The following is a 57,671-nucleotide window of genomic DNA, read 5'->3' on the forward strand; positions in this document are numbered from 1 at the left end:
ACGGGGCCCGGCTGGGGGCTGATCTCGGGGAGCTGGTGCGGAGCGGGGCCGTGAAGCCGTCGCGGCTCGCCGAGTCGGTGCGGACAGGGGCGGCGACCGGGGCGAACGCGACCATCTGGGGGATCCTCCGGCACACCCTGGCCGCGCTGCTCGCCGACCTCGACGGTGATGCCAAGCCCGCCCACGCGCGGGGGCTCGGGGACCTCCTGGCCGTGGCCGCCGAGTGCGCGGAGCGGTCCGGGGCGCGGGGTGAACTGCCGTATCTGGCGCAGACGGCGGCCCGGGGCGGCTCGTCCCGGCTGGTCACGCAGGCACGTCGGCTGCGCAGTGCGCTGGTGGAGGAGGTGGCCGCATGACGTAGGGCGACAGGGCTGACCTCCGGTGCACCGCACTCACCAAAAGAACGGCAAAAGGTACAGAACCACGCTTTTACCAGTAGGTCACAGAGCGTTCGTGATCACGCAACACCCTTCCTTCACAGTGGGTGCATGAGTCGAGACATGTTTGACGTGACGCGCGCGAAGCACGGGCGTCCGGTGCACCACTGGCGGCGGGACCTGGTGGAGCTGGCCGCGCTGTTCACGGCGGTCGCGGTGGCGGACGTCGTGGCGGATCTGGTGGGGCACGGGCCCGACGGTCCGGTGCTGCTGGCGATCTCCGCGCTGGCACTGATCGCCACGGCGGGGTTCCACACGTGGTGGTCACGCCGCCACGGTCATGCGCCGCCGACGGGCGATACCGGCGCCCGGCCGACCGGGGCAGAGCACGGGTCCGCGTCCACCTCCGAGTCCGAGTCCGAGTCCGAGTCCGCACAGTCCTCCGCTCCGGCCGACCCCGTCGCCGAGGCGGCCGCGCTGTGGCGGATGCGGACGACGGTGCGGGACGCGCCGGGGTCGCTGGCGGTGCTGTGCACGGCGCTGGCCGGTCAGCGGGTCGACATCCTGAGCCTGCAGACGCATCCGCTGGCCGAGGGCACGGTGGACGAGTTCCTGCTGCGGGCTCCGGCCGAGGTCGCGGCGTCCGAGATCACCCGGGCGGTGGCGTCGGCCGGCGGTTCGGGTACCTGGATCGAGCGTGCCGACGCCCACGACCTGGTGGACGCGCCGACCCGCGTCCTGGGCCTGGCCACGCGCACGGCCCTGGACGCGGCCGAACTGCCGCTCGCGCTACGGCAGTTGCTGGGCCGGTGCACCATCCGTTCGCTGCCCGCCAACGTTGTCGCCGGCAAGGGGCGCGAACCGGAGTCGGTGCCGGTGGAGGGGGCGTTGGAGGACACGGTCATGCGACTGCGGGCGCCGGAAGGCGGAGTGATCACAGTGGAGCGGCCGTATCTGCCGTTCACGCCCACCGAGTTCGCCCGGGCGAGGGCGCTGGTCGAGCTGGACGCCCGGCTCGGTCCCCGCATCCCGCGCAGCCAGGACGTACTGACGCTGCCCGAGGGCAACGCGATCACCGTGCGGCGCGCGGACACCGGTGATCTGGACGCGGCGCGGGAGATGCACGAGCGGTGCTCGGCGCGGACGCTCGGTATGCGGTACCACGGGCCGGTCGGTGACGCCGACCGCTATCTCAACCACCTGCTCTCTCCGCGCTTCGGGCGGACGCTCGCCGTGCAGACGGCGTCGGGGCGGATCGTCGGGCTCGGGCACCTGTTGTGGGACGGGGACGAGACGGAGGTCGCGCTGCTGGTCGAGGACGACTGGCAGCGGCGGGGTATCGGGAGTGAGTTGCTGGGGCGGCTGGTGGGGATGGCAGTCGAGGCGGGGTGCGAGAGCGTGTACGCCGTGACGCAGGCGTCCAACACGGGGATGGTCGCGGCGATGCGGGCACTCGGTCTGCCGCTCGACTATCAGATCGAGGAGGGGACGTTGGTCGTCACGGCTCGGCTGAGTGCGGCCGTGGGTGCCGGGGAGATCACGGAGTTCGGGCGGGCCGAAGCGCCGTAGTCATTGCGGGTTGGTCGGCCTCTGCCGGTCAGATGCGGCTGGTCGCGCCCCGCGGCGGAGCCGCATATGAGCACAGCCCCGCGCCCCTTGAGAGGGGCGCGAGCGCCCCGTCCAAGTCGGCCCAGAGGTCATCGACGTCCTCCAGTCCCACCGACAGCCTCAGCAAGCGGTCGTTCACACCCGAACCCCTCCTGTCCTCCGCGTCCACCACCCGGTGGCTGATGGAGGCCGGGTGCTGGATCAGGGTGTCCACGCTGCCGAGGCTGACGGCGGGGGTGATGAGGCGGACGGCGGCGGTGACCTCGTGGGGGTCGCCGTGGACCTCGAAGGCGATCATCGCGCCGCCGATGCGCGGGTAGTGGACGCGGGCCACGCGCGGGTCGGCGGTGAGACGGCGGGCGAGTTCGGAGGCGTTGGCGGACGCGGCCCGCACCCGTACCGGCAGGGTCGACAGGCCGCGCAGCAGCAGATAACCGGCCAGCGGATGCAGCACGCCGCCCGTCGCGAACCGTACCTGGCGCAGCAGCCCGGCGAACTCCTCGTCGCAGGCCACCACGCCCGCCATCACATCGCCGTGCCCGCCGAGGTACTTGGTGGCGCTGTGCAGGACGATGCGGGCGCCGTGTTCGGCGGGGCGTTGCAGGACCGGGGTGGCGAAGGTGTTGTCCACGAGGAGCGGTACCGAGCCGCAGGAGTGGGCGACGGCACGCAGGTCGAGTTCGGCCAGGGTCGGGTTGGCCGGGGACTCGACGACGACCAGACCGGTGTCCGGGCGCAGCGCGTCGGCGATCCCGGCCGGGTCGGTCCAGGTCACCTCGGTGCCGAGCAACCCGGCGGTGAGGAGGTGGTCGCTGCTGCCGTAGAGGGGTCGTACCGCCACCACGTGCCGCAGCCCCGACGCCACCCGCGCCAGGAGGACGGCGGTCAGGGCCGCCATGCCGCTGGCGAACGCCACCGCGCTCCCGGTGCCTTCGAGGCGGGCGAGGGCGGTCTCGAAACGGGAGACGGTCGGGTTGCCGACGCGGCCGTAGACGGGCGGGCCGTCGGGTTCGGCGCCGGTGGCGGCGAAGGCGTCGACACGGGCGGCCTCGCCACGGCTGTCGTACGACGGGTAGGTGGTCGACAGGTCGATCGGCGGGGCGTGCAGGCCCTGCCGGGCGAGGTCGTCACGGCCGGCGTGCACGGCTTCGGTGGCCAGGGCTCGGGGGGCTGGGGCGGGGTGCGGGTTCGTTGCGTCCATGAGCGTAAGGGTGAACATCTCACGGGATTCACGGCCGATGGCCCGTGTTACGTTCGGCCCATGACCGAATCTGTCGTACTGGATCCGGTGGATCTCCATCTGCTGCGGTTGCTGCAGAACGACGCCCGGGCGACGTATCGCGAGCTCGCGGCGCAGGTCGGGGTCGCGCCGTCGACGTGTCTGGACCGGGTGGCACGGCTGCGCCGGGCCGGGGTGATCCTCGGGCATCAACTGCGGCTCGATCCGGCCAAGTTGGGGCGTGGGCTGGAGGCGTTGCTGTCGGTGCAGGTGCGGCCGCATCGGCGGGAGCTGGTGGGGCCGTTCGTGGAGCGGATCCGGGCCTTGCCGGAGTCGCGGACCGTGTTCCATCTGACCGGTCCCGACGACTATGTCGTGCATGTGGCCGTGGCGGACATGGCGGACCTGCAACGGCTGGTGCTGGACGAGTTCACGTCACAGCGCGAGGTGGCCCGGGTGGAGACCCGGTTGATCTTCCAGCAGTGGGACTGCGGGCCTTTGCTGCCGCTTGCCACGCCCACAGCTGAATCGGGGTGACGGGTCCGAGTTCCGCGTATGAGGATGGTCCCCATGTCGCAGACCAACACTCCGCTGCCCCGGCAGGTCGCCGACGCCTACGTCGACGACCTCATCACCCTCGACCCGGTCACCGGTACGTATCTCGGCGTGAAGGAGAGTTCGAGCCGCCTGCCCGACCTCTCACCCGCAGGTCAGGAACGACTCGCGGAGCTTCAGCGGGCGACCCTCGCGAAGCTCGACGAGGCGGAGCGCCGACCCGGCGCGGACAGTGACAGCGAGCGCCGTTGTGCGCGCCTGCTGCGCGAGCGGCTCAGCGCCGAACTCGCCGTGCACGACGCCGAGGAGAGCCTGCGCGCGGTCGGCAACATGGCCACGCCCGCGCACTCGGTGCGTGAGGTGTTCACGGTGACGCCGGCCCAGACCGACGAGGACTGGGCGGCGATCGCCGAGCGGCTGCGCGCGGTACCGACCGCGCTGGCCGGCTACCGCGAGTCCCTCCAACTGGGCCTGGACCGCAAGCTGTTCGCGGGCCCGCGTCCGACCGACACCTTCATCGGCCAGCTCACCGAGTGGTCGGACACGGACGGCCAGGGGCGCGGCTGGTTCGAGGAGTTCGCCTCGGCGGGCCCCGACCCCCTGCGCGCCGAGCTGGACGAGGCCGCCCGTGCGGCGACCGCGGCCGTGGTGGAACTGCGGGACTGGCTGCGCGACGTGTACGCGCCGGCCATCGAGGGCGCGCCGAACACGGTGGGCCGGGAGCGGTACGCACGTCTGTCGCGCTTCTTCAACGGTACGGACCTCGATCTCGACGAGGCGTACGCGTACGGCTGGTCCGAGTACCACCGGTTGCTCGCCGAGATGAGGCGGGAGGCCGAGAAGATCCTGCCCGGCGCCGGGACTCCGTGGGTGGCGCTCGCGCACCTCGACGAGCACGGCCGGCACATCGAGGGCGTCGAGGAGGTCCGTGTCTGGCTGCAGGGCCTGATGGACAAGGCGATCGAGGAACTGGACGGCACGCACTTCGAACTCGCCGAGCGGGTACGGAAGGTGGAGTCCTGCATCGCGCCTCCGGGCAGCGCGGCGGCGCCGTACTACACACCGCCGTCGGAGGACTTCTCGCGCCCGGGCCAGACCTGGTTGCCGACGATGGGCCAGACCCGGTTCCCGGTCTACGACCTCGTCTCGACCTGGTACCACGAGGGCGTCCCCGGCCATCACCTCCAGCTCGCGCAGTGGGCGCACGTCGCCGGGAACCTCTCCCGCTACCAGGCCACCATCGGCGGAGTCAGCGCCAACGCCGAGGGCTGGGCGCTGTACGCGGAGCGGCTGATGGACGAGCTGGGCTTCCTGGAGGACGCGGAGCAGCGGCTCGGCTACCTCGACGCACAGATGATGCGGGCCACCCGGGTCATCGTCGACATCGGCATGCACCTGGAGATGGAGATTCCGGCGGACTCGCCGTTCCACCCCGGTGAGCGGTGGACGCCCGAGCTGGCCCAGGAGTTCTTCGGCTCGCACAGCAGCCGCCCGGCGGACTTCGTGGAGAGCGAACTGACCCGCTACCTCACGATCCCTGGCCAGGCCATCGGCTACAAACTCGGCGAGCGGGCCTGGCTGTTGGGCCGAGAGAACGCGAAGCAGCGGCACGGCGACACCTTCGACCTGAAGGCCTGGCACATGGCCGCGCTGTCCCAGGGTTCGCTGGGCCTGGACGACCTGGTGGACGAGCTGTCACAGCTCTGACGCGGGGTGCGGTGACGCACGGTGTGACATGTCGGCGGCCGGGTCCAGGAGTTCGGGACACGGCCGCCGTGTGCGTCTGACGCCGGGGGCTGAAGTCCCTTCTGCCGACGGGCAGTTCCGGGACGCGGCCGCCGTCCCTGTCCGACGCCGGACCCGGAGCCCCCCACCCGTCAGCCGGAAAGCCGCCGCAGTTGAACCAGTCCCAGCCACGTCTCCGGACCCGGTTGCGCCTGCCCCGCGCGGACGGCGTAGCGGCCCGGTTCCAGGTCGACCTTCAGATGTTCTGTGCCCTCCGACTCCCGTCCGGGCCACGCCGAGTCGAACAGGACGACCGGGCCGGGTACGTCCCAGTGCACCTCGTTCTCCCAGGTCGCGCCGGCGAGTGCGGCAGGGATGACGGCGAGGACCTCGTCCTCGGAGTTCGCGGCGCACCACCGTACGAACGTGCCGTGTTCCGGGAGGAAGGAGGTCGACGCGGGGTCGTCCCCGAGGACCAGCGCCGCGCTGTCCCCCACGGGCAGCAGGCCGGCGTATCCACCGACCTCGCAGGCCCGGTCGTAGTCCGAGGCCAGTTCGTCGCCGTCGGCTCCCGTCCAGAACGGCAACACCGTCGTCGGCACCGCTATGAGCGGTCCGCCGCCCGACTCCACCCACTGCACCGCCGTTCCCGGCTCCGCGTATCGCGCCATGGGCAGAACCTACACGCACAGCGATCCCACATGTTGAGGGTTCAAGAGACCCGGCGCGTCGCCGGTCGGTGCACGAACTCGCCCTCCGGGGCGTCGAGTTGAAGGACCACAGCCCAGGAATCAGCAGCCGCAGTCACCCGCCCCCACCGGCGCCGTCAACGAATCGACCGCACGCCTTTCACTCCCCTCCCACGTCTCGAACTCGAAGCCCTCACGCACCCAGTACTCGAACCCACCGAGCATCTCCTTGACCTGGTACCCGAGTTCGGCGAGCGCGAGGGCGGCCCGGGTGGCGCCGTTGCAGCCCGGCCCCCAGCAATACGTCACGACCGGCACGGACTTGTCGAGGAGATCCTCCGCCCGCACCGAGATGAGCGCCGTGGGGAGGTGGACCGCTCCAGGGACATGGCCCTGATCCCACGACTCGGTGGAGCGCGAGTCGACGACAACGAAACCGGGGAAAGCGGGGGAACCGGAATCGCCGTCGGCCGCGAGTGCGGCAGCCACGTCGGAGACGTCGGCATGGAAGGCAAGGCTCGCGCGGAAGTGGGCGGCCGCCGCAGGGGGAGCGGCGGGGGCTACCCGCAGAACAGGGTTGACGACGGTACTGCTGCTCATGATCCTGCCTTTCACCGAGGTGCCTCTACGTCGAGAAATCTACGGTCACCGACCGGCCCACTGAAGGGACGATCCCCGCAGTACCCCTTGATCGGCCGGGGATTCCCCTGCTATTCCTCGGGTATGACCGCGCATTCCACGTACACCCCCGACGCCACCGACTGGCGCATCCTCGACGTCCTCCAGCGGGAGGGCCGGGCCAGTTTCGCCGAGCTGGCCCGGGCCGTCGCCATGTCCGCGAGCGCGGTCACCGAGCGGGTGCGGCGGCTGGAGGAGGCGGGGGTGATCCAGGGATACGCGGCGGTCGTGGACCCCGAGCGGCTGGGTCTCCCGATCCTGGCGTTCGTGCGGCTGCGCTATCCGAACGGCAACTACAAGCCCTTCCACGACCTGGTCGCGGTGACGCCGGAGATCCTGGAGGCGCATCACATCACGGGCGACGACTGCTTCATGATCAAGGTCGCGGCCCGTTCGATGCGGCACCTGGAGGAGGTGTCGGGGAAGATCGGCGCCCTGGGCTCGGTCACCACCAGCGTCGTCTACTCCTCACCGCTCCCCCGCCGCCCGCTGGGCCACTGACCTCGCAAGCCTTGCAGGTCTCACGGGTCTCACTGACCTCACTGCCCCCGCTGCCGTACGGCCGACCCGTCCCTCCCCTTCACGACCTCCAGCTGCGCGTGGATCCGCCGCCGCAGATCGGCGACATGGCTGACGATGCCGACGCTGCGGTCCCGCTCGCGCAGGGAGTCGAGGACGTCGAGGACCTCGTCGAGGGTCTGCTCGTCGAGGCTGCCGAAGCCCTCGTCGATGAAGAGGGTGTCAAGCCGGACTCCGCCGGCCTCGTCGGTGACCACGTCCGCGAGCCCGAGCGCGAGCGCGAGCGAGGCGAAGAACGTCTCGCCGCCGGACAGCGTCGCGGTGTCCCGCTCCCGCCCGGTCCACGCGTCGACGACATGCAACCCGAGTCCGCTACGGCCGCGCCCGGCCCGGTCGTCCGAGTGCACCAGGGTGTAACGCCCGGACGACATGCGTTGCAGCCGTACGGTCGCGGCGGCGGCCACCTGTTCCAGGCGGGCGGCGAGGACGTACGACTCCAGGCGCATCCGGCGTTCGTTGTCGGCCGAGGTGCCGGCGGTGAGGGCGGCGAGGCGGGCCACCCGGTCGTACTCCTCGCGCAGCGGGGCGAGTTGGCGTGCCCCGGCGGCCGATCGGGCGGAGAGCCGGTCGAGTTCGGTGCAGCGCCGGGCAGCCGCGTCGCGCGCGGAGGCCGCGTGCCGTGTCCGCTGGTCGGCCGCGGTCGCGGCGCGCTCCGCCGCGTCGAGGTCGGCGGGGGCCTGCTGCGCGGCTGCCGCCGTGTCGGCCTCCGCCAGGACGGCCCGTACGGCGGCCTCCTCCGACTGCCAGGCGTCCAGGCGCCGTTGGAGTTCACGATGGGCGGTGTCGTCGAGAAGGGCGTCGGCCGCGGCCTGCGGAGTGTCGAACCCGGCGCGGAAGGCCGCGTCGGCGAGCCGGGCGTCGGCGTCCTTGAGGCGCTGGGCGGTGTCCTCGGCGGTACGGACGGCGTCGGCAGCGTCGGTGAGCAGCGCGGCCTGCCGCTCCAGTTGGGCGGCACGCGCGGCCACGCTGTCGGCGGTACCCCGCGACTCCGCCAACTCCCCTTCCAGGGACGTCCGTTCACGGTCGAGGGTGTCGCGCAGGGTCGTACGGGAGGCAGCCCGAACCGCGGCCTGCTGCTGGATCGCGGTCCGCCGCTCGTGCTCCTGCTCGGCCCGGCGCAGTTCCTCGGTCGCGGGGTGCAGCCAGGACGCGTCCCGGCGCGCCTGCTCGTACAGCCGCTCCAACTCCGCGACCTCGTCGGCGAGTTGACCGGTCGGCGCGTCACCCGCCTCGGCGGTGGCGGCGGCGAGGGCTTCCCGTACGACGCCCAGGCGGCGCTCGGCCTCGGTGCGCTGTTCCTCGGCGCGCTGGTGGGCGGTGAGGGCCTGTTCCTCCGCCGCGCGGTCGACGTGTCCGGCGGATTTGCGGGCGGGGGCGGGGTGTTCGGTGGCTCCGCAGACGGCACAGGGTGCGCCGTCGGTGAGGTGGGCGGCGAGTTCGGCGGCGATGCCGTTCAGCCGCTGTTCCTTGAGGTCGAGCCAGTGGGCGCGGGCCTCGACGGCACGTTCGGCGGAGACGAGCACCTGACGCCGGGCGTCCTCGGTGTCACCGGCGAACTGGTCCCGCTGACGGGCCGCCCCGAGCCGCCGCTCGGCGGGCTCGCGCCGCACGCCGAGCTGTTCGGCCCGAGTGGTGGCCTCCTGGGCCGACTCGATCCGCGTCTGGAGTGCCGCGCGGGTGGTGTCCCACTCGGCGAGCCAGGCCTCGGCCTCCTGGCGTATGTCCTCGTCGGCACGCTCCTGGCGGTCCAACTCGGCGCGCTCCACGCCGAGTTCGGTGAGCCGTTGCTCGGCGCGGCGGGCCGACTCCAGTCCGCCCAGTTCCTCGGCGGCCCGGCGGGCGGCGGCGGCGAGCCCGGCCGCACCGGCGCCCGCGAAGGTGTCCGGCAGCAGACCACGCGCGCGCGTCTCCGCCCGGGCGGCGTCCCGGTGCTCGGTGTCGGCGGCCTCGCGCAGCTCCAGCGCCGGTGCCACCGCCTCCGCCTTCCGGGCCCGCTCCATCCGCGCCTGCGCCTGCCGATAGCCGTCGGCCCGCTCCTCCATGAGCGTGGCCCGCTCCCGCGCCTGCGCGAACCGCTGTTGCAGGCGGGCCAGTTCACGGACGTCGGCCAGTTCCTGATCGGCGGCGGCCCGGGCGGACTCGGCGCCAGTCAACCCGCCCTGCGCGACGGTCAGTTGCTCGCGTGCGGTACTCCGGGCCACGGCCGCCGCACCCAACACCGCGTTGGCGAGGCCTGGTTCGCCCGGGGCGAGGTCCGGCAGCTCCATGGCGTCACCGGCGGCCTGCTGCATGCGGTGCGCGTCCGCGAGCAACTCGGCGTCGCCCTCGCGGACTTGGGCCTCGGTGGCGCGGCGCCGCTCGGCGAGCCGCTTCTCGACCTCGGCGAAGCGGTGGGTGTCGAAGAGCCGGCCGAGCAGCTTGCCGCGCGCTTCGGCGTCGGACCGCAGGAACCGCGCGAACTCGCCTTGGGGCAGCAGCACGACCTGGCAGAACTGTTCCCGGCTCATGCCCAGCAGCTGGGTGATCTCCTCGCCGATCTCCTGGTGCGAGCGGCTGAGGTCCTTCCAGGTGCCGGCCGTCGCGTCGTACTCGCGCAGCCAGCTCTGCGCCTTGTCCAGCGTGCTGCCGGTGCCGCGCTTCTTGGGACGCGCCCACGGCGGCTGCCGGGTGAGCTCCAACCGCCGCCCGGCGACGGTCAGTTCGAGCCGCACCTCGGTGCGTGTGCCGGCCGCGGCGTGGTCGCTGCGCAGGGTGAGCCCCTGACCGGACTGGCGTACGCCGGGCACCGAACCGTAGAGCGCGTAGCACACGGCGTCGAGGACGGAGGTCTTGCCGGCGCCGGTCGGCCCGTGGAGCAGAAACAGCCCGGCGGAGGACAGTTCGTCGAAGTCGACGGTCTGGGAGCCGCCGAAGGGCCCGAAGGCGGTGATGTCGAGCCGATGCAGCCTCATCGGGCGCCCCCTGTTCCCGCCTGCCGAACACTCACGGCGCCACCTCCCGTACGACCGAGTCCGCGCGCACCGCGTCGAACGCCTCCTGGAGCACGGTCTGTTCGTGCTCGTCGGGACCGGCGCCGCGTACGTGGGCCACGAAGTCGTCGGCGATCTCGCGGTCGTCGCGGCCCGCGAGGCGGCGGGCGTACGACACGTCGGGGTCGTCGGGGCCGCGCTCGGGGTCGAAGACGAGAGTGAGCGTGTGCGGGAAGCGCTCGGTGAGCCGGGCCATGGGGTCGTCCGGGCGCGCGGGGTCGGTGAGTGTCGCCTCGACCCACGCCTCCTCGTGCCGCGCGAGGTCGGGGTCGTGGAGGAGGTCTTCCAACGTGCCCCGGACACGGGCCAGTTCGCGGGGTACCGGGCAGTCGAGGCGCTCGGCGGTGACGGTGCCGTCGGCGTCCAGGTCGACGAGCCACATGCTCTTGCGGTGGTCGGCCTCGGAGAAGGAGTACGGCAGCGGGGAGCCGGAGTACCGCACGCGTCCGGTGATCGTCTGGGAGCCGTGCAGATGCCCGAGTGCCACGTAGTCGACGCCGTCGAAGACACCGGCCGGTACGGCGGCGACCCCGCCGACGGTGATGTCCCGTTCGCTGTCGCTGGCCTCGCCGCCGGTGACGAAGGCATGCGCGAGGACCACGGAACGGGTGCCGGGCGCGCGGTCGGCGAGGTCGGCGCGGACGCGGTCCATGGCGGCGGCGAGGACCGCCTCGTGCCCGGCCTTCTCGACCCCGAACTCGGCCTTCACCAGGGCGGGTTCGAGGTACGGCAGTCCGTAGAAGGCCACGTCGCCGAACGCGTCCGGAATCACCACGGGCGTCCCGCAGGCCGACGGCTCGGTGCGGAGGTAGATGCCGGCGCGGTCGATCAGACCGGCGCCGACCCCGAGGCGGCGGGCGGAGTCATGGTTCCCGGAGATCATCACCGTGGGCACGCCCAGGCCGGCGAGCCGGTGCAGGGTGTCGTCGAACAGCTCGACCGCGGCCAGCGGCGGCACCGCCCGGTCGTACACGTCTCCCGACACGACCACCGCGTCCACATCGCGCTCGCGCACGGTGGCCAGGAGGTGACTCACGAAGTCGGCCTGGGCCCCGAGCATGTTCACGCGGTGGAACGCCCGGCCCAGGTGCCAGTCGGAAGTGTGCAGCAGTCTCATCGGTCCACCACGCTAGCGCCTGCCGGCCCCTGAACCACCATTGACCTCGGAGTTCCCACGCATTCGGGACCTTATTGCGGGAAATATGCACAATGCGCCGATCAGTGACCGCCGTCACGACGCTGAAGACAGCCGCGCGGCCGATGCGGCTTGGCGCCTGCTGTGGAAAATCCCAACTCCCCTGTCGCACACATGTGCTGCGCTAATCTCACGTCACACGCACCACGCGAGAGACACAGGGTTCCCATGCCAGTCGAGTTCCGCGGTCGGTCCGAAACGATGGCCTACGCGGCGGCGGGGATGGAGCCGCCTCCCGTGGTGCCGCTGCGGAAGAGCGACCCGCGCCAGGCGGGCCCGTACCGGTTGACGTCGGTGCTCGGCAGCGGCGGGATGGGCCGGGTCTATCTGGGCCACGACGCCACCGGCGCCACGGGCCCGGCCGCCGTGAAGGTGATCCGGCCCGAGTACGCGGAGGACCCGCTGTTCCGCAAGCGCTTCGAGCGCGAGGTCGGCGCGCTGGGCCGGATCCAAGGGGCGCATATCGTACGGCTGCTGGGCAGCGGCTGCGAAGAGGAACTGGTGTGGGTCGCCACCGAGTACATACCCGGGCCCACCCTCGCGGAGCTCGTCGACGCGCGCGGGCCGGTCGACGTGGCGGCGGCCTGGCGGCTGCTGGCCGACGTGGCGCGCGCGATCGAGGCGATCTGGCGCGCGGGGATCGTGCACCGCGACCTCAAGCCGTCCAACGTCATCCTGGGTGCCGACGGCGCCCACGTCATCGACTTCGGTGTCGTCCAGGCCGGCGACAGCACGTCGATCACCGTCACCGGCCAGAACGTCGGCACCCCCGCCTACATGTCCCCGGAACAGGTGCGCGGCCAGGAGGTGACCGCCGCCTCCGACGTCTTCTCGCTGGCCTCCACGCTCACCTACGCCGTCGCCGGGGAAGCCCCGTTCGGCGAGGGCACTGGCGTCGACGTGCTGCACCGGGTGGCGTTCGACCCGCCCCGGGAGGAGGTCCTCGACAAGGTCGCGGGCGTCGACGCGGAGCTGGCCGCGTTCATCCGCACCTGCCTGGACAAGGACCCCGAGCTGCGGCCGTTACCCGAGGCGGTGTTCAGAACGGCCATCGGACATCAGCTGTCCGCGCCGGCCGGCGGTCCGCCACGGGCCGTCCCCCAGCACAGGCCCTCCCCCGTCGAGCTACCCGCGGCCCACCCTTCGGCGGCACCCTCGGACCCGCCCACCACGCCCCGGAAACACGCGAACACCCTCGGAAAACGCGGGAAGTTGATCGCGGCCGCCGTCGCCGGGGCCGCCCTCCTCGTCGCCGGCAGCATCACCGCGACGCTGCTCCTGCTGCACCACGACGACAGCGGGACGTCGGCCGGTCCCGGCCCGGGGACGCCCCCGGCGCTCGCCGTACCGGAGAACTCGCCCTCGGGGACGGGCAGTTCGCCGAGTACGGCCGCCTCCGCGTCGGCGACGAAGGGCGGGGCGTCGCAGAGCCCGACGAGCGCGCCGGTCACCCGTGATCCCGCGGACCTCGACATCCGGCTCTCCTCCTGCGTCACCGAACTCACCTCGGGCGCCCACGGCGACTGCGTCAAGGCGCTCCAACTCCTCCTCGCCGGTCACGGGTTGCACGTCACGGTCGACGGCGAGTTCGGGAAGGCGACCATCGACGCGCTGAAGGTCTTCCAGACCGAGGCCGGGACCACCGCCAGCGGCACGGTCGACACACAGACCGCGAAGCTGCTGTACGGCACGGAGCGCGGGCCGGTCCGGGCAGGTTCGGTGACGGTGACCGAGAGCGTCCACACGGTCGATGTCGCCCGGTGCCTGGACGCCCACGTCACCGCCGTACAGGTGTGGGCGTGCAACGGCACGGCACCGCAGAAGTGGGCGCTCTTCCAGGTGCCCGGGCACAACTCCCAGTACCTGGTGGTCAATCAGGGCAACCACGCCTGCCTGGACGCCGACGCCAGTACGGTCGGCCAGAACTTCTCGAAGATCCGGGTCAGGAGCTGCGACGGGCTGAGCGCGCAGCGGTGGCAACTGGGCAGCGCCGGGACCCTGGTCAGCGCCCCGGACGGTTTCTGTCTGGACGCGGAGGCCTCCGCGTCGGGCAAGGACGGTCAGACCGTCCAGACTTTCGGCTGCGCGGGCAGCTCCAACCAGGTCTGGACTTGGGCCTCCTGACACACCATCAACTACAGATCCCCTGACGTGCCGTCAAGATCTCCAGCCCCTTATGCGTCCCCGTACGCCTCGCTGCCCAGCTCAAGCCGCGCCGTCCCCGCCGTCGCATCCGCCAACCACCCCCGGAACGCGTCCACTTCGGCGTCGGGCAGGCCGATCTCGATGGTGACCTCCTCGCCGTAGCGGACGTCCCGTACCTCGCGGCCGGTGGCGCGCAGGTCGTTCTGGATCTTGCCCGCGCGCTGGTGGTCGACGGTCACCGTGGCGAGGCGGAAGCGGCGGCGGGTGATCGTGCCGAGGGTGTCGAGGGCCTCGCCGACCGAGCCGCCGTAGGCCCGGATGAGGCCGCCCGCGCCGAGCTTGACGCCGCCGTAGTAGCGGGTGACGACGGCGACGACGTACCGCATGTCGCGGCGGAGCAGCATCTGGAGCATGGGGACGCCTGCCGTGCCGCCGGGTTCGCCGTCGTCGCTCGCCTTCTGGATCGCGGCGTCGGCGCCGATGACGTAGGCGAAGCAGTTGTGGGAGGCGTCCGTGTGTTCCTTGCGGACGCGGGCGATGACGGCCTGGGCCTCCTGTTCGGTGGCCGCCGGGGCGAGGGCGCACAGGAAGCGGGAGCGGTTGACCTCGGTCTCGTGCACGCCCGGGCGGGCCACTGTGCGGTACTCGTCCTGCATCCGGCCAGCCTATGCGCAGGGCCGGGGGTCGCCCCCGGTCCGGGTGCGGGCGACGATGTGGTGGATACTCGCTCCTCGTCGCCCGGGCACCGGGCACGGTCGTCCGATCACAGGGAGTTCTCAGCATGACCGGCGCGCAGGTGGACCCGACGGAGAACACGGGGTCCGGGGGTCCCGAGTCCGCCGCGGAGCGCTGCCGGGCCTGGCTCCTGGACGGTCTGAGCGAGCAGAGCGCCCGGCATCCGGGCCCGCACGCCACCCCGAACCCGGAGCACGAGGGTCACCGCTGGTGGCGGGTCATGTGTCTGACCGGCGTCGACTACTTCTCCACCCTCGGCTACCAGCCGGGCATCGCCGCCCTCGCGGCCGGACTGCTCTCCCCGCTGGCGACCGTCGTACTGATCGGGCTGACCCTCCTCGGGGCGCTGCCGGTCTACCGGCGGGTGGCGCACGAGTCTCCGCACGGCGAGGGGTCGATCGCCATGCTGGAACGGCTGCTGCCGTGGTGGTCGGGGAAGATCTTCGTCCTGGTGCTGCTGGGTTTCGCGGCGACGGACTTCATGATCACGGTCACCCTGTCGGCGGCGGACGCGGCGGCGCACGTCGTGGAGAACCCGTTCGCGCCGGGCTGGATGCACGGCGGGAACACGTGGATCACGCTGGTGCTCGTCGGGGCGCTGGGCGCGGTCTTCCTCAAGGGGTTCCGGGAGGCCATCGGGATCGCGGTGGTGCTGGTGGGCGTGTATCTCACGCTCAACGTGGTGGTGCTCGCGGTGTCCGCCTGGGAGGTGCTGAGCCATCCGGTGAAGATCGGCGACTGGACGGACGCGATGACGGCCGCGCACTCCTCACCGCTCGCGATGGTCGGCGTGGCGCTGCTGGTCTTCCCGAAGCTCGCGCTCGGCATGTCCGGCTTCGAGACGGGCGTGGCGGTGATGCCGCAGGTCAAGGGCGACGACACGGACACCTGGGCGAAGCCCACGGGCCGGATCCGCGAGACCCGGAAGCTGCTCACCACGGCGGCCCTGATCATGTCCGGCTTCCTGCTGCTGTCCAGCCTGGCGACGACGATCCTGATCCCGCAGAGCGCGTTCAAGACGGGCGGCCCGGCGAACGGCCGCGCGCTCGCCTACCTCGCGCACGAGCACCTGGGCCAGGTCTTCGGCACGTTCTACGACGTCTCGACGATCGCGATCCTCTGGTTCGCGGGCGCCTCCGCGCTCGCCGGCCTGCTGAACCTCGTCCCGCGCTATCTGCCGCGCTACGGCATGGCGCCGGAGTGGACGGGGGCGGTGCGGCCCCTGGTGCTGGTCTTCATGGTGACGGCCATCGTCATCACCCTGTGGTTCCACGCGAGCGTCGACGCGCAGAGCGGCGCGTACGCGACGGGTGTGCTGGTGCTGATGCTCTCCGCGGCCTTCGCCTCGACGGTCACCGTGCACAAGCGGGGCCATCGGAAGGCAACGCTCGGGTTCGGCGTGATCACCGCCGTGTTCGCGTACACGCTGGTCACGAACGTCATCGAGCGGCCCGACGGCATCAAGATCGCGGGCATCTTCATTCTGCTGATCCTGGTGACGTCGTTCGGTTCGCGGGTGCACCGCGCCTTCGAACTCCGCGCCGCCGAGATCACGTTCGACGACACGGCGTCCCGTTTCGTCGACGAGGCGGCGCGCAGCGGTCCGCTCCGGCTGATCGCGAACGAGCCGCAGGAACACAGCAGGCGGGAGTACCGCGCCAAGGAGTACAGCCAGCGCGAGGAGACCCATATCCCGGACGGTGGGCCGGTGTTGTTCCTGGAGGTGTTCCTCCGCGACTCCTCGGACTTCTCGGCGGACATCTCCGTGCACGGCGACGAGAAGTACGGCGTACGGCGACTCCGCGTCGAGGGACCGACGGTGCCCAACGCGATCGCCGCCGTCCTCCTCTCCCTCCGCGACCGCACCGGCAAGGTCCCGCACGCCTACTTCACCTGGACCGAGGGCAACCCGGTCAGCCACCTGATCCGCTTCCTCGTCTTCGGCGACGGCGAGGTCGCGCCGGTGACCCGCGAGGTCCTGCGCCGCGCGGAACCGGACCCGGAGCGGCGGCCGCGCGTCCACGTCGGCTGAACGGCCGCTCGCAGCAAGGATGTCGACCGTCAGCGGCGGCGCAGGCGCTTGTCGGTGATCGGCAGGGTGGGGTCGATGTAGAAATCGCCGGGGTTCACGTCGACGCCGGGCGGGACGATCTCGTCGATGCGGTCGAGGACGTCGTCGCCGAGTTCCACGTCGGCCGCGGCGAGGAGGTCCGTCAACTGTTCGGGGCGGCGTGGGCCGATGAGCACCGCGGTGACCGCCGGATGGGCAAGGACGAAAGCGGTGGCCAGATGGGGCAGCGGCAGTCCGGCCTCGGCGGCCAGAGCGGTCAGTTCGCGCACGGCGTCGGCCTTGGCCCGCACGCCCGGCAGGCTGAGGTCGAACATCTTCGCCCCCGCGCCGGCGCTGCGGTGCCCGGCGGTGGGATCCGAACGCCCTGACAGCCAGCCGGAGTTGAGCGGCCCGAAGGTCAGTACACCCATGCCGTAGCGCTGGGCGGTGGGCAGCACCCGGCTCTCCACACCCCGGGTGAGGATCGAGTACGGCGACTGCTCGGTGCGGAAACGGTGGTGGCCGCGGCGCTCGGCCGTCCACTGGGCCTCCACGGTCTCCTCGGGGGAGAAGAACGAACCGCCGACGGCACGGACCTTCCCGGCCCGGACCAGGTCCGAGAGGGCGCCGAGGGTCTCGTCGATGTCGGTGTGCGGGTCCGGGCGGTGCATCTGGTACAGGTCGATGTGGTCGGTGTCCAGGCGGCGCAGGCTGTCCTCCAGCGCACGACGGATCCAACGGGCCGATCCCCCGCGGCGGTTGGGGTCCTCGCCCATCGCCAGCCCGAACTTGGTGGCCAGGACGACGTCGTCGCGGCGGCCCTTCAGCGCCTTGCCCACGATCTCCTCCGACTCGCCGCCGGAGTACACGTCGGCGGTGTCGACGAGGTTGATCCCGGCGTCCAGCGCCGTGTGGATCATGCGGACCGACTCGTCGTGATCGGTGTTGCCCATCGCGCCGAACATCATCGTGCCGAGTGCGTATTCGCTCACCGAGATGCCGGTGCCGCCAAGAATCCTGTGCTTCATCAGGGGTACCTCCGAGTGCGTGCTGGTGCTCCTTCCAGACGACCACCACGCGCGGCCGGGGTGGGAGACCCGCTCCGACCGGGGGTCCAGCAGACCCCCTGTGGCGCGGTCGCTCCCCAGGTCACCCGGTCTACGGTGGTCACATGGCCCAGGAACCGAACAGCGAGCTGCGGGACTTTCTCCGCTCGCGCCGCGCGAGGATCAGCCCCGAGGAGGCGGGCCTGGCACCCCTGCCCGGCACCCGCCGCGTCCCGGGCCTGCGGCGCGAGGAGGTCGCCCAGCTCGCCGGGGTCAGCGTCGACTACTACGTCCGCCTGGAGCGCGGACGCCACCTCAACGTCTCCGCGTCCGTCCTGGACGCGATCGCCCGCGCCCTGCGCCTCAGCGATCTGGAGCGCGCCCACCTGTACCGGGTCGCCAGACCGACCCACACGCGTCCCCGCCCGCTGCCCCCGCAGCGCGTCCGCCCCGGTCTGCGCCTGCTGCTCGACAGCCTCACCGACGTCCCGGCCCTCGTCTACGGCCGCCGCATGGACGTCCTGGCCGCCAACCACCTCGCCCGCGCCCTGTACACGGACTTCGAGGCCCTGCCCGCCCGCGGCCGCAACATGGCCCGTCTGGTCTTCCTCGACGACCACTTCCGGAGTCTGTACGCCGACTGGGAAGGCGCCGCCCGCGGCATCGTCGCCTCACTCCGCCTGTACGCGGGACGTCACCCGCACGACCCCGTCCTGGCCCAGCTCGTCGGCGAACTCTCCGTCCAGGACGCGGACTTCCGCCACTGGTGGGCCGACCACGACGTGTTCCAGCGCACCCACGGCACCAAGCACTTCCACCATCCCGTCGTCGGCGACCTCGTCCTGGGCTACGAGGCCTTCAGCCCCGCCGACGACCCCGAGCAGACCCTGGGCGTCTCCACCGCCGAGCCGGGGTCCCCCTCCGCGGAACGCCTTCAGCTGCTGGCGAGCTGGTCCCGCTCCCCGCGGCCCTGAGGTCTCACTTCTTCCTGCCCCTCGGCACGGTCAGGCCCGTCAACAGGGCTGTGCCCGGGGCGAGTTCCTGCCAGGTGCTGCCGTGCCAGGCCAGCACCGCGATCGCCGAGGTCGGGAACTTCACGCGGACCTCGTCGAGCGCGTCGTCGAGGCTGTCGCCGGCGAGGTCGAGGACCAGTTCCTCCAGGCCGGGGTTGTGGCCGATCAGGAGCAACGTCTCGACCTCGGGCGGCACTTGGTGGACGGCGTCGAGGAGTTCCGGTACGTCGGCCGCGTACAGCCCCGGCTCGTACCGCACCGGCGGCGGAGTTCCCCACTCGGCGGACGCCAACTCCCAGGTCTGGCGCGCCCGTACGGCCGTGGAGCACAGGGCGAGGTCCGGCAGGGAGTCGGTCTCGGCGAGGGCGATGCCGGCGGCCGGGGCGTCCCGGCGCCCGCGCGGGGCGAGGGGGCGCTGGTGGTCGGGAACGCCCTCCGGCCAGGCGGACTTGGCGTGCCGCAGCACGACCAGGCGGCGCAACGGGCGGGCCCCGGCGCGGGCGTTCACGCCAACGACCCGATGTCACGGGTGAGTTCGAGCCCGAGGAGCCGGTCCGCGTAGGCGTACGTCTCGAAGCGGGCGCCGTCCGCCAGGTCGGGCCAGGTCTCCACCCGGCGCAGCACGTCCAGGACTTCGGGCACGTTCAGGTCGTCCTCCCAGGCGGTCCGCAGCTCCGCACGCACCTCGTCGGGCACCGGCCGCGAGGGCCGCCGCGCCCAGTCGGCGACCGAACCGCGCCAGTGCGCCAGCGTCCGCCGCGCCTCCTCCAGGGCATCCGCGTCGAGCCGTACCGGCAGGTCACGGGGGTGCGAGAGCAGGGCGAGACGGAGCGCGGCCGGGTCGGAGAGGTCGGGCGCGGCGGTCGTGGGGGAATCGACGGGTGCTACGGCCACCAGGACTCCCCCGGGTGTCTCGACGCCCTCCGTCGCCACGTGGAGGAACTGGGCCTCGCCCAGTCCGGAGCCGAGGTCTCCGCCGTCCTCGAAGGGCCGTATGCCCAAGGCCCTTGCCGCGGCGCGGAGTTCGGCCTGCTCGTGTTCGCCGGTGAGGAGCGACCAGACGGGGGTGCCGCCGAGTTCCAGGGCGCGTACGAGGAGGTCGGAGATGAGGAGCACTCGTAGTGTCGTGGGTGCCAGGCCCGACGCGTGCGCCTCGACCCTGGTCAGGCCACGGCGGGCGGGGGCGGCTTCGACGGGCTTGCCGGTTCGGGCGTCGGTGATGCGCAGCACGGCCTGAGCGTAGGCGGGCGGAGGGCCGTACGCATGCATGTTCGCTCCGCTGCGGCCGAGGTGGCGGGATTCACCCCGGTCTGTCCGGTACACCGAGGTGCCTGACCTCGTCGGCGTTCACCCGTTCGCCCATCCCGCCTTTCGCCGAGGCCGGTGGGGCGTGTGGGGTGGGAGCACCGACCAGCACCCCGGCCGAGACGATCCCGGAGAGTTCCGATGACCGACCGCCGTATGTTCCCCCACGGACCCCTGTCGCCGATGCCCGTCCGACGCCGACTGCTGCTCCTCCTCCTGACCGCCGCGCTCTTCCCGACCGGTATCGCCACCGCCGCTCCGCTCCGGACCGACTCCGGGGAGTTCTCCGCGCGGGGTCTGGGTGGCGGGGTGACCATCGTGCCGGGGCGGTCCGGGCTGGTGGAGATCAGTGGGTACGACGGTGCCGACCTGCCGGCCGGGTCCTCGCTGCGGCTGACCGCGCCCGCCGGGGCCCGGGTCACCGGTACGCCCCTCGCCGACACGGCACGGTTCCAGGGCGAGGTGACCGCCGACGGTGTGAGCGGTACGTACACCTACGTCCGTGACTCGGGGCCCGGTTCGTGGAAGGACGGCGGCTATCCGTTCGCGCTCGCCGTGGACGCGCGGGCGGTGCCGGGGACGCGGCTGCCCGGGTGCGCCGTCGTGCTGACCGACGCGGGCGGAGCCCGTCGCGCGTCCGGCCGGTGCACCGTGACCGTGGGCATGCCCGTGCCGACGCTGACCGAACCGGCGGGCGGCACGTTCGTGTCCGGCGCGGCGCGGCTCGCCGGGACCTCCTATCCCGGGGCGCGGGTGAGTGTCCTGGACGCCGCCGAGCGCAAGGTGTGCGCGGGTGTCGCGCGTATCGACGGCACCTGGTCGTGCACGCCGGACACCCCGCTCCCGGCGGGCGCCAACCGACTGCACGCCAGCGCCGCCTTCAACGGGGTCTCGGCGGTCGGCGAGGACGTCGACTTCACCGTGACCGCGAGGACCGTCTGAGGCGCACCGGTTCAGCGGGTGGCGACAAGTTCCCGCAAAGTCTTCGCCACGGCGGCCGGGTCCTCCTCCGCCATGAAGTGGCCGCAGGTCACGGTCGCGTGCCGCAGGTCCGGTGCCCAGGCGCTCCACAGGGCCGCCGCGTCGAAGCCGAGGGCGGCGCCCCAGTCCTGCTGGAGGACGGCGACCGGCATCCGCAGCCGGTTGCCGGCGTCGCGGTCGGTCCGGTCGTGGGTGACGTCGATGCCGGCGGAGGCGCGGTAGTCGGCCACGATCGAGGGGACCGCGGCGCGGCAGGCGTCGAGGTAGGCGGTGCGGATGCCGGCGGGGATCGCGGACGGGTCGTTGGTCCAGAGGTCGAGGAAGTGGCCGAAGAACGCGTCGGGCGCGGCGGCGATCAACTGCTCGGGCAGGCCCGGGGGTTGGGCCATCAGGTAGAGGTGGAAGCCGACGGCGGCGGTGACGCCGTGCATCACGTCCCACATGTCCAGCGTGGGGAGTACGTCGAGGCAGGCGAGGTGGGTGATCGTGCCGGGGTGGTCCAGTCCCGCGCGGAAGGCGACCAGGGCGCCGCGGTCGTGCCCGGCGAGCGCGAACCGGTCGTGGCCCAGGGCGCGGGCCAGCGCGACGACGTCCGCGGCCATGGTGCGCTTGGCGTAACCGGAGCCGTCGGTCTCGGCGGGCTTGTCGCTCGCGCCGTAGCCGCGCAGGTCGGGGCAGATCACGGTGTGGTCGACCGCGAGGTCGGCGGCGACATGGCGCCACATGAGGTGGGTCTGCGGGAAGCCGTGCAGCAGCACGATCGGGCTGCCCGAGCCGGACACGGCGGCGTTCAGGGAGACGCCGTCCGCGACAGGGACGCGGTTGTAGGTGAAGCCGGGGATGGTCGTTGACATGCCGCCGAGCCTGCCGCCCGCCGATGAGCAACGAATGAGCGCGCTACGGTGACCTGGGGCGATGCCCCGGAAAGGGTGGTCGGCGATGGAGGTCGCGTTCGGGGTGCTGGGGCCGGTCGCGGCCTGGGACGGCACCGGGGACACGATCGCCCTGAAGGGCCCGCGACACCGGGCCGTGCTGGCCCGGCTGCTCGTCGCCCGGCGCCGCGTCGTACCGGTGACACGCCTTGTCGACGACCTGTGGGCGGGCCAGGACGAGCCGCCCGCCGACGCGGTGGGCGCGGTCCGCACCTTCGTCGCCGCGCTGCGCCGGGCCCTGGAACCCGAGCGCCCGCCGCGGACTCCGGCCCGGCTGCTGGTCACCGAGGGTCCGGGATACGCGCTGCGCGCCGAGCCCGAGGCCGTGGACGCCTGGCGCTTCGAACGGGCGGTGACCGCCGCCGCGACCCTGCCGGCCGCGCACGCACTCAACCACCTTGAGGAGGCGCTGAGTTGGTGGCGGGGCCCGGCCTACGCCGACTTCGGCGACGAGACCTGGGCCCGCGCGGAACGCTCCCGCCTCACCGAACTCCGCCTGCACGCCGTCGAACGCCGGGCCGGGACCCAACTCGCCCTGGGCCAGGCCGCGGAGGCGGTCCCCGACCTGGACGCCCACGTCGCCGAACACCCCTGGCGCGAGGACGCCTGGCGCCTGCTGACCCTGGCCCTCTACCGCACCGGCCGCCAGGGCGACGCGCTCGCGGTACTGCGCCGGGCACGCACCCTCCTCGTAGAACAACTCGGAGCGGACCCGGGCCCGACGCTGCGCCGCCTAGAGGCGGACATCCTGGACCATGCGGCGCACCTGGACCATCCGCCGTCACTCGCCCACGCCCCGTACCTCACCCCCGTGTCAGATCCGAGCGGTCCAGCCGACCGCGTATGGGCCGAGGCAACCGCCGCCTACGACCGAACCGTCGCATCCGGCGCCCGTGCCCGCCTCGAATCGACAGTGGGCCTTCTCCGCAACCTCGCGGTGACCGGAGGCGGCGGCCTGGAAGCGGCCCGTCGGCACCGTCTCGCGGCGATCACGGCCGCGCGGGAACTGGGCGACCCGGAACTCACCGCCCGCGTCATCGGCGCCTACGACGTCCCCGCGATCTGGACCCGCGTCGACGACCCGCAACAGGCGGCGGACACGGTGGCCGCGGCCGAGCACACCCTGGCCGCGCTCCCACCGCAGGCCCATCTCGCGGCGCGGGCCCGCCTGTTGGCCACGATCGCCCTGGAGTCACGCGGCACCCGCTCCGCCCGCGGACCCCAGGCCGCGCGCCAGGCCGAGGACATCGCCCGCCGGCTGAACGACCCAGCGCTGCTCGCCTTCGCCCTCAACGGCACGTTCATGCAGACCTTCCACCGCGCGGGCCTGGCCCCTCAACGGGACGAGATCGGCGCCGAGTTGGTCGCTCTGTCGACCCGGCACGGCATGGCCACGTACGAGGTGCTCGGGCACCTCATCCGACTCCAGTCCCGCGGCGCCCTCGCCGACTTCACCGGAGCCGACGAACACGCGGCGGCGGCGGACCGGCTGGCGGAGCGTCATGAACTGCCGCTGGTGGGCGTGTTCACCGAGTGGTACCGGGTTCTACGGCTCTCCGCGACCGGCAGCCCGCACGCTCCCGAGGTGGCAACCGCCTACCGGCACGCGGCACTTCGGCTGGACGGAGCCGGCATGCCCGGGCTGGAACACGGGCTGCTGCCGCTGGCCCTGCTGTGCCTGCGGCTGCGGAGCGGGCAGCCCGCCCAGACCGACGAACACCTCGACTGGGGACCGTACGAACCATGGGCCCGCCCGCTGGTACTGCTCGCCCACGACCGCCCCGCCGACGCGAAGGCCGCACTCGACGCACTCCCCGACCCGCCCCGCGACCTCCTCTTCGAGGCCCTCTGGTGCCTGGCCGCCCGCGCCGCGATCGCCGTCGACGACCGGGCGACGATGGAGCGCGCGCTCGCCGAACTGACGCCCGCCGCAGCCGAGTTGGCTGGGGCGGGCAGCGGCCTGCTCACCCTGGGCCCGGTCGCGTGGTACCTCGACGATCTCGCCCTCGCGCTTCGGAGCCCTCGGTGAGCCGGTGTTCGCGTCAGTCGGTCACCTGCACCACCGCCGTCGCCCCCGCCCGTACCGTCGGTGTCGCGTACGTGTAGGTCACGCCGTTGACCACCTTGGTGCGCACGTGCTGCGGGACGCCGTTGACCTTGATCTTCTTGTGGACGCCGGGGAAGCGGGCCTCCCAACTGTAGGAGCCCTTGCGGGAGTTGTTCGTCAGGGTGGTCCTGGTCGCGCCGTCGTGGCGGACGGTGACCGTACCCGTGCCGATGGGGACGTCCGCCGCCTGGAGCCACTTCATGCCGGTCGGCAGCTGCGACTGGGTGGTCACCTTGCGGCTGGGCGCGTCCGGTGTGATGCCCATCAGGCCCTGAACGGTCTGGCTGACCAGGGTGAACGACACCTCGGGGTAGTCGCCGTCGGGGCCCTGGCTGGAGTTGACGTGCTGGGTGTCCCGCTCGCCGTAGATCTTCTGCATCCACTGCCAGGCGGTGTCGGAGCGGTTGTTCTTGAAGAACATGTCGGGCAGGTAGGTCGTCGACTCGATGTTGGGCGAGCCGTCCGGTCCCAGCTCCTGTGCCTGGATGTAGTCGAGGTAGGCGTCGTTGCGCGGGCCGGGGTCGATGATCTGCTTCATCGGCATGAAGACGCTGTTCTCCTTGCCCCAGCCGGTGACCGGGGTACCGGAGGTGGTGTACGCGCGGACCATGTCGGCCCCGCTGCCGGTGCCGCTCCAGTCGTCGTTGAAGTACGTCTTCAGGTCGGCGGCCCGCTTGTCGTACGTCCTGGCCAGCGCGGTGTCGCCCTTGCCGCGGGCGAGCACGGCCATCGCCAGGTACGCCTGGTACTCGGAGGCGATGCCGTCCCCGGCCTCGGCGAGACCGTCGCCGTCCTGCTCGTTGTAGCTGGCGGCGCCCTGGAAGATGCCCTGGCCCGTGCCCTCGGCGACCTTCACCTTGCCGTTGTCCTTGGCGGAGTTGTGCAGGTCGATGAACTGCTCGGTGGCGTGCCGGTAGAAGTCCCACAGCACCGGGTCGTCGACGTAGCGGCGGTCGCCGGTCCACAGGTACGCCTGCGCGGCCTTCTCGACGAGTTCGAACGTCGCCGGCACCTCGCGGACGAAATTGTCCGGGCTCTTGTAGTCGATGCTGAGGTAGGTCTTGGCGTCGAAGTTGAGGGACCACACCGGGAAGTACTTGTGCTCGGTGGTGGCCGACGCCGCGTACGAGCGGAGCATCGTCTCGTTCTCGGCGTCGAGCCCGATGAGGTGGGCGCCGGCGAGCTGGTGGGTCATGTCGCGGGAGTAGTAGGCGCTGCGGTTGGCGTATCCGGCCCAGTAGGTGGGCTCGTACGCCGCGCTGCCGGTGCCGCCGGTCTGGTACTCGTCGACGTTGATCGGGCCCACGGTTCCCGGGAGTTGGACCCAGCTGTTGGCCTTCTTCTGCGCCCAGTCGAACATCGCCACGACCTCGGGGTCGGACGAGGTGACCTTCGGGTCGGCGGGCGCGGCGGGCGAGATCATCAGGTCGTCGGCGTTGACCCAGGCGCTGCCGGAGCCGAATTCGATCTGGAGCCGGTCGCCGGTCCTCAACGCGACGTCGCTGATGGTGTACCGGGCGTACCCGGGGTGCTGCGGCAGGGTGATCGTCTGGACGGTCTCGCCGTTGCGCCGGATCGTGTACGTGCCGCCGGTGCCGGCGCTGCCGATCCACGCGGAGAAGTCGTAACTCCCGTTCCTGGGCGCGACGATGGTCAGCTGGGCGCTCTTTCCGGCTCCTGCGTCGAGGTAGAGGAAGCGTTCGCCGCCGTGCCTGTTGCCGGTGCCGACGCCGGCCCCCGAGGTGAAGGTCCAGCCCGTGCCGCCGTTCTCGAACCCCGGGTCCGGGATGGCGAGTTGGGGGCGGGGTGCGGCGGACGCGGTGGCCGACAGAGCGGGAGCCATCGGGGCGAGCAGGGCAACAGCGGTGAGCAGCATGAGCCTTGAGGGCTTCATCGGGTCTCCCGGTCTTCGGTCACTGCGGGATGGGGCCGCGTGGTGGCCGGAAAGCTAGCAGGGGCCGAAGTGGCGATTCAATGGTCATGCGCAAGAAACATGGAAGACATGCAGTCTCGCTGCTATGTTGCGTGGGAGGTTGGACTGAAAGTTTTCGTCCATCCATTGCAAGTCGGGGTGGAGGGAAGCGGATGAAGGTCGGTATCACCGAGGTCGCGGACCGGGCGCAGGTGAGCGAGGCCACGGTCAGCCGGGTCATCAACCGGCGTCAGGGCGTGTCCCGCAAGACCCGCGAGGCGGTCGAGCAGGCGATGGCCGACCTGGGGTACGAGCGGCAGACCCGGGGTCAACTCGTCGCGGTCGTCACCGAGTTGGTCTCCAACCCGTTCTTCGCCGATGTCGCCGAGCGCATCGAGTCCGTGCTCGCCCCGCACGGTCTGAAGACGGTCCTGTGCCCGTGTTTCCCGGGCGGAGTGCAGGAGTTGGACTTCGTGACCTCGCTCGCCGACCGGGGCGTCGCGGCCGTCGTGTTCCTCTCGGCCAGCAACACCCTTGAGGGCGCGGACCCTTCGGCGTACGAACTGCTGCGGTCCCGCAGGATCCCGTTCGTCGGGATCAACGGCCGGTTCGAGGGCGTGAGCGAGGCGCCGGTCTTCTCCACCGACGATCTGCTCGCCGCCGAACTCGCCGTCGACCATCTGTACCGGCTCGGGCACCGCCGTATCGGCATGGCGTCGGGCCCGATCGGCAACCGCCCCGCCGACCGCCGCGTCAGCGGCTTCGTCTCGTCGCTGGCCAGACGCGGTGTCGAGGACGCGGAGCAGTGGGTGGTCCGGCAGTCGTACACCGTCGAGGGCGGCCAGTCCGCCGCGATCTCGCTGCTCGGGCGCGGTGCCACGGCGATCGTCGCGGCCAGCGACTACATGGCGCTGGGCGCGATCCGCGGCGCGCGCCGGCAGGGGTACGACGTGCCGGGTGACGTGTCGGTCGTCGGTTACGACGGCTCCATGATCATGGACTTCGTCGATCCGCCGCTCACCACGGTCCGCCAGCCGGCCGACCGGCTGGCCTCGGAGGCGGGCCGCAGCGTCCTCGCCCTGGTCGGCAACCGCGATGTCCCCGTCGGCGAGCTCCTCTTCGACCCCGAGCTGGTGATCCGCGCGAGCACCGGGGCGCCGAAGACCTGAGTTCCCCTCGCTCGGCCGGTTACTCGTCCAGACCATTGACCTAGAGGTCGGATCTAAGCACACTCCAGTCGGAGTTACGATCGCACGATGGGCGGCAACTCCGCATATTCATCGGGTGTTTCGCGGCTCATGGCCGTGCATCACGAATGCTCCGGAGGGGCTATGTCTCGGTCTCGGTTCGTGTTTGTCGGGGTGGCGCTCGCGCTGCTCGTGGGCGGCGGCGGCCCTGTCGCCGCGGCGCAGAGAACGACGCCGGTGGCGGTGGTCGACGTGGACGCGTTCGGAGCCGACCCCACGGGCCGGACGGACTCCACGCCCGCCGTCGTCGCGGCGCTGCGGCACGCCAAGAGCGTCGATCACGGGCGGGCGGTGCGGATCGAGTTCTCGAAGGGGACCTACCAGCTCTACCCCGAGCGGGCCGAGACGCGTGAGCTGTACGTCTCCAACACCGTTGGCGCGGACCAGCGTTACCGCGACAAGAAGATCGGGCTCCTCATCGAGGACATGCACGACGTCACCGTCGACGGCGGTGGCGCGAAGCTCGTCTACCACGGTCTGCAGACGGCGTTCGCTTCGATCCGCTCGACCAACGTGACGTTCCAGAACTTCTCGTTCGACTACGCGGCGCCCGAGGTCATCGACGCGACAGTAGCCACCACTGGGGTCACCGGTGGCACTGACGCGCACGCCTACCGCGTCCTGAAGATCCCGGCCGGCAGCCCGTACGAGGTGAACGGCACGCACATCACCTGGCTCGGCGAGAAGAGCCCGGCCACCGGACAGCCGTACTGGTCGGGCACGGACGGACTCCAGTACACCCAGATCCACGACCCCAAGGCGCAACGGACCTGGCGCGGCGACAACCCGCTCTTCAACGACGTCTCCTCGGTCACCGACCTCGGCGACCGCCGGATCCGGATCGACTACACCACCGCGACGCAGCCGACGGACGCCGGGCTCGTCTACCAGATGCGCCTCATCGAGCGGACGGAACCGGGCGCCTTCATCTGGCAGTCCAAGAACGTCACGATGCGCTCGATGAACGCCTACTACCTCCAGTCCTTCGGCGTGGTGGGCCAGTTCAGCGAGAACATCTCGATCGACAAGGTGAACTTCGCACCCGATCCGAAGTCCGGCCGGTCCACGGCGTCGTTCGCCGACTTCGTGCAGATGTCCGGCGTCAAGGGCAAGGTCTCGATCACCCGGAGCCTCTTCGACGGCCCGCACGACGACCCGATCAACATCCACGGCACGTACCTGGAGGTCGTCGGGCAGCCCGGGCCGAACACGCTCACTCTCGCCTACGAGCACCCGCAGACCGCCGGCTTCCCGCAGTTCGCGCCGGGCGACGAGGTCGAGTTCACGACGCAGCGCACGATGACCCCGGTGGCGGACCCGCACGCGAAGGTCACGGCGGTGGACGGCCCGAGCGGCATGGACCACACCAAGTCCCTCACCACCATGAACGTCACCTTCGACCGGCCGGTCCCCGCCGGGGTCGAGATCGGCGGCACGGTCGTCGAGAACATCACGGCCACCCCGTCCGTCGTCATCACCGGCAACACGTTCCGCAACGTGCCGACGCGCGGCATCCTGGTCACCACCCGCAAGCCGGTCCTGATCGCGGGCAACAGCTTCGACGCGATGTCCATGGCCAGCATCTACGTCTCCGCCGACGCCTACCAGTGGTACGAGTCCGGCCCGGTCGCCGACCTCACGATCCGCGACAACACCTTCACGCGCCCCACCGGCCCGGTCATCTTCGTCGAGCCGACCAACCAGGTCGTCGACCCGGCGAACCCGGTGCACCACAACATCAAGGTCGAGCACAACTCCTTCGACATCAGCGACGTGACGGTCGTCAACGCCAAGAGCGTCGGCGGCTTCACCTTCACCGGCAACACGGTCCGCCGCCTGGCCCCGGCGGACCAACCGCCGTACACCTCCCCGCTGTTCGTCTTCCACGGCAGCTCGGGCATCAAGATCGCGCACAACCACTACGACAGGGGCCTCAACACGTCCGTGGTGTCGGACTGAGGAATCACGGTGCGCCGCCCGCTGTTGTCGCAGGCAGCAGCGGGCGCGCACGATTCCCTAGGAGGCCGAGCATGTACGGCGACCCATCAACGATCCGCAAGATCCTCACCGAGTCCGGCGACACCTGGGCCGTCGTGGGCCTGTCGTCGAACGAACGGCGTGCGGCACACGGCGTGGCCGACGTCCTCCAGCGCTACGGCAAGCGCATCGTGCCCGTCCACCCGAAGGCGGAGACGGTGCACGGCGAGCAGGGTTACGCCTCCCTCGCCGACATCCCCTTCGAGGTCGACGTCGTGGACGTGTTCGTGAACAGCGACCTCGCGGGCGCGGTCGCCGACGAGGCGGTCGGCATCGGCGCGAAGGCCGTCTGGTTCCAGCTCGGGGTGATCGACGAGGGCGCGTACGACCGCACCCGCGCCGCCGGTCTCGACATGGTCATGGACCGCTGCCCGGCGATCGAGATCCCGCGACTCGACTGACCTGCGCAGGCCTGTGCGAGCGCTGTGTAAAAGAAGCTCTCCAGCCCAAGTCAAATTTCAGGCAACGTACTTCTGAAAAAATTCATTCATTCCTAGCCTGAGGCCTCCCGACCGTTAAGCATGCGTGCTGACTTCGAGAGGCCCCTTGACATGGTGAGTGTTGACAAACTCGTCCCGGAGGCCACCAGGGATCCGAGCGGCTTGCGGCGGGACGTCGGCCTGATCGGGCTGATGTGGGCATCAGTCGGCTCGATCATCGGCTCCGGGTGGTTGTACGGCGCCGAGAAGGCCGTGGTGGTGGCCGGTCCGGCGGCAATCATCTCCTGGCTGATCGGCACGGTCGCGATCGTGCTGCTGGCCCTGGTGCACGCGGAACTCGGCGGTATGTTCCCGGTCGCGGGCGGCACGGCACGCTACCCGCACTACGCCTTCGGCGGCCTGGCCGGTATGTCCTTCGGCTGGTTCTCCTGGCTGCAGGCGGCGACCGTGGCGCCGGTCGAGGTCGAGGCGATGATCGGCTACGCCGGTCACTGGTCCTGGGCGACCGGCTTCCAGCACACCGACGGGACGCTGACGGGCAGCGGCATCCTCGTCGCCGTCTTCCTCATGGCCGTGTTCGTCGTCGTCAACTTCCTGGGCGTCCGGGTCCTGGCGCACACCAACAGCGCCGCGACCTGGTGGAAGATCGCCGTGCCGCTCGCCACGATATTCATCATCGCGGTCGGCAACTTCCACCCGGGCAACTTCACCTCGCACGGCTTCGCGCCGTTCGGTGCCAAGGGTGTGCTGAGCGCGATCAGTTCCAGCGGCATCATCTTCGCCCTGCTGGGCTTCGAGCAGGCCATCCAGCTCGCCGGCGAGAGCCGCGACCCCAAGCGGGACCTGCCGCGCGCGACCCTCGGCTCCGTGGCCATCGGCGCGACCATCTACGTCCTGCTCCAGGTCGTGTTCATCGGCGCGCTCCCGGGCAGTTCCTTCGCACACGGCTGGGAGCACCTGAAGTACCACGGCATCAGCGGCCCCTGGGCGGGCCTCGCGACCGTGGTGGGCCTCGGCTGGCTGAGCGTCGTGCTGTACCTCGACGCCATCATCTCCCCCGGTGGCACCGGCCTGATCTACACCACCGCCACCTCACGCGTCTCCTACGGCCTGTCCAAGAACGGCTACGCGCCCAAGGTCTTCGCCGACACCGACAAGCGGGGCGTGCCGTGGTTCGGCCTGATCATCTCCTTCGTGACCGGCGTGGTCTGCTTCCTGCCGTTCCCGAGCTGGCAGGAACTGGTCGGGTTCATCACCTCGGCGAGCGTCCTGATGTACGCCGGCGCCCCGCTGGCGTACGGCGTGTTCGCCGACCGGCTGCCGCAGCTGGAGCGCCCCTACCGGCTCCCCTTCGGCAAGGTGCTCTCGCCGCTGTCGTTCGTGGTGGCCAACCTCATCATCTACTGGGCCGGCTGGGACACCCTGTGGCGGCTCGGCGTCGCCATCGTCCTCGGCTACCTGCTGCTCGGCACCTACGCCTGGTACGCCACGGCCAACCAGCGGCCCGACGCACCCCGGCTGGACTGGAAGGCCGCGCAGTGGCTGCCGGTCTATCTGCTGGGCCTCGGAGTCATCTCGTGGCAGGGCAGCTTCGGCGGTCAGGGTCACATCGCACTGTGGTGGGACATCGCGGTGGTCGCGGTCTTCTCCCTCGTCATCTACTACTGGGCCAAGGCCACCGCGTCGCGGTCCGAGGACATCGAGCGCAGCATCGACGAGGTCGTCATCACGGACGCACCCGCGCACTGACCCGAACCCTCCCCCAGCGAAATCCGAACCGGCCGCCCTCCAGGTGGCCGGTTTCCGGCTGTCTGGACACCGTCATAATGGTCCGGTGACCTTCACCTCCCCCCACCCCAACTCCGCCTCCCCACACCACTTTCCGGTCATCATCGTGGGCGCCGGACCCGCCGGACTCACCATCGGCAACATCCTGCGCGCCGCCGGGATCGACTGCCTGGTGCTGGAGTCCGAGACCCGGGAGTTCATCGAACAGCGGCCGCGGGCCGGCGTCATCGAGGAGTGGGCGGTCCGTGGCCTGCAGCAACGGGGGCTCGCCGAGCGGCTGTTGGAGCGGGCGCAGCTGCACACCGAGTGCGAGTTCCGGTTCGGCGGGCAGCGGCACCGGTTGTCCTACACGGAGTTGACGGGGCATCACCACTTCGTCTATCCGCAGCCGTTGCTGGTGACGGACCTGGTGCGGGAGTACGCGGACGTGCGGGGCGGCGAGATCCGTTTCGGCGTCCAGGACGTCCAGCTGCACGATCTCGACTCCGATCGCCCGATGGTGTCGTACACCGACCCGGAGACCGGTCAACGGCAGCTCGTGCAGGGCGACTTCGTGGCGGGCTGCGACGGTGCGCGCGGGGTGACCCGGGCCGCGTTGCCGCCGGAGCGGGCGCGGATCGCGCGGCACGACTACGGCATCGGCTGGCTCGCGCTGCTCGCGGAGGCGCCGCCGTCGTCGGACTGCGTGGTGTTCGGTGTCCATCCGCGCGGGTTCGCCGGGCACATGGCGCGCAGTCCCGAGGTCACCCGCTACTACCTGGAGTGCCCGCCCGGCGACGACCCCGACAACTGGCCCCACGAACGCGTCTGGGCCGAGCTCCAGCACCGCCTCGCCGCGACCGGCGCCCCGCCGCTGACCGAGGGCCGGCTCATCGAGAAGCGCGTGCTCGACATGCACAACTACGTTGTCGAGCCCATGGTGTTCGGCCGGCTCTTCCTCGCCGGCGACGCGGCCCACCTCACCGCGCCCATCGCCGCGAAGGGTATGAACCTCGCCCTGCACGACGCGTTCCTGCTCGGCGACGCGCTCGTCGCGTATGTCACGAAGGGCGACTCCGCGGGCCTGGGCGGCTATTCGGAGGCCTGCCTGAGCCGCGTGTGGGACTACCAGGAGTTCTCCCAGTGGCTCTCCGAGGTCTACCACGGCACGTCGTCCGGCGACCCGTACCGCGCGGGCACCACCCTCGCCCGGCTCCGCCGCGCCTTCGAATCCCCGGCCGCGGGCCTCGCGTTCGCGGAGAGCTACCTGGGCAAGGACCCCAACTCCTAAGCTGTGGCGGCCACTTGAGGTACGGCGGTCAGTCGTGCGGCGGGCGGTCGGTGAGGCGGTGGTCCGCCACGTTCAACGCCTCGTCGACGAGCCGTCGTAGATGACCGTCGCTCAACGCGTAGATCACCCGGCGGCCCTCCTTGCGCGTGGTGACCAGACCGGCCAGACGCAACCGCGCCAGGTGCTGGCTGACCGCCGGGCGGGCCGCGTCGCAGGCCTCCGTGAGGGTGGTGACGTCGGACTCGCCCGCCGTCAGCGCGTGCAGGAGGGTCAGGCGGGTGCGGTCGCCGAGGAGGGCCAGGAGTTCGGCGGCCAGCGCGAACTGTTCCTCGCCCGGGGTGCGCGGATGCGCATCATGCGCAGTTGATAGGTGCATGCGTGCGCTCATACGCACATAATGGTCCTGTGGGCGCCGTACGTCCACCCGCGCACCGGAAAGGGACCGACGTGAGCGACCAGCATCACCACGAACACGAGCACGCCCACCCGCACGACGACCACGGCCACGACCACCCGCATCCCCATGACCACTCCCCCACGGGCATCCGTCACCGCCTCGGCCACCTCCTCACCCCCCACTCCCACGAGACCGCCGACAAGCTCGACTCCGCCCTGGAGTCCTCGGCCCGCGGCATGCGCGCCCTCTGGGCCTCGCTCGCCGTGCTCGGGGTGACGGCGCTCGTGCAGGCGGTCGTGGTGGTCGTGTCCGGGTCGGTCGCGCTGCTCGGCGACACCGTGCACAACGCGGCGGACGCGCTGACCGCCGTACCGCTCGGCATCGCGTTCGTACTCGGCCGCCGGGCCGCGACCCGCCGCTTCACGTACGGCTACGGGCGCGCCGAGGACCTCGCCGGGATCGCGATCGTGCTGACGATCGCCGCGTCCGCCGCCTTCGCGGCCTGGGCGGCGGTGGACCGGCTGCTCGATCCGCGTCCCATGTCACACGTCCCGGTGGTCGCCGTCGCGGCACTGGTCGGGTTCGTGGGCAACGAGTGGGTGGCCCGGTACCGGATGCGGGTCGGCCGGGAGATCGGGTCGGCCGCACTCGTCGCCGACGGACTCCACGCCCGCACCGACGGGTTCACCTCACTGGCCGTGCTGGTCGGGGCCGGCGGTTCGGCGCTGGGGTGGCAACTCGCCGACCCGATCGTGGGGTTGGCGATCACGGCCGCCATCGTGCTGGTCCTGCGGGACGCGGCGCGCGAGGTGTTCCGGCGCGTGATGGACGCCGTCGATCCGGACCTGGTGGACCGGGCCGAGCACGCCGTGCGGGAGGTCGAAGGGGTGCGCGGCGTGGGCGAGTTGAGGCTGCGCTGGATCGGACACCGGCTGCGCGCCGAGGTGGCGGTGGTCGTGGACGGGGAGGCGACGGTACGGCAGGCCCACGCCGTCGCCGTAGCGGCGGAGCATGCCCTGCTGCACGCGGTACCGCGGCTCACGGCGGCGCTGGTGCACGCGGATCCGGCGCCGGCGCCGGGCGAGGCGGACCCGCATGGGGAGTTGGCGCACCACCACGCCATGGCGTGAGGCCGGTTTTCTACGGCTTGGGGGTCAGGCGACGCCCAGGCCCTCCAGCACCACCGCGCCCGGGAGTTCCGCGAACGCCTTGCCCGGGACGAGGAGTTTGCCGCGGCGGCGGCCGCTGCCGACCAGGACGTACGGCAGGTCCACGACGGCCGAGTCGACCAACACCGGCCAGTCGGCGGGGAGTCCGACAGGGGTGATGCCGCCGTACTCCATGCCGCTCTCGCCGGTCGCGGTGTCCATCGACGCGAACGAGGCCTTGCGGGCGCCGAGTTGGCGGCGGACGACGCCGTTCACGTCGACGCGGGTGGTGGACAGGACGACGCACGCGGCCAGCATGGTCTCGCCGCCGCGCTTCCCGGCGACGACCACGCAGTTCGCCGACTGCTCCAGCAACTCACGGCCGTAGTGCTCGACGAAGGTGGCGGTGTCGGCCCACTCGGGGTCGGTGTCGACGTAGACGAACTGGTCGGCGGGGACGCTGCCTTGCCAGGCACGCAGGGCGTCGGCGACCGGGCGGGTCAGCTCGTCGAGGCAGTCGGGGGCCGGGGTGGCGTGGTCGAAGTGTCCGATGGGTGCGCGCATGACGGCACGCTAACAGTCGTGCGGCGGCGGCTCACGGGGTGTCCCGAAGGGGCGTACGGCGGCTGCTCACGGGGTCTCCCGGTGCACGGGCGGGACCGACACCGCCATCACCATCTCCATCGGTTCGTCGCCCCGATTGCCGTACGTGTGCGGGGTGTTGGCCTCGAAGGTGGCGCTCGCGCCGGCCGGGACGACATGGTCCTCCCCATCCACGGTGAGGGTCAGCTCGCCGGTGGTGACATGGACCAGTTCGACGGTGCCGGTGGGGTGGGGCTCGGAGGCGCTGGAGTCCCCCGGCATCAGCCGCCAGTCCCACATCTCCAGCGGTCCGGGTGCCTCGGTGCCGGCGAGGAGGCGGTTGTAGCTGCCTGCGTCGGTGTGCCAGAGCCGGACGGCGCGGTCGGCGGGGACGATGCGGACCTTCGGGCCCTGTTCGTAGTCGAGCAGGGTGGTGATGCTGACGCCGAGGGCGTCGCCGATCTTGACGACCGTGCCGATGCTGGGGTTGGTGCGGGCCTGCTCGATCTGGATGAGCATGCCCCGGCTGACGGCGGCCCGGGCGGCGAGCACGTCCAGGGTGAAGCCGCGCACCGAGCGCCAGTGCTTGACGTTGCGAGCCAGGGACTGGTTCAGCAGGTCGAGGTCCGACACGTTCCGCCCATACCTTGAGTTCAATATTGTGGATGACAGGGTGCAATGGATCGAACTACGGTGTGCTGCACCCGATTGTTCACCGAACTGTACTGCGAGGCACCCCGTGACAGCATTCTTCGCCCTGGCCACCAGCCTCCTGTGGGGGTTGGCCGACTTCGGCGGAGGCCTGCTGACCCGACGGACCCCGGCGCTGACGGTGGTCGTGGTCTCGCAGGGGATCGCGGCGGCCGTGCTCGGCGCGGTCGTGGTGGGCACCGGGGGCTGGAGCGAGGCCGGGCCGCGGCTGTGGTTCGCGTTGGCGGCGGGGGTGGTGGGGCCGGTCGCGCTGTTCAGTTTCTACAAGGCGCTGGCGCTGGGCCCGATGGGCGTCGTCTCGCCGCTCGCGACGCTGAGCGTGGCCGTACCGGTCGGGGTGGGGCTCTTTCTCGGCGAGCGGCCCGGTCTGATGCAGGCGGCGGGGATCGCGGTCGCCGTCACCGGGGTCGTCCTCGCGGGCGGTCCGCAGTTGCGGGGTGCGCCCGTGCAGCGCCAGACGATCCTGCTGACCCTGATCGCCGCGCTCGGCTTCGGCACGGTGTTCGCGCTGATCACGGAGGCGTCCAGCAGCGTGACCGGCCTCTTCCTCGCCCTGTTCGTACAGCGCGTGACGAACGTTGCCACAGGTGGGGCCGCGCTCTACGTCTCCGTACGGCGGGGCGGGACCGCGCTCCCGGCGGGCGGGTTCCCCTGGGGTTCGCTGCCGGCACTGGCCTTCGTGGGACTGGCCGATGTGGCGGCCAACGGAACGTATTCGATCGCCGCGCAGCACGGGCCGGTGACGGTGGCGGCGGTACTCGCGTCGCTGTATCCGGTGGTGACGGCGCTGGCCGCGCGCGGGTTCCTGAGCGAGCGGTTGCGGGGGATCCAGGCGGCGGGGGCGGGGCTGGCGTTGGTGGGGACGTTGTTGCTGGCGACGGGGTGAGGGGTGGGGCGGGTTGCGTGTGGGGACGCCTCGCCATGCGTGCCGGGTCAGGCCTCCGCGTCCAGTTCCGCGAGGTGGGCGATCACGTTCTCGTCCAGTTCGGCCAGCCGTGCCGCGCTCGCCTCGTCCAGGCCCGCGAGTGCTCGGAGTTGATCCGGGGTCACATCCGCGGGGATCGGCACCGGCGCCGGGGTGCGGAGCGGCGGCTGCCAGCCCTCCGTAGGGGTCCACCGGCGTACGACCCGTGCGGGCGCGCCCGCCACCACGGCGTGGTCGGGGACCGTACCGCGGACCACCGCACCGGCCGCCACCACCACGTTCCGGCCGATCCGGGCGCCCGGCAGGATCACCGCGCCGGTGCCGACCCAGCAGCCGGGGCCGATCTCGACGGGTTCCATGCGCGGCCACTGCTTGCCGATGGGCTCGTGCGGGTCGTCGTAGGAATGGTTCGTGGACGTGACGTAGACGTACGGCCCGAAGTAGCAGTCGCTGCCGATGGTGACCGTCGTGTCGGCGATGACGTGGCTGCCACGGCCGAGGACGACGCCGTCGCCCAGGCGCAGGATCGGGTCGGGGCCGAGGTCGAGGTCCGGCATCAGGCCCGCCGTGAGGGTGACCTGTTCGCCGACGATGCAGTGGGAGCCGAGGTGGATCCAGGGTTCACCGAAGACCGTGCCCAGGGGGAAGGCGAGCCGGGTGGCCTCGCCGATGGCGCCGAAACGGAAGCGGCCGGGGTTCTCGGCCGTCACCGAGCCCGTGCGCTGCACCCAGGCCCAGCCCGCGTGGACGGCGCGCTGCGCGAGGTGGCTCCGCCATTTTGAGAACGTGTTCTTGCGGTTGGGCACCCGGCCACGGTACTCAGCGTGAGCCGCACCCATGAGGTCCGGCCGCTGTGATCTTCGCCCTACCGATGTCGTACCGTGCGGGTGTCTTCGACGGTTGGGAGGGTCTTATGACGCACAGGGCGTTGATCGTGGGTATTGGTGGGCGCGAGCCGAAGGTCGACGGGGAGGCCTTCGTGGCTCCTACGGCGTCCGTGATCGGGGATGTGACGCTGTCCGCGGGGGCGAGTGTCTGGTACGGGGCGGTGTTGCGCGGTGACGTCGAGCGGATCTCGGTGGGCGCGAGCAGCAACATCCAGGACAACTGCACGCTCCATGCCGATCCGGGGTTTCCGGTCAGTGTCGGGGAGCGGGTTTCCGTTGGGCACAACGCCGTTGTGCATGGGGCGACCGTCGAGGACGACTGTCTGATCGGGATGGGCGCTACCGTGCTCAACGGGGCGGTGATCGGGGCGGGTTCGCTTGTTGCGGCTCAGGCGTTGGTGCCGCAGGGGATGGTTGTGCCGCCTGGGTCACTGGTCGCCGGGGTGCCTGCGAAGGTGCGGCGGGAGCTGAGTGGTGAGGAGCGGGAGGGGTTGACCCTCAACGGGACCATGTATGCGGAGTTGGCCAAGGCGCATCGCGGGGTCCATGAGTAGGGCGTCTGGCGGGTGCGGGTCGTGTGCGGCTGCTCGCGACCACGCGGCGGAGCCGCATATTGAGCACAGCCCCGCGCCCCTTCACTACTCGCCGGCGGTTACCGGCTCGGGCTCGTTCTTCTTGGCTGTCATCTTTTGCGCCTTGCGGCGCACCATCAGCATGGAGGCGACGCCGACCAGGACCGCTGCCGCCAGGCCGAAGTACGAGAAGCGCTTGAGCCAGTCCTCGGCGACGATTCCTACGTAGTAGACGACCGCCGTGGTGCCGCCGGCCCAGATGACTCCGCCAAGGACGTTGGCGATCAGGAACTTCCAGTAGGGCATGCGGAGTACGCCCGCGAGGGGGCCCGCGAAGATGCGGAGGAGGGCGATGAAGCGGCCGAAGAAGACGGCCCACATGCCCCACTTCTCGAAGGACCGCTCGGCGGTGGCCACATGGCCTTCGCTGAAGTGTCTGGGGAACTTGTTCGCGAGCCAGGCGAGCAGGGGACGTCCGCCCTTGCGGCCGATCGCGTAGCCGATGGAGTCGCCGATCACCGCGCCCAGGCTCGCGCAGGCGCCCAGGACGACCGGGTTGATGTCCGAGTGCTGGGAGGAGAGCAGGGCCGCCGAGACCAGGACGATCTCGCCCGGCAGCGGGATGCCCAGGCTCTCCACCCCGATGACGAGTGCCACTAGGGCGTAGACGGCCACCGCCGGAACCGAGTCGAGCCATTCCTGGACGTGCAACGCCGGTCCTCCTGTGCTGCGCGGACTGCCTGTCCTGCCGGCATGCGCCTCGCGGAAAAATGGGCGCACTCCGGAAGCCTACCGCTCGGCGTCAGACGACAACGCCCCTCGGGCGACGGCACGGACGACGGCTCGGACGACGGCTCGGAGGCCCCTCTGCCGACCGCATCGGAATCGCTCCGTTACGTGCCAGGAGGACCGAAAGGGCGTCGACTGCCCGAGATTCACTTAAGGTAGCCTTGCCTAAGTTGGCCGGTTTCCGGAGGGTGGCTGGTGGGAGCAGGGGAACTGTCGGGGCGGGACGTCCTGACGCGCTCGGTCAAGGGACAGACACGGCGTGTCGCACTCGGCTCGGCGCTCGGAAGCGTGCACCAACTGGGGGAAGCCCTGGTGCCGGTGCTCATCGGTGTCGTCATCGACCAGGCCGTCGCCGGTCAGAACGCCGGACGCCTGGCGCTCTGGCTCGGCGTACTCGCCGTCATGTACGTGACGCTGTCGTGGAGTTTCCGGCTGGGCGCCAAGGCCGGTGAGCGCAGTGCCGAAGAGGCCGCGCACACACTGCGGTTGGCGATCGTGGGGCGGGTGCTGGACGCCCGTGGCGGTGCCGAGGAGGGACGGCTGCCCGGGGAACTGGCCAACGTCGCCACCGAGGACGCCAAGCGGGTCGGCGCGGTCAACATGGCGCTGATGGCCGGGATCTGGGCCTTCGCGGGTGTCGCTGTGAGCGCGGTTGCGCTGCTGCTGACGTCCGTGACGCTCGGGTTGATCGTGCTGCTGGGTACGCCCGTGCTGTTGTGGCTGGGGCATCTGCTGAGCAAGCCGTTGGAGCGTCGTAGCGAGGCCGAGCAGGACAAGGCCGCTCATGCGTCGGGCGTGGCCGCCGACCTGGTGGCCGGGCTGCGGGTGCTGAAGGGCCTCGGTGCGCAGGACGCCGCCGTCGAGCGGTATCGCCGGACGAGTCGCATCTCCCTTGCCGCCACGCTGCGTTCGGCGCGTGCCGAGTCCTGGCAGACCGGGCTGGTGCTCGCGCTCACCGGTGGGTTCATCGCGCTGATCGCTCTCGTGGGCGGCCGGCTGGCGCTCAACGGGTCGATGACTCTGGGGCAGTTGGTGTCGGCGGTGGGGCTCGCGCTGTTCCTGCTGGGGCCGTTGGAGACGTTCGCCTGGGTCAACGCCGAGCTGGCGCAGGGCCGTGCCTCGGCCGCGCGTGTCGCCGAGGTGCTGGCCACCGGGCACGCCGTGGTGGACGGCGACGACCCGGTCGCCGCGCCCGTCCGCGGGGAACTGCGGCTGCGTGGCGTACGGCTCGGTGGGCTCGACGGTGTCGATCTCGACCTGCCCGCCGGGCAGTTGACCGGCATCGCGGTGACGGACCCGGCCGGCGCGGAGGCGCTGTTGCGGTGCCTGGGGCGGGAGACCGATCCGGAGTCGGGGTCCGTCGAGCTGGACGGCGTGCCGCTGACTCGGCTTGATCCGGCGGGACTTCGGGCGGCCGTGCTGGTCGCCGCCCATGACGCGGCGCTGTTCGAGGGCTCGTTGGCGGCGAACGTGACACCGGAAGACGACTCTCAAGGTGGAGAGGCCGATCTCCTCACCGAGCGCGCCATGGCCGCCGCCCGCGCCGACGAAGTCGCCGACTCCCTGCCGCACCGCACGGCGACCGGCGTCGGTGAGGGCGGGCGCTCCCTGTCCGGTGGGCAGCGCCAACGCGTGTTGCTGGCAAGGGCGTTGCGTGCCGGACCGCCCGTTCTGGTCGTGCACGATCCGACCACCGCTGTCGACACGGTGACCGAGGCGCGTATCGCGAGCGGTCTGCGTGAGTTCCGGCAGGGCCGCACCACGATCGTGGTGACCAACAGCCCCGCCCTGCTCGCCGTCACCGACCACGTGATCCTCCTCGACGCCGGCCGCGTCGGCGCCGAGGGCACCCACGCGGACCTCGTACGAACCGACGCGACCTACCGGACGGCGGTGCTGGCATGACGACCGGAGCCGAGGGGACGGGGGCGCGACGGGTGGACGTGCGAGGGATGGACGCGGAGCAGGCGGACATCGAGCAGGCGAGTGCCGGGCAGGTGGGTGCCGGGCTGACGCAGGCCGAGCCCGTCGACGCCGGACAGCCGCGTGCAGAGCGGACGCCCGCCGACCCATCGAACCCCGACCAGTCCGAGCCCGACCGCACCCTCCTCCCCACCGCCACCCCCGCCCGCACCCGCGCCGCAGTCCGTGAACTCCTGCGCCCGCAACGGGGTTTGGCCGCCGCCGGATTCGGGCTGATGGTGCTGGCCACGGCCGTCGGACTGCTCACCCAGCCCCTGTTGGGCCATATCGTCGACGTCGTCACCGAGCACCGCTCCCCCGACGCGCTCACCTTCCCCGTGGTCGCGCTGGCCGGGGTCGCCCTGGTCCAGGGTGTGACCACCGCGCTCGGCATGTCCCTCGTGTCGCGGCTCGGCGAGACCGCGCTCGCACGACTCCGCGAACTGTTCGTCGAGCGTGCCCTGTCGCTCCCCCTCGACCGGGTGGAGAAGGCCGGGTCCGGTGATCTCAACGCCCGTGTCACGCGCGACGTCTCGCGGGTCGCCGACGCCGTGCGCGGGGCACTGCCCGAACTGGCGCGGTCCGCGCTGTCGATCGTGCTGACGCTGGGCGCGCTCGCCCTGCTGGACTGGCGGTTCCTGATCGCGGCGCTGATCGCCGTGCCGGTGCAGGCGCACACCGCCCGCTGGTACGTGCGCAACGCCGTTCCCCTGTACGCCAAGGAACGCATCGCCACCGGGACACAGCAGCAGCAGTTGCTGGACACCATCGGCGGGGCGCGGACCGTACGGGCGTACCGGCTGCAGAAGGGCCACACCCGGCGGGTCACCGAACGCTCGCGGTCGGCGGTCGAACTGACCATGAGCGGCGTGCAGTTGATGCTCCGCTTCTACAGTCGGCTGCACATCGCCGAGTACCTGGGACTGTCCGCCGTCCTGGTCACCGGGTTCCTGCTGGTGCGCGACGGTTCCGCGTCGGTCGGTACGGCCACCGCGGCCGCGCTGTACTTCGCCAGTCTCTTCGGTCCGGTCAACACCGCACTGGTGCTGCTGGACGACGCCCAGTCGGCAACGGCCGGACTGGCACGGCTCGTTGGGGTCGTGGACGAACCCGCGCCCGTGGTCGCCGACCGCGCGGACGACCGTACGACGGCCGGCGGGCCCCCGTCCGTGACGCTGACCGGTGTCTCCCACGCGTATGTGCCGGGCCGCCCGGTGCTGCACGACGTCGACCTGGAGATACGGCCCAAGGAGCGGGTCGCGCTGGTCGGTACGACCGGTGCGGGCAAGACGACCCTCGCCAAGCTGGTCGCGGGGCTGCACCGCCCGCAGTCCGGCCGGATCGACGTCGGCGGCGCCGAACCGGACGAGGCCGGTCACCTGGTCGGGCTCGTCACACAGGAGGTGCATGTCTTCGCCGGGCCGCTCGCCGAGGATCTGCGGCTGGCCCGCCCGGACGCGCACGTCGAGGAACTCCGGGAGGCGCTCGAAACAGTGGGCGCGCTCGGCTGGGTCGAGGCGTTGCCGGAGGGGCTGGACACCGTCGTCGGTGACGGTGGTCATCGGCTGACCGCCGACCGTGCACAGCAACTCGCCCTCGCCAGGCTGCTGTTGGCGGACCCGCCGGTCGTCGTACTCGACGAGGCCACGGCGGAGGCGGGCAGTTCGGGCGCCCGGCAGCTCGACGAGGCCGCCGAGCAGGCGCTGCGTGGCCGTACCGCGCTGGTCGTGGCGCACCGGCTCAGCCAGGCCGCCTCCGCGGACCGGGTGATCGTCCTGAGCGACGGCCGGGTCGTGGAGAACGGCACGCACGACGAACTCCTCACCGCCCAGGGCCAGTACGCCGCCCTGTGGCACGCCTGGTCCGACAGCCGTTCCGCCGAGGCAGCCCCCGACGCCCACTAGGCACCCCCCTCTCAGACCTCCCCCAGACCTGTCACCCCCCGCCGAACCCACCGCGACGAACAGAAGGATCATCCGATGCCCCGCGCCACCAGAGCTTCACGGCTGTCCGGCCTGCTCGCCTCCGTACTCCTGCTGGCCGTCACGGCGGTCGGCTGCGGTTCCTCCAACTCCGACTCCACGTCGTCCAGTTCGAACACCTCGGGGTCGGAGGCGAAGGCCTCCGCGGACGCGTTCCCTGTGACGATCGCCCACAAGTTCGGCAGTACGACGATCAAGTCCGAGCCGAAGCGGATCGTCACGGTCGGTCTCACCGACCAGGACGCGGTCCTCGCCCTGGGCACGGTGCCGGTCGGCACGACCGAGTGGCTCGGCGGCTACAAGGGCGCGATCGGCCCATGGGCGAAGGACAAGTTGGGCAGCGCGGCGGCGCCGACCGTCCTCAAGGACACCGGTACCGGTCCGCAGGTGGAGAAGATCGCCGCCCTGAAGCCCGACCTGATCCTCGCCGTGTACTCGGGTCTCACGAAGGCTCAGTACCAGAGCCTGTCGCAGTTCGCGCCGGTCGTCGCCCAGCCGAAGGCCTACAACGACTACGGCGTGCCGTGGCAGCAGCAGACCGAGGAGATCGGCAAGGCGATGGGCAAGGCCGACGAGGCCAAGACCCTGGTGTCGGGCGTCGAGGCGAAGTTCGCGGCGGCCAAGAAGGCCAACCCCTCCTTCGCCGGTGCGTCGGCCGTCATGGCGACCCCGTACGAGGGCGTCTTCGTCTACGGCAGCCAGGACCCGCGCTCCCGCTTCCTCGCCGACCTGGGTTTCACGCTGCCGAAGGACCTCGACAAGGTCATCGGTGACACGTTCGGCGCCAACATCAGCAAGGAGCGCTACGACCTCCTCGACCAGAAGGTCGCCGTGTGGATCGTGCCGGACACCACCACGGCCGTCACCAAGCTGCACAGCGACAAGATCTACGGCGACCTGAACGTGGTGAAGCAGGGCCGCGAGGTCTTCATCAAGGAGACCAGCGACTACGGCAACGCGGTATCCCTGTCTACCGTGTTGAGCATCCCCTACGTCCTGGACCGCATGGTGCCGCAGCTCGCGGCGGCGGTGGACGGCAAGACGTCGACGAAGGTGGAGCAGCCGGCGTCCTGAACCACGGGAACGTGAAAGGGGGGCGGGTCCGAGGAAGTTCGGACCCGCCCCCCCTTCCGTGTGCTCAGACCCCGTCGACCTCGACCAGGCTCTTCGGCCTCATGTCCGTCCAGTTGGCCTCGATGTGGTCGAGGCACTCCTGCCGCGCGGCCGGTCCGTACGCGACCGTCCAGCCCGCCGGTACGTCCACGAAGTCGGGCCAAAGACTGTGCTGGCCCTCGTCGTTGACGAGGACGGAGTAGACGCCTTCGGGGTTCTCGAACGGGTTGCTCATGTCGGGGGTTCCCTGCCTCTCTGATGCGGTCGGGTGAGTCAGTCGGTTGGGTAGGTCCGGTCGGGTCAGGGCTTGTCGAGTACGGCCGCTCGTCGTACGACCGCCTCCAGCGCCCGGAACCAGGTGCGGGCCAGGTCCCGTACCTGTTCCTCGGTGAGGAGTTCGGCGGCGTACGCCCAGTGGGCGCTCAACTCCGGTCCCTCCGGGCGGTCTTCGGTGATGGCGTTGAGGGTCAGGGCGTGGGACATCGGCTGACGGGGGTCGGCGTCGAGGTCGGCGGCGTCGTCCTCGGGGGCGTAGGACCAGTCGGCCGCCGCCGGGCGGTCGAAACGGCCCATGTAGTTGAACTCGATCTGCGGCTCGCCGAGTTCGGCGAGACGTGCGCCCGTCCCGGGGTTGAGGTGGCGCAGCAGGCCGTGTCCGATACCGGCGGTGGGCAGCGCGGTGAGGTGCTCGCGTATACGGGCCAGAGCCGTGTCCAGCGTGGGTCCCTCCGTGATGGCGTCCGCCAACTGGGTCTCGCCCGGGTCGAGCCGTACGGGGACGACGCTGGTGAACCAGCCGACCGTACGGGACAGGTCGGCGTCGCCCGCGAGTTGCTCCTCGCGACCGTGGCCCTCCACGTCCACCAACACCGGTCCGCCGCCAGGCTGTTCGGCGCCCAGGGCGCGGGTGCGCCAGTCACCGACCGCCAGTGCGAACGCGGTGAGCAGCACGTCGTTGACCGTGGCTCCGAACGCGGCAGGGGCCCGGCTCAGCAAGGGGCCGGTGAGGTCGGCGGGCAGGGACAAGGAGACGTACCGGGTCGTGGCGACCGTGTCCCGGGCCGGGTCGAGCCGGCGGGCCAGCGGGAGTTCGGCGCCCTCGGCGAGGGCGGAGGTCCACCACGGCAGTTCGTCCTCGGTGGCCGGGTCGGTCGCGCGGGTTCCGAGGAGCCGGGACCAGCGTCCGAACGACAGCTCCACTGGGGCCAGTTCGGGCGTACGGCCGCCCCTGACCGCTGCCCAGGCGGTGGCGAGGTCGGGCAGCAGGACACGCCAGGAGACGCCGTCGATCACCAAGTGGTGGACGAGGATGAGGAGTCGGCCGGGCTGTCCGGGTCCTGCGTCGAACCAGACCGCCCGCACCATCGCGCCCGCGTCCGGGTCGAGCCCGCCCCGGGCCGTCTCGGCGTGGCGGGAGATGGCGGCGCGCAGTGCGTCGTCGTCCGCCCCGCGCACGTCGGCGCGGGTGAGCCAGGTGCTGACGTCGGTGTCCCGTGCGGCCGGTACCCGCAGCAACCACTCGGGTTCGCGGACGAGTTGGGCCCGGAGCATGTCGTGCCGGTCGGCGAGCGCCTTGAGCACGGTCAGCAGGCCGGGTTCGGTCAGGTCTGCCGGGGTCTGGACCAGGGCGGCCTGGTGGTAGGCGGCGATGGGGCCGCCGCGCTCCAGTAGGGCGCGCATGATCGGGGTGAGCGGGACGGTCCCGGTGCCGTCGTCGTGGACGGCGTGCCGTTCGCCGCTGCCGAGCGGGACGGCAACGGCCGCGAGGGCGGCGACAGTTCGGTGCTGGAAGACCTGCCGGGGCGTGACCCGCAGCCCACCGGCACGGGCCCGGGCGACCAGTTGCATGGCGACGATGCTGTCACCGCCGAAGGTGAAGAAGTCGTCGTCCGTGCCGACGGCCTCGGCCGGCAGTCCGAGGGCGTCCGCGAACAGGTCGCGGAGGGTGCGCTCGGTATCGCTCGAAGGGGCCCGTCCGCCGCCCTGCGCGGTGAAGTCCGGTGCGGGCAGGGCGGATCGGTCGAGTTTGCCGTTGGACAGCAGCGGCAGCCGGTCGAGGACGACCACTGTGGCCGGGACCATGTAGTCGGGCAGCGCGGATGCGGCGTGGGCGCGGAGTTCGGTCCCGTCCGCCTCGTCGGCGACCACGTAGGCGATCAACTGCCGGATTCCGGGCCGGTGTTCGCGGGCCACGACCACGCTCTGCGTGACGGCCGAATGGGTGTCCAACGCGCCCTCGATCTCGGCGAGTTCGATGCGGTAGCCGCGGATCTTGACCTGGTCGTCGGTGCGGCCGGCGAACTCCAGCTGGCCGTCCTCGGTCCAGCGGGCCATGTCTCCGGTGCGGTACATGCGCTCGCCCGGCTCGGTGGCGTACGGGTCGGCGACGAAACGCTCGGCGGTGAGTTCGGGCCGGCCGAGATAGCCGCGGGCCAGGCCAGGGCCCGAGAGGTACAACTCGCCTGTGACGCCCGGCGGTACGGGACGCAGGGCAGTGTCGAGGACGTAGGCGCGGGACTCGTGAACCGGGCGTCCGACGACCGGGGTGGCGCTGTCGCGGACCCGGCCGACGAGCGCGTCGACGGTGGCCTCGGTGGGGCCGTAGAGGTTGAACGCCTCGGTGTCCTGCAATGCGGCCAACCGCGTCCACAGGGACTCTGGTACGGCCTCGCCGCCGAAGCCGACGACGGAGAGCGGGCAGTCGCCCTCGTCTCCGATCAGCCCGCTGTCCGCCATCTGCGCGAGCAGCGAGGGGGTGACCTCGATGAAGTCGATGCCCCGGTCGCGGATGAACGCGGCGAGGAGTTCGGGGTCGCGCCGGGTCTCGTCGTCGGCAATGTGCAGTGCGTGCCCGTCCAGCAGCCACAACTGCGGTTGCCAGGAGGCGTCGAAGGAGAACGACCAGGCGTGTCCCACGCGCAGGCGCCGCAGGCCGGTGCGCCGCTTGGCGACCTCGTGCAGGTCGTGCCGGTGGCTGTGGAAGAGGTTGGCGATGCCTCGCTGGGTGACGACGACGCCCTTGGGGCGGCCGGTGGAGCCGGAGGTGTAGATGACGTAGGCGGGGTGGTCGGGGCCGGGGGCGACGGGTACGGCCTCCGGCAGTCCCTCGATCGGGGCGTCAAGTCGCAGAACAGGGACGGTGGTTGGGGGCAGCGTGGCAGCCGTCTCCGCCGCGGCCAGGATCAGCACGGGGCGGGCGTCGTCGAGCATGCCGGTCAGGCGGGACTCCGGGAGGTCCGGGTCGAGGGGCAGATAGGCGGCGCCCGCCTTCATCACGGCGAGGATCGCGGCGATGTGGTCGGCGGTACGAGGCAGCGCGAGGGCCACGATCCGCTCGGGTCCGACGCCGTGTCCGGCGAGGATGCGGGCCAACTGGTCCGTGCGGGCGTCGAGTTCGGCGAACGTCCATGTCGTACGGCCGTCGGTGACGGCGACCGCGCCGGGGTCGGCGGCGGCCTGGGCGACGAACAATGCCGGTACCGTGCCGAGCCGTTCGGTCTCCGGAGCGGGCAACGCGGTGTCGTTCCAGGACTCCAGAACCGTGTGCCGCTCGGCGGAATCGAGCAGATCGAGCCGGCCGACGGGAAGGTCGGGGTCGGCAGCCATGCCGTTGAGCAGGGCCGTCAGGGCGTCCGTGATCCGTCGTACGACGACAGGCGTGAAGATGTCGGGCCTGAACTCGGCGGTGAGCCGCAGCCGTTCGGCGGGCTCGACCGCCCACGCGAACGGGTAGTGGGTGGAGTCCTCGTGGTCGCGGACGGTGACGCGCGGTCCGTCGCCGCCCTCTTCGTCGTCGGCGACCGGGTACGACTCGAACACCACGAGGGTGTCGAAGAGTTCACCGAGTCCGGCGGCCCGCTGGATGTCGGCGAGGCCGAGGTGCTGGTGGGCGATGAGCCGGGACTGCTCGTCCTGGAGCCGGTCGAGGAGCGCGGCCGTGCTCTCCTCCGGGCGGACCCGTACCCGTACAGGGATGGTGTTGATGAACAGGCCGATCATCGACTCGGCACCGGCCAGCTCGGGCGAACGCCCGGCGACGGTGGCACCGAACACCACGTCGTCCCGGCCGGTGAGCCGCCCGAGCAGCACGCCCCAGGCGGCCTGGACAAGGGTGTTGACGGTGACGCCCTGGCTGCGCGCGAACGCCTCCAACTCGGCCGTGCGTTCCGGGTCCAACTCCACGGTGTGGGTGCTCGGTACGACGGCGGCACGGTCGGGGTCGACGGGCGCGAGGCGCGTCGGCTCCGCCAGCCCGCCGAGGGCCTCGGCCCACGCGGCGGTGGAGACGGCTGGGTCCTGGGCGGCCAGCAGCCGCAGGTGCTCGCGGTACGGAGCGGGCGCGGGGGGCGTACGGCCCTCGTAGCGCGCCCACAGTTCGGCGGTGAGCAGCGGCAACGACCAGCCGTCCAGCAGGAGATGCTGGTGCGAGAGCACGAGCCGGTGCCGGTCCGGACCGAGCCGGGCCAGCAACAGCCTGAGCAGCGGCGGCCGTTCGGGGTCGAACCGGCGCCGCTCCTGGACGAGCAGCCGCTCCCACTCCTCGGGGTCATCAGCCAAGTCGAGCTGCCGCCAGGGCAGTACGGCCGTGCGCGGTACGACGGCGACGGGCCGCCCGGAGGACAGGTGCCGGAAGCCGCTGCGCAGGTTCTCGTGCGCGTCGAGCACGGACTGGGCCGCGGTGTGCAACCGGCCGGCGTCCAGGGGGCCTTCGAGGTCGTAGGAGACCTGGACGGTGTACACGTCCGGTCCGTCGTCGCCGGAGTCGAGGGCGGCATGGAAGAGCAGGCCGGCCTGGAGCGGGGAGACGGGGAGTACCTCTGTTCCGGCGGGCAGGGCGGCCAGTTCGGCGCGCTCGTCGTCAGTGAGGTCGAGCAGGATGACGTCGTCGCGGTCGGCGGTGGTGACCGTGGAGGCGGTCACTGTGGCCAGCCCCGCCGCCGACTTGTGGCGGAAGACGTCACGCGGACTGAAGGTGAGCCCGGCGGCGCGAGCCCGGGCGACCAGTTGCATGGCGACGATGCTGTCGCCGCCGAGCGAGAAGAAGTCGCCCTCGACACCGACGCGTTCGAGACCGAGCACGTCCGCGACGAGGGCGCAGAGGGTCTCCTCCAGCGGTGTGCGCGGGCGGGTGTCGGTAACTTCGGCGGCGAAGTCGGGGGCGGGCAGGGCACGGCGGTCGAGCTTGCCGTTGGGGGTGAGCGGGAGGGCGTCGAGGGAAACGACGGCAGCCGGGACCATGTGGTCGGGCAGCAACTGGGCCGTGTGCGCACGGAGTTGAGCCGGGTCCACAGCGCCCTCCGCCACGACGTATGCGACGAGGCGTTCGTCCCGAAGGACGACGGTGGCGTGCGCGACGCTCTCGTGAGAGGCCAACACGCTCTCGATCTCGCCGAGTTCGATGCGGAAGCCGCGCAGCTTGACCTGGTCGTCGGCGCGACCGAGGTACTCCAGTTCGCCGTCCCTGGTCCAGCGGGCCAGGTCGCCGGTGCGGTACATGCGGGTGCCGGGCTCAGTGGCGTACGGGTCGGCGACGAAGCGTTCGGCGGTGAGGGCGGACCGGCCCAGGTAGCCGCGCGCCAACTGGACGCCCGCCAGATACAGTTCGCCGGCTACACCGGGCGGCACGGGGCGGAGTCCAGCGTCCAGGACATAGGTGCGGGTGTTCCACACCGGGCGCCCGATCGGCACGGTGGCCGGGACGGCGGGAACCTCGTGGGCGGTGACGTCGACGGATGCCTCGGTCGGGCCGTAGAGGTTGTGCAGGCGGCTGCCCGGGAGGACCTGGTGGAAGCGGGCGGCCAGAGGGGCGGGCAACGCCTCGCCGCTGCACATGGCTTGGAGCAGGTCGGTGCAGCGGGCGGCGGCAGGTTCGTCGAGGAAGGCGCGCAGCATCGACGGCACGAAGTGGGCCGTGGTGATGTGCTGACGTTGAATCAGTTCGGCGAGGTAGACCGGGTCCTGGTGGCCTTCCGGGCGGGCGACGACGAGCGTGGCGCCGGTGATCAGCGGCCAGAAGAACTCCCACACCGACACATCGAACCCGGCCGGGGTCTTCTGCAACACCCGGTCGTCGGCGTCGAGGCGGTACGTGTCCTGCATCCACAACAGGCGGTTAGTTATGCCCTGGTGGGGGACGGTGACGCCCTTGGGGCGGCCGGTGGAGCCGGAGGTGTAGATGACGTAGGCGGGGTGACGGGGGTCGTGGGCGGTGGGCAGCGGCACGTACGCGGGGTGGTCGGGGGTGCCGTCCGCGTCCACCGCGAGGGTGGGCACGTCGCTGTCCGGCAAGGTCACGCCTTCGGTGGTGATCAGGCAGACCGGGCGGGCGTCGGTGAGTGTGTAGGCGAGCCGTTCGGCCGGGTAGCCGGTGTCGAGGGGCAGGTAGGCGGCGCCCGCGCGGTGGACCGCGAGGAGGGACACCACGAGGGCGAGAGAACGGGGAAGCGCCACGGCTACGACCGCCTCGGCCCGCGCTCCCTGCGCGGCGAGCGCGTGCGCCAACCGCTCGACACGCAGGTCGAGTTCGGCGTAGGTGAGGGCGGTGTCCTCGAAGACGACCGCCGTGGCCTCGGGGGTGCGGGTGACCTGGGCGCGGAAGAGTTCCGGGAGGGTGAGGTCGGGGACGATGCGTGCGGTGTTGTTCCAGTCGGTGAGAACGAGGGCACGTTCGTCGTCGCGCAGGACGTCGAGCGCGCCGACTCGTCGATCCGGGTCCGTGGCGACCTGAGCGAGCAGCAACTCAAGCCGCTGGGCGAGGAGTTCGGCGGTCGACTGGTCGAGGAGGTCGGCGCTGTACTCGATCCAGCACCGCATACCGTCCTCGCCCTGCTCGACGAAGTCGAAGCTGAGGTCGAACTTGGCGCCCTGCTGGCCGAGTTCCTCACGGCGGGCGGTGAGGCCGGGCAGGGCGGGGGTCGCGCCCTCGTCGTCGAGGTGGACGACCATCACCTGGAACAGCGGATGCCTCGCCAGTGAGCGGGTCGGGTTGACCGCCTCCACCAGCCGCTCGAAGGGCAGGTCCTGGTGTTCGTAGGCGGCGAGGTCGGTGTCCCGGACGCGGACGAGCAGATCGGCGAACGTGGGGTCGCCGGACAGATCGGTGCGCAGGACAAGGGTGTTGACGAAGAAACCGACCAGGTCTTCGAGGTGTTCGTCGCCCCGCCCGGAGATGGGCGCGCCGAGCGGGATGTCGTCCCCGGCGCCGAGCCGGTGCAGCAGTGCGGCCACTGCTGCCTGGGAGACCATGAACATACTCACGCCGTGGCGGCGGGCCAACACGCGCAGCTGCCGGGTCCGTTCGGCGTCGAGGGTCAGGCCGACCGCGCCACCCTGGTGGCTGCTCTCCAGTGGGCGGGGGCGGTCGGTGGGCAGCGCGAGTTCGTCCGGCAGGCCTGCCAAAGTGTTCTGCCAGTAGGCGAGTTGACGGGACTGTCGGCTGTCCGGGGCGTCGGGGTCGCCGAGCGCCTCCCGGTGCCAGAGGGCGTAGTCGGCGTACTGCACCGGCAGCGGAGTCCACTCGGGCGCGTGTCCCTCGCGGCGGGCCTCGTAGGCGGTGGCCAGGTCACGCCACAACGGGCCGTCGGACCACTGATCGCCGGCGATGTGGTGCAGCACCAGCAGCAGGACATGCTCGTCCTCGCTCACTTCGAACACATGGGCCCGCAGCGGGAGTTCACGGTCGATCTCGAAGCCGCGCGCGGCGGCCTCGGCGAGCCCGGCAGCCAGTTCGGTCTCCGTGACGCGGCTGTGATGGAGGGGCACGGAGGCCTCGCCCAGCACGACCTGGTGGGGACGGCCGTCCCGTTCGGGGAAGACCGTGCTCAGGCTCTCGTGTCGTACGGCGAGGTCGTCCAGGGCGGCGGCCAGGGCGTCCCGGTCGAGTGTTCCGGTGAGTCGCCAGGCGGCCGGGATGTTGTACGTGGCTCCCGGGCCCTCGATGCGGTGAAGGAGCCACAGGCGCTGCTGGGCGTAGGAGAGCGGGAGTTCGTCGGGTCGCTCGGCGGGGACGAGAGCGGGCAGTCCGCCGGCCCGGTCGTCGAGGCAGGCCGCGAGGAGTGCGGGCGTGGACGCCTCGAAGACGGTGCGGACGGTGAGGTCGGCGCCAAGTACCGTGCGGACGCGGCTGACCAGGCGCATGGCGAGCAGGGAGTGGCCGCCAAGGGTGAAGAAGTCGTCGTCGGCGCCGACGCGTTCGAGACCGAGAACGTCACCGAAGAGTCCGGCGAGGATCTCCTCACGCGGGCTGCGGGGCGAAGTGCCCGCGCCCGTACCGGTGTTGGTCGTGAAGTCGGGGGCGGGCAGGGCGGCACGGTCGAGCTTGCCGTTGGGGGTGAGGGGCAGCGCGTCGAGCGTGACGAAGGCGGCGGGGACCATGTGGGCGGGAAGGGCGGCACCGGTGTGGGCTCGGAGGGCCGTGACATCCACCGATCCGCTACCGTCTCCGGCCGGGACCACATACGCGACGAGGCGCTGTTCCCGGACCACGACGACGGCGTAGGCGACGGACCGGTGCGCCGTCAACGCGCCCTCGATCTCGCCGGGTTCGACGCGGAAGCCGCGTACCTTCACCTGGTCGTCGGTGCGGCCCAGGTACTCGATCGTGCCGTCGGCGTTCCAGCGGGCCAGGTCACCGGTGCGGTACATGCGGGTGCCGGGGGCGCCGTACGGGTCGGCGACGAACCGCTCGGCAGTCAAGCCGGGCCGGTCGAGGTAGCCGCGCGCCAGTTGGACGCCCGCGAGGTACAACTCGCCCGGGACGCCCACCGGGACGGGGCGCAGGCCTGCGTCGAGGACGTAGGTGCGGGTGTTCCACACCGGCCGGCCGATCGGGACACTTGTCGCGTCCGGGCCGATCTCCACGGCCGTCACGTCGACCGAGGCCTCGGTCGGGCCGTAGAGGTTGTGTAGTTCGGCGGTGGTCAGGACCTCGTGGAAACGGTGGGTGAGGGCGACGGGCAGAGCCTCGCCGCTGCACATCACGCGGCGCAGGCCTGCGCAGTCCGCTACCGAAGGCTCCTCCAGGAAGAGTTGGAGCATGGACGGCACGAAGTGGACGGTGGTGACGCCCTGTTCGCGGATCAGGCGGGCCAAGTAGGCCGGGTCCCGATGGCCTTCGGGGCGTGCGACGACGAGCGTGGCGCCGGTGATCAGCGGCCAGAAGAACTCCCACACCGACACGTCGAAGCTGGACGGCGTCTTCTGGAGCACCCGGTCGGCAGCCGTCAGGCCGTACGCGTCCTGCATCCAGAGCAGCCGGTTGACGATGCCCTCGTGCGGGACGACGACGCCCTTGGGGCGGCCGGTGGAACCGGACGTGTAGATGACGTACGCGGGGCTCGACGGGTCGTAGGACGTGGGGAGTTGACTCTCGGGACCGGTCGGCAGCGTGTCGCGTATGACGTGCACCGGGCGGGCGTCCTCGACCATGAGGGCGAGGCGCTCCTCCGGGTAGTCCGGGTCGAGCGGGAGGTAGGCGGCTCCGGTTCGGTGTACGGCGAGGAGGGCGACGACGAGTTCGAGTGAGCGCGGGAGCGCTACCGCCACGGTCTGCTCCGGGACCGCGCCGAGCGCGGCCAACACCCTTGCCGTGCGCTCCACTTGGGCGTCCAGCTCCGCGTACGTCAGCTCCTGCCCCTCGAAGACGAGGGCCGTGGCGTCGGGGGTGCGGGCGGCCTGGGCGCGGAAGAGCTCCGGGAGGGTGGTGGCCGGGACGGGGTGCTCGGTGTCGTTCCACTCCTCCAGGACCAACGCGCGCTCGGCGTCCGTCAGGAGGTCGAAGTCCCTTACGGCGCGGTCGGGTTCGGCCGCCGCGTGGTCCAGCAGGCGTGCCATGTGACCGGCGATTCGCTCCGCGGTGCCGTGATCGAAGAGGTCGGTCGCGTACTCCAGGAGCAGGACCACCCGGTCGCTGCCCGTCTCGTCGACGAAGGTGAAGTGCAGGTCGAACTTCGCCATGCCGGTGTCCATGTCGAACCACTCGGTCGCGAGGCCGAGTACGTCCGGGTCGCCGTCGGGGCGGTGGTGGTAGCCGAGCATGACCTGGAAGAGCGGGTTGCGCCCGGCGACGCGGGGCGGGTTGAGAGCCTCGACGACCCGGTCGAAGGGCAGGTCCTGGTACTCGAAGGCGGCAAGGGACGACTCCCTTACCCGGCCCAGTAGTTCGCGGAAGGTCAGCTCGTGGCCGGACACATCCGTCCGCAGCACCAAGGTGTTGACGAAGAAGCCCACCAGGTCGGCGAGTGCCTCGTCGGTGCGGCCCGCGATGGGGGCGCCGAGCGGGATGTCCTCGCCCGCGCCGAGCCGGTTCAGCAGGGCAGCGGTGGCCGCCTGGAACAGCATGAACATGCTGGTTCCGGTGGCTCCGGAGAGGTCGCGCAGGGCGTGACCGGTAGCAGTGGGCAGTTCCAGACGAACCTTGCCGCCGTGGCCGGTCGGTTCGGCGGGGCGCGGTCGGTCGGTCGGGAGGGCGAGTTCGTCGGGCAGGCCGCGCAACGCGTCTGCCCAGTGGGCGAGTTGGGCCTCGCCGGTGCGGGCGAGCAGGTCGTCCTGCCAGAGGGTGTAGTCGGCGTACTGCACCGGCAGCGGCGCCCACTCGGCTGCACGACCCTCGCGGCGGGCCGCGTAGGCGGTGTCGAGGTCGGCGAGGAAGGGGCGGTCGGACCACTCGTCGGTGGTGATGTGGTGCAGGATGACGGCCACCACGTGCTCGTCCGGGCCGAGCCTGAACACCTCGCAGCGCAAAGGCAGTTCGGTGGTGAGGTCGAAGGGGCGGCGCTGGGCGAACTCGATCAGCGCGGGCAGTTCACCCTCCGCGCAGTCGACGATCGTGAAGGCAGGGATCGCGTCCTCGACCGGAACGATCCGCTGGTACGGCACGCCCTCGTGGGTCGGGAAGACCGTCCGCAGTGCCTCGTGGCGTCCGGCGACGTCCCCCAGGGCGGCGGCCAGCGCATCGGCGTCGAGGGTGCCGCGCAGCCGGAAGGCCAGCGGGAAGTTGTAGGCGACGCCGCTGCCGGTGATCTCCTCGACGAGCAACAGCCGTCGCTGGGCGGCCGACAGCGGGATGCGGTCGGGCCGTTCGGCGACCGGGGTCACCGCCGGGCGGGCCGGGCTCGCCTGGTCGGCGCGGCCCGCGAGCAGCGCCGGGGTGGGGGCCTCGAAGAGGTCGCGGATGGCGAGTTCGGCGCCGAGTTCGGTGCGGGCGCGGCTGACCAGACGGGTGGCGAGGAGTGAATGGCCGCCCAGGTCGAAGAAGTTGTCCTCGGCGCCGACCTCCGGCAGTCCCAGCACCTCGGCGAACAGGCGGCAGAGCACCTCTTCCTGCGGGGTGCGCGGGCCACGTCCGCCGCCGAGGGCGACGGCGGGTTCGGCGTCGGGCAGGGCGCGGACGTCGAGCTTGCCGTTGGCGTTCATGGGCAGGCCGTCGACGGTGACGAAGGCCGACGGGACCATGTAGTCGGGCAGTTCACGGCCCAGGTCCTCACGCAGCCGCCGCACCAACGCGCTCGCCTCACGGGCGGCGGTGGGGTCGTTGGCGTAGGGGTGGGTACCGTCGCCGGGCCTGAACAGACCGCCGGTCAGGCGCAGTTCGGCGGACTTCAGGAAGACGGCGTCGTAGGTCCCCGTCTCCCCCGACCAGGTCGTCAGCACCTGGTATCCGGCAGCCGTGCCGAGTTCGTGCAGGTGCTCGGGATCGACTCCCGTCTCGGTCGTACGGCCGTCGGGGATGCCGGTGAAGCGGAGCGCCTCGGGCCGTTCGCCGCGCGGGCGTTCGGACGTGGCGCCGGTCGCGGACCAACCACCGCGCAGGAGTTCACCGATCCCCTCGGCCGACGACCAGTCTCCGCGCAGGAGTTCGCCGATGGTGTTCCCGGTGGCCCAGTCGACGGACGGAATGCTGTCCAGGCGTACGTCCGGGTCATCGGCGTAGAGGACGACGTCGTAGCGGTGCCGGCTCAGCTCGTTGTGGTGGTGGGCGCGCTTGGTGCGCAGGTCGACGCCGTAGCCGAGGGTGGTGAAGTAGTCGGGGTCTACGAGGAGTTCCTTCTCCAGGCGCAGGCCGCGTTCCACCGCCCGCTCCAGGTCCGCCTCGGCGGTGCCCCGGGTGCGCTGGATCTCGGTGTGGAAGGTGCCCGCGAGGCGCAGGTTGCGTACGTCTCCGACGAACAGGGCCCCGCCGGGCGCGAGTAGCTCCATGGCGCCGTGCAGCACGGCGGTCAGGTGGTCGATGCTCGGGAAGTACTGGATGACGGAGTTGATGACGATCGTGTCGAAGTAGGCGAACGGCAGGCCGCTCAGGTCCTCGGCCGGGCGGCAGCGCAGTTCGACCTTGGAAGCGAGGGCAGGGTCGCGCCGTACTTCCTCGCCGATCTTGCGAATGACGGGCGCGGCGAAGTCAGTTGCCCAGTACGCCTCCGCGTCGGGGGCGAGCCGGGACAGCAACAGGCCTGATCCGACGCCGATTTCGAGGATGCGGCGGGGCTTGACGGCGCCGATGCGGGCGAGGGTGGCCTCGCGCCACTCGTGCATCTCCTCGAAGGGGATGGGCTGTCCGTCGTAGGAGCTGTCCCAGCCGTCGTACTGCTCGGTGAAGACGGCGGTGCCGATCTCCTCGTACTCGTCGGAGTAGATCTCCTGCCACTCCCCCACCTGCGCGGCCTCGGCGGCGGTGCGTTCGGCCGAGTCGGCACCGGAGGGGACGACATAGCCGACGAGGCGTTCGTCGCGGACGACGACGGCGGCCTGGGCGACCAACGGGTGGCGGCTGAGGGCGGATTCGATCTCACCGGGTTCGATGCGGTAGCCGCGGATCTTGACCTGGTCGTCGGTGCGGCCGAGGAAGTCGAGGTTGCCGTCGGGGTTGCGGCGCACCAGGTCGCCGGTGCGGTACATGCGTTCGCCGGGTTCGCCGAACGGGTCGGCGACGAAGCGTTCGGCGGTCAGCGCTGGGCGGTCCAAGTACCCACGGGCCAGGCCGATTCCGGCGATGTACAGCTCGCCCGGGACGCCGTCGGGCACCGGGCGCAGCCAGGCGTCGAGGATGTGGGCACGGGTGCCGCGGATGGGCTTGCCGACGGTGGGTGTGTCGCTGTCGAGGGTGCCGCCGCCGAGGGTGTTGATGGTGTACTCGGTCGGCCCGTACAGGTTGTAGCCGTACGTCCCCTCGGTGTCGCGCAGCGCCGTCCACACCGTCTCGGGGACGGCCTCACCGCCGAGCAGGACGAGCGGCGGGACGTGGCCCTCCAACAGGCCCTGCTCGATGAGGAGTCGGGCGTAGGTGGGCGTGACGTTGACGACGTCGACGCGGTGGCGTTCACAGTAGGCGACCAGCGCCTCGGCGTCACGCCTCAACTCCTCGTCGCAGACGTGCACTTCGTGGCCCTCGACGAGCCACAGCAGCTCTTCCCACGACATGTCGAAGGCGAAGGACACGGTGTGCGCGATGCGCAGCCGCCGCCCGCCGGCCGAGGCGATGGCGGGCTCGAAGATCTCCTTCTGGTGGTTCAACTGCATGTTCGTCAGGCCCCGGTAGGGGGTGACGACACCCTTGGGGCGGCCGGTGGAGCCGGAGGTGTAGATGACGTAGGCGGGGTGTTCGAGGCTGAAGCGGAGGCGGACGGGTGCATCCGACTGGGCCGTCAACTCCCCCTTGATCTCCGGGGTGTCGAGCAGCACGCGCCTCATCTCGCCGTCCAGCGTGGCCGATACGGCTGTGGTGCTGAGCAGCAGGAGCGGGCGGGCGTCGGCCAGCATCAGGGAGAGACGGTCGGCCGGGTGGTCCAACTCCAGGGGCAGGTAGGCCGCTCCGGTGCGCAGGACCGCGAAGAGGGCGACCACCATGTCGAGGGAGCGCGGCAGAGCGAGGGCGACGACCTTCTCGGGGCCCGCGCCCCGGTCGATCAGCAACCGGGCCATCCGGTTGACGGCGGCGTCGAGTTCGGC

39 protein-coding genes (2 of these 39 running past the window's edge) are annotated in these 57,671 nt (G+C 71.4%); 21 read left to right on the top strand and 18 right to left on the bottom strand.

All coding sequences use genetic code 11. The features are described 5' to 3' along the window. Positions 1 to 356, top strand: partial view of a DUF6493 family protein gene (locus OG496_RS12560; RefSeq protein ID WP_405970915.1) — the final stretch only. It extends 2,308 nt beyond the left edge of the window; only the last 356 of its 2,664 coding nucleotides appear in the window; its start codon lies off the left edge, out of view; its stop codon occupies positions 354 to 356. 144 nt (positions 357 to 500) lie between these two features. Next, complete coding sequence (locus OG496_RS12565; protein WP_405970916.1) at positions 501 to 1,946, top strand: GNAT family N-acetyltransferase; 1,446 nt, start codon at positions 501 to 503, stop codon at positions 1,944 to 1,946. A 28-nt stretch (positions 1,947 to 1,974) separates the two neighbouring features. Here OG496_RS12565 and OG496_RS12570 read toward each other — a convergent pair whose 3' ends face one another. Next, on the bottom strand, positions 1,975 to 3,186 hold the full coding sequence (locus tag OG496_RS12570) for a trans-sulfuration enzyme family protein (RefSeq protein ID WP_405970917.1): 1,212 nt from the start codon (positions 3,184 to 3,186) through the stop codon (positions 1,975 to 1,977). Positions 3,187 to 3,246: 60 nt separating this feature from the next. Here OG496_RS12570 and OG496_RS12575 point away from each other — a divergent pair, with 60 nt between their 5' ends. Then, entirely contained in the window at positions 3,247 to 3,741 is a 495-nt protein-coding gene (locus tag OG496_RS12575; protein ID WP_366497238.1) for an Lrp/AsnC family transcriptional regulator, read from the top strand. Positions 3,742 to 3,774: 33 nt separating this feature from the next. Beyond that, positions 3,775 to 5,466 carry a DUF885 domain-containing protein gene (locus tag OG496_RS12580; protein ID WP_405970918.1) on the top strand — a complete coding sequence of 564 codons (1,692 nt, stop codon included), beginning with the start codon at positions 3,775 to 3,777 and terminating at the stop codon, positions 5,464 to 5,466. A 170-nt stretch (positions 5,467 to 5,636) separates the two neighbouring features. Here the strand turns inward: OG496_RS12580 and OG496_RS12585 are convergent, their stop codons facing one another. Together OG496_RS12585 and OG496_RS12590 are read right to left on the bottom strand one after the other, a co-directional pair. Next, the gene (locus OG496_RS12585; RefSeq protein ID WP_366497241.1) at positions 5,637 to 6,155 is read right to left on the bottom strand and encodes an immunity 21 family protein; all 519 of its coding nucleotides are present in this window, start codon (positions 6,153 to 6,155) and stop codon (positions 5,637 to 5,639) included. Between the two features lie 120 nt (positions 6,156 to 6,275). Continuing rightward, entirely contained in the window at positions 6,276 to 6,773 is a 498-nt protein-coding gene (locus OG496_RS12590; RefSeq protein WP_405970919.1) for a rhodanese-like domain-containing protein, read from the bottom strand. Positions 6,774 to 6,896: 123 nt separating this feature from the next. Here OG496_RS12590 and OG496_RS12595 point away from each other — a divergent pair, with 123 nt between their 5' ends. After that, positions 6,897 to 7,352: an Lrp/AsnC family transcriptional regulator gene (locus OG496_RS12595; protein WP_405970920.1), complete on the top strand. Its 456-nt coding sequence runs from the start codon at positions 6,897 to 6,899 to the stop codon at positions 7,350 to 7,352. Between the two features lie 38 nt (positions 7,353 to 7,390). On the opposite strand, the gene OG496_RS12600 is transcribed toward OG496_RS12595, so the two are convergent. Together OG496_RS12600 and OG496_RS12605 are read right to left on the bottom strand one after the other, a co-directional pair. Further along, entirely contained in the window at positions 7,391 to 10,381 is a 2,991-nt protein-coding gene (locus tag OG496_RS12600; RefSeq protein WP_405970921.1) for an AAA family ATPase, read from the bottom strand. 31 nt (positions 10,382 to 10,412) lie between these two features. Next, positions 10,413 to 11,576, bottom strand: a complete 1,164-nt coding sequence (locus OG496_RS12605) for an exonuclease SbcCD subunit D (RefSeq protein ID WP_405970922.1) — start codon at positions 11,574 to 11,576, stop codon at positions 10,413 to 10,415. A 246-nt stretch (positions 11,577 to 11,822) separates the two neighbouring features. Between OG496_RS12605 and OG496_RS12610 the strand changes: the two genes are divergently transcribed. Beyond that, positions 11,823 to 13,778, top strand: coding sequence for a protein kinase domain-containing protein (locus OG496_RS12610; protein WP_405970923.1), 1,956 nt, complete (start codon positions 11,823 to 11,825; stop codon positions 13,776 to 13,778). Positions 13,779 to 13,828: 50 nt separating this feature from the next. On the opposite strand, the gene OG496_RS12615 is transcribed toward OG496_RS12610, so the two are convergent. Beyond that, positions 13,829 to 14,455 carry a YigZ family protein gene (locus OG496_RS12615; protein ID WP_405970924.1) on the bottom strand — a complete coding sequence of 209 codons (627 nt, stop codon included), beginning with the start codon at positions 14,453 to 14,455 and terminating at the stop codon, positions 13,829 to 13,831. 125 nt (positions 14,456 to 14,580) lie between these two features. On the opposite strand from OG496_RS12615, the gene OG496_RS12620 reads away from it, so the two are divergent. Further along, positions 14,581 to 16,566, top strand: coding sequence for an amino acid transporter (locus OG496_RS12620; RefSeq protein WP_405970925.1), 1,986 nt, complete (start codon positions 14,581 to 14,583; stop codon positions 16,564 to 16,566). Between the two features lie 29 nt (positions 16,567 to 16,595). Here OG496_RS12620 and OG496_RS12625 read toward each other — a convergent pair whose 3' ends face one another. After that, entirely contained in the window at positions 16,596 to 17,612 is a 1,017-nt protein-coding gene (locus OG496_RS12625) for an aldo/keto reductase (RefSeq protein WP_405970926.1), read from the bottom strand. 143 nt (positions 17,613 to 17,755) lie between these two features. Here OG496_RS12625 and OG496_RS12630 point away from each other — a divergent pair, with 143 nt between their 5' ends. Continuing rightward, positions 17,756 to 18,604, top strand: coding sequence for a helix-turn-helix domain-containing protein (locus tag OG496_RS12630; protein WP_405970927.1), 849 nt, complete (start codon positions 17,756 to 17,758; stop codon positions 18,602 to 18,604). Positions 18,605 to 18,608: 4 nt separating this feature from the next. Here the strand turns inward: OG496_RS12630 and OG496_RS12635 are convergent, their stop codons facing one another. Together OG496_RS12635 and OG496_RS12640 are read right to left on the bottom strand one after the other, a co-directional pair. Then, positions 18,609 to 19,151 carry a SixA phosphatase family protein gene (locus tag OG496_RS12635; protein ID WP_405970928.1) on the bottom strand — a complete coding sequence of 181 codons (543 nt, stop codon included), beginning with the start codon at positions 19,149 to 19,151 and terminating at the stop codon, positions 18,609 to 18,611. Then, complete coding sequence (locus OG496_RS12640; RefSeq protein WP_405970929.1) at positions 19,148 to 19,912, bottom strand: hypothetical protein; 765 nt, start codon at positions 19,910 to 19,912, stop codon at positions 19,148 to 19,150. Before OG496_RS12640 ends, OG496_RS12635 begins: the two co-directional genes overlap by 4 nt. Before the next feature lie 177 nt (positions 19,913 to 20,089). Between OG496_RS12640 and OG496_RS12645 the strand changes: the two genes are divergently transcribed. Continuing rightward, positions 20,090 to 20,890, top strand: a complete 801-nt coding sequence (locus OG496_RS12645; RefSeq protein WP_405970930.1) for a carboxypeptidase regulatory-like domain-containing protein — start codon at positions 20,090 to 20,092, stop codon at positions 20,888 to 20,890. Positions 20,891 to 20,901: 11 nt separating this feature from the next. Here the strand turns inward: OG496_RS12645 and OG496_RS12650 are convergent, their stop codons facing one another. Next, on the bottom strand, positions 20,902 to 21,783 hold the full coding sequence (locus tag OG496_RS12650) for an alpha/beta fold hydrolase (protein WP_405970931.1): 882 nt from the start codon (positions 21,781 to 21,783) through the stop codon (positions 20,902 to 20,904). Between the two features lie 85 nt (positions 21,784 to 21,868). On the opposite strand from OG496_RS12650, the gene OG496_RS12655 reads away from it, so the two are divergent. Continuing rightward, a complete protein-coding gene (locus OG496_RS12655) occupies positions 21,869 to 23,890 on the top strand; it encodes a BTAD domain-containing putative transcriptional regulator (protein WP_405976619.1) in 2,022 nt (673 codons plus the stop codon). A gap of 13 nt (positions 23,891 to 23,903) precedes the next feature. On the opposite strand, the gene OG496_RS12660 is transcribed toward OG496_RS12655, so the two are convergent. Next, a complete protein-coding gene (locus OG496_RS12660; protein ID WP_405970932.1) occupies positions 23,904 to 25,862 on the bottom strand; it encodes a hypothetical protein in 1,959 nt (652 codons plus the stop codon). A gap of 191 nt (positions 25,863 to 26,053) precedes the next feature. Between OG496_RS12660 and OG496_RS12665 the strand changes: the two genes are divergently transcribed. The 5 genes from OG496_RS12665 to OG496_RS12685 all read left to right on the top strand — a co-directional run bounded on the left by OG496_RS12665 (position 26,054) and on the right by OG496_RS12685 (position 32,662). Next, positions 26,054 to 27,049 (top strand): LacI family DNA-binding transcriptional regulator, encoded by a 996-nt coding sequence (locus OG496_RS12665; protein WP_366497257.1) that lies wholly within the window; start codon positions 26,054 to 26,056, stop codon positions 27,047 to 27,049. A 162-nt stretch (positions 27,050 to 27,211) separates the two neighbouring features. After that, positions 27,212 to 29,086: a right-handed parallel beta-helix repeat-containing protein gene (locus OG496_RS12670; RefSeq protein ID WP_405970933.1), complete on the top strand. Its 1,875-nt coding sequence runs from the start codon at positions 27,212 to 27,214 to the stop codon at positions 29,084 to 29,086. Between the two features lie 71 nt (positions 29,087 to 29,157). Continuing rightward, on the top strand, positions 29,158 to 29,565 hold the full coding sequence (locus OG496_RS12675) for a CoA-binding protein (RefSeq protein ID WP_405970934.1): 408 nt from the start codon (positions 29,158 to 29,160) through the stop codon (positions 29,563 to 29,565). Between the two features lie 150 nt (positions 29,566 to 29,715). Further along, the gene (locus tag OG496_RS12680) at positions 29,716 to 31,353 is read left to right on the top strand and encodes an APC family permease (protein ID WP_405970935.1); all 1,638 of its coding nucleotides are present in this window, start codon (positions 29,716 to 29,718) and stop codon (positions 31,351 to 31,353) included. 85 nt (positions 31,354 to 31,438) lie between these two features. Further along, the gene (locus tag OG496_RS12685; RefSeq protein WP_405970936.1) at positions 31,439 to 32,662 is read left to right on the top strand and encodes a 4-hydroxybenzoate 3-monooxygenase; all 1,224 of its coding nucleotides are present in this window, start codon (positions 31,439 to 31,441) and stop codon (positions 32,660 to 32,662) included. Positions 32,663 to 32,690: 28 nt separating this feature from the next. Here the strand turns inward: OG496_RS12685 and OG496_RS12690 are convergent, their stop codons facing one another. Continuing rightward, positions 32,691 to 33,050, bottom strand: a complete 360-nt coding sequence (locus OG496_RS12690) for a metalloregulator ArsR/SmtB family transcription factor (protein WP_327405635.1) — start codon at positions 33,048 to 33,050, stop codon at positions 32,691 to 32,693. 59 nt (positions 33,051 to 33,109) lie between these two features. Between OG496_RS12690 and OG496_RS12695 the strand changes: the two genes are divergently transcribed. Next, complete coding sequence (locus OG496_RS12695; RefSeq protein ID WP_405970937.1) at positions 33,110 to 34,189, top strand: cation diffusion facilitator family transporter; 1,080 nt, start codon at positions 33,110 to 33,112, stop codon at positions 34,187 to 34,189. A 24-nt stretch (positions 34,190 to 34,213) separates the two neighbouring features. Here the strand turns inward: OG496_RS12695 and OG496_RS12700 are convergent, their stop codons facing one another. Both OG496_RS12700 and OG496_RS12705 read right to left on the bottom strand, forming a co-directional pair. Next, the gene (locus tag OG496_RS12700) at positions 34,214 to 34,771 is read right to left on the bottom strand and encodes a YbaK/EbsC family protein (RefSeq protein WP_399396410.1); all 558 of its coding nucleotides are present in this window, start codon (positions 34,769 to 34,771) and stop codon (positions 34,214 to 34,216) included. Positions 34,772 to 34,837: 66 nt separating this feature from the next. Then, on the bottom strand, positions 34,838 to 35,422 hold the full coding sequence (locus OG496_RS12705) for a helix-turn-helix domain-containing protein (protein WP_405970938.1): 585 nt from the start codon (positions 35,420 to 35,422) through the stop codon (positions 34,838 to 34,840). A gap of 106 nt (positions 35,423 to 35,528) precedes the next feature. On the opposite strand from OG496_RS12705, the gene OG496_RS12710 reads away from it, so the two are divergent. After that, positions 35,529 to 36,386, top strand: coding sequence for an EamA family transporter (locus OG496_RS12710; RefSeq protein ID WP_405970939.1), 858 nt, complete (start codon positions 35,529 to 35,531; stop codon positions 36,384 to 36,386). Positions 36,387 to 36,433: 47 nt separating this feature from the next. On the opposite strand, the gene OG496_RS12715 is transcribed toward OG496_RS12710, so the two are convergent. Then, on the bottom strand, positions 36,434 to 37,231 hold the full coding sequence (locus tag OG496_RS12715; RefSeq protein ID WP_405970940.1) for an acyltransferase: 798 nt from the start codon (positions 37,229 to 37,231) through the stop codon (positions 36,434 to 36,436). 107 nt (positions 37,232 to 37,338) lie between these two features. On the opposite strand from OG496_RS12715, the gene OG496_RS12720 reads away from it, so the two are divergent. Next, a complete protein-coding gene (locus tag OG496_RS12720) occupies positions 37,339 to 37,866 on the top strand; it encodes a gamma carbonic anhydrase family protein (protein ID WP_405970941.1) in 528 nt (175 codons plus the stop codon). 84 nt (positions 37,867 to 37,950) lie between these two features. Here the strand turns inward: OG496_RS12720 and OG496_RS12725 are convergent, their stop codons facing one another. Further along, a complete protein-coding gene (locus OG496_RS12725) occupies positions 37,951 to 38,595 on the bottom strand; it encodes a DedA family protein (protein ID WP_405970942.1) in 645 nt (214 codons plus the stop codon). Between the two features lie 273 nt (positions 38,596 to 38,868). Between OG496_RS12725 and OG496_RS12730 the strand changes: the two genes are divergently transcribed. The 3 genes from OG496_RS12730 (at position 38,869) to OG496_RS12740 (ending at position 43,691) form a co-directional block, all read left to right on the top strand. Then, complete coding sequence (locus OG496_RS12730; RefSeq protein ID WP_405970943.1) at positions 38,869 to 40,578, top strand: ABC transporter ATP-binding protein; 1,710 nt, start codon at positions 38,869 to 38,871, stop codon at positions 40,576 to 40,578. After that, entirely contained in the window at positions 40,575 to 42,539 is a 1,965-nt protein-coding gene (locus tag OG496_RS12735; RefSeq protein ID WP_405970944.1) for an ABC transporter ATP-binding protein, read from the top strand. The genes OG496_RS12730 and OG496_RS12735 overlap by 4 nt, the downstream gene beginning before the upstream one ends. 75 nt (positions 42,540 to 42,614) lie before the next feature. After that, the gene (locus OG496_RS12740; protein ID WP_405970945.1) at positions 42,615 to 43,691 is read left to right on the top strand and encodes an iron-siderophore ABC transporter substrate-binding protein; all 1,077 of its coding nucleotides are present in this window, start codon (positions 42,615 to 42,617) and stop codon (positions 43,689 to 43,691) included. Positions 43,692 to 43,755: 64 nt separating this feature from the next. Here the strand turns inward: OG496_RS12740 and OG496_RS12745 are convergent, their stop codons facing one another. Both OG496_RS12745 and OG496_RS12750 read right to left on the bottom strand, forming a co-directional pair. Beyond that, positions 43,756 to 43,965: an MbtH family protein gene (locus OG496_RS12745; RefSeq protein WP_266869299.1), complete on the bottom strand. Its 210-nt coding sequence runs from the start codon at positions 43,963 to 43,965 to the stop codon at positions 43,756 to 43,758. A gap of 65 nt (positions 43,966 to 44,030) precedes the next feature. Next, positions 44,031 to 57,671: the 3' portion of a non-ribosomal peptide synthase/polyketide synthase gene (locus OG496_RS12750; RefSeq protein WP_405970946.1), read on the bottom strand. 8,331 nt of this gene lie beyond the right edge of the window; the window shows 13,641 of its 21,972 coding nt (coding positions 8,332-21,972); its start codon lies off the right edge, out of view; it ends in the stop codon at positions 44,031 to 44,033.

This window comes from Streptomyces sp. NBC_00988, assembly GCF_045162645.1.
GTDB lineage: Bacteria > Actinomycetota > Actinomycetes > Streptomycetales > Streptomycetaceae > Streptomyces.

Excerpts from the sequence above, each read along its gene's own strand:
- OG496_RS12610 (WP_405970923.1), top strand. The coding sequence starts at position 11,823 with ATGCCAGTCGAGTTCCGCGGTCGGTCCGAAACGATGGCCTACGCGGCG.
- OG496_RS12735 (WP_405970944.1), top strand. The coding sequence starts at position 40,575 with ATGACGACCGGAGCCGAGGGGACGGGGGCGCGACGGGTGGACGTGCGA.
- OG496_RS12645 (WP_405970930.1), top strand. The coding sequence starts at position 20,090 with ATGACCGACCGCCGTATGTTCCCCCACGGACCCCTGTCGCCGATGCCC.
- OG496_RS12565 (WP_405970916.1), top strand. The coding sequence starts at position 501 with ATGTTTGACGTGACGCGCGCGAAGCACGGGCGTCCGGTGCACCACTGG.
- OG496_RS12690 (WP_327405635.1), bottom strand. The coding sequence starts at position 33,050 with ATGAGCGCACGCATGCACCTATCAACTGCGCATGATGCGCATCCGCGC.
- OG496_RS12570 (WP_405970917.1), bottom strand. The coding sequence starts at position 3,186 with ATGGACGCAACGAACCCGCACCCCGCCCCAGCCCCCCGAGCCCTGGCC.
- OG496_RS12590 (WP_405970919.1), bottom strand. The coding sequence starts at position 6,773 with ATGAGCAGCAGTACCGTCGTCAACCCTGTTCTGCGGGTAGCCCCCGCC.
- OG496_RS12665 (WP_366497257.1), top strand. The coding sequence starts at position 26,054 with ATGAAGGTCGGTATCACCGAGGTCGCGGACCGGGCGCAGGTGAGCGAG.
- OG496_RS12650 (WP_405970931.1), bottom strand. The coding sequence starts at position 21,783 with ATGTCAACGACCATCCCCGGCTTCACCTACAACCGCGTCCCTGTCGCG.
- OG496_RS12680 (WP_405970935.1), top strand. The coding sequence starts at position 29,716 with ATGGTGAGTGTTGACAAACTCGTCCCGGAGGCCACCAGGGATCCGAGC.
- OG496_RS12700 (WP_399396410.1), bottom strand. The coding sequence starts at position 34,771 with ATGCGCGCACCCATCGGACACTTCGACCACGCCACCCCGGCCCCCGAC.
- OG496_RS12670 (WP_405970933.1), top strand. The coding sequence starts at position 27,212 with ATGTCTCGGTCTCGGTTCGTGTTTGTCGGGGTGGCGCTCGCGCTGCTC.
- OG496_RS12655 (WP_405976619.1), top strand. The coding sequence starts at position 21,869 with ATGGAGGTCGCGTTCGGGGTGCTGGGGCCGGTCGCGGCCTGGGACGGC.
- OG496_RS12585 (WP_366497241.1), bottom strand. The coding sequence starts at position 6,155 with ATGGCGCGATACGCGGAGCCGGGAACGGCGGTGCAGTGGGTGGAGTCG.
- OG496_RS12575 (WP_366497238.1), top strand. The coding sequence starts at position 3,247 with ATGACCGAATCTGTCGTACTGGATCCGGTGGATCTCCATCTGCTGCGG.
- OG496_RS12720 (WP_405970941.1), top strand. The coding sequence starts at position 37,339 with ATGACGCACAGGGCGTTGATCGTGGGTATTGGTGGGCGCGAGCCGAAG.
- OG496_RS12595 (WP_405970920.1), top strand. The coding sequence starts at position 6,897 with ATGACCGCGCATTCCACGTACACCCCCGACGCCACCGACTGGCGCATC.
- OG496_RS12620 (WP_405970925.1), top strand. The coding sequence starts at position 14,581 with ATGACCGGCGCGCAGGTGGACCCGACGGAGAACACGGGGTCCGGGGGT.
- OG496_RS12640 (WP_405970929.1), bottom strand. The coding sequence starts at position 19,912 with ATGCATGCGTACGGCCCTCCGCCCGCCTACGCTCAGGCCGTGCTGCGC.
- OG496_RS12660 (WP_405970932.1), bottom strand. The coding sequence starts at position 25,862 with ATGAAGCCCTCAAGGCTCATGCTGCTCACCGCTGTTGCCCTGCTCGCC.
- OG496_RS12580 (WP_405970918.1), top strand. The coding sequence starts at position 3,775 with ATGTCGCAGACCAACACTCCGCTGCCCCGGCAGGTCGCCGACGCCTAC.
- OG496_RS12740 (WP_405970945.1), top strand. The coding sequence starts at position 42,615 with ATGCCCCGCGCCACCAGAGCTTCACGGCTGTCCGGCCTGCTCGCCTCC.
- OG496_RS12675 (WP_405970934.1), top strand. The coding sequence starts at position 29,158 with ATGTACGGCGACCCATCAACGATCCGCAAGATCCTCACCGAGTCCGGC.
- OG496_RS12615 (WP_405970924.1), bottom strand. The coding sequence starts at position 14,455 with ATGCAGGACGAGTACCGCACAGTGGCCCGCCCGGGCGTGCACGAGACC.
- OG496_RS12625 (WP_405970926.1), bottom strand. The coding sequence starts at position 17,612 with ATGAAGCACAGGATTCTTGGCGGCACCGGCATCTCGGTGAGCGAATAC.
- OG496_RS12605 (WP_405970922.1), bottom strand. The coding sequence starts at position 11,576 with ATGAGACTGCTGCACACTTCCGACTGGCACCTGGGCCGGGCGTTCCAC.
- OG496_RS12630 (WP_405970927.1), top strand. The coding sequence starts at position 17,756 with ATGGCCCAGGAACCGAACAGCGAGCTGCGGGACTTTCTCCGCTCGCGC.
- OG496_RS12600 (WP_405970921.1), bottom strand. The coding sequence starts at position 10,381 with ATGAGGCTGCATCGGCTCGACATCACCGCCTTCGGGCCCTTCGGCGGC.
- OG496_RS12745 (WP_266869299.1), bottom strand. The coding sequence starts at position 43,965 with ATGAGCAACCCGTTCGAGAACCCCGAAGGCGTCTACTCCGTCCTCGTC.